The organism is Arcobacter pernae, from assembly GCF_049472135.1.
Taxonomy (GTDB): domain Bacteria; phylum Campylobacterota; class Campylobacteria; order Campylobacterales; family Arcobacteraceae; genus Arcobacter_B.
This window is the reverse complement of the sequence record NZ_JBMOVV010000004.1, coordinates 230,687-274,318: the sequence shown is the minus strand read 5'-3', so window position 1 is coordinate 274,318 and position 43,632 is coordinate 230,687. Positions and strand designations below refer to the sequence as shown.

The following is a 43,632-nucleotide window of genomic DNA, read 5'->3' as shown; positions in this document are numbered from 1 at the left end:
AATTAAAAAGGTAGAAAATGAGCTACATATCAAGCGCATCATTAAAAGAGGCAGATAAAGAGATATTTGATATCGTTGAGCAAGAGTTAGAAAGACAAACAACACATTTAGAAATGATTGCATCAGAGAACTTTACTTCTCCAGCAGTTATGGAAACAATGGGTTCTGTTTTTACAAACAAATATGCAGAAGGTTACCCTTATAAAAGATATTATGGTGGATGTGAATTTGCTGATGCTGCTGAGCAATTAGCAATTGACAGAGCTTGTGAAATCTTTGGATGTAACTATGCTAACGTTCAACCTCACTCAGGTTCTCAAGCAAATGGTGCAGTTTATGCTGCATTATTAAAAGCTGGTGATAAAATCTTAGGTATGGATTTATCTCATGGTGGTCACTTAACTCACGGTTCTAAACCATCATTCTCAGGTAAAAACTACCAAGCATTCTACTACGGTGTTGAATTAGATGGTAGAATTAACTATGATAAAGTAATGGAAATTGCTAAAATTACTCAACCAAAAATCATTGTATGTGGAGCTTCAGCTTACGCAAGAGAGATTGATTTTTCTAAATTCAGAGAAATTGCAGATGCAGTAGGAGCAATTTTATTTGCAGATATCGCACACATTGCAGGATTAGTTGCTGCAGGTGAGCACCAATCTCCATTCCCATATGCAGACGTAGTTACTACTACAACTCACAAGACTTTAAGAGGTCCAAGAGGTGGTATGATTATGACTAATGATGAAGAGATTGCAAAGAAAATTAATTCAGCAATTTTCCCAGGATTACAAGGTGGACCATTAGTACATGTAATGGCTGCAAAAGCAGTAGCATTTAAAGAGATTTTAGCTCCTGAGTGGAAAGACTATGCTAAGCAAGTAAAAGCAAATGCAGCAAAATTAGGTGAAGTATTAGTTTCAAGAGGATATGACATAGTATCAGGTGGAACAGATAACCACTTAGTATTAGTATCTTTCTTAAACAAAGATTTCTCAGGTAAAGATGCAGATGCAGCATTACAAAATGCAGGTATCACAGTAAATAAAAACACAGTACCAGGTGAAACAAGATCACCATTTGTAACATCAGGTGTTAGAATTGGATCACCAGCATTAACAGCAAGAGGAATGAAAGAGAAAGAGTTTGAATTCATTGCAAACAAAATTGCTGATGTATTAGATGATATTGAAAACACTGAATTACAAGCAAGTGTTAAAGCTGAACTTAAAGACTTAGCTTCTAACTTTGTTATTTACAATCAGTCTACTTACTAAGAACTAATTCAAAACCCAATTATTTAAATCAAAACATGGCTAAAGTGGTCTTCCCAAACCACTTTAGCTTCCCAAATCATCCATAATTTGCTTATACTAATAAACTTTTTTATATAATACGAAAAATATAAAACGAAACATCAGGATATTTTATGCAAGATAAACTTTTAGAAGAGAATGAAAACTATAAAAAGATTGAAAAAGTTATAAAATATATTGATGAAAACTTCAAAGAACAACCTTCAATTGATACAATTGCTTCATATATTGGAATGAGTAAATATCATTTAATAAGAGTATTTAAAGAGTATGTAGGAGTAACTCCCATACAATTCTTACAATCAGTTACTCTAAATTATGCAAAAGAGCATTTAAAAGAATCAAAATCTATTTTAGATAGTGCCCTTGATATGGGGCTTTCAAGTCCAAGTAGGTTACATGATTTATTTGTAAATATTATTGGAGTAACTCCAAAAGAGTACAAAGAATCAGGAAAAAATGTAAAAATCACTTATGGTTATGGTTCTACTCCTTTTGGTGAGGCTTTAATTGCTTTTACAAAAAGAGGAGTTTCTTATCTTGGTTTTGTTGACAATAACAAAGAAGCAATTTTTAATAGATTTAAAGAGATATGGGAAAAAGCTGATTTGATTGAAGACAATGACAAAGCCCAAGAGTTTTTAAATAATATCTTTGTTGAAAAAAAGAAGTTTGATTTATATGTAAAAGGAACAAACTTTCAAATAAATATTTGGAAGGCTTTATTAAATATTCCTAATGGAACAATTGCAACCTATCAAGATATTGCAAATAGTATAAATAAACCAAAAGCAGTAAGAGCAGTTGCTAGTGCAATTGGTTCTAATCATATTGGTTACTTAATCCCTTGTCACAGAGTTTTAGCTAAAAGCGGTGCTATGAGTGGTTATAGATGGGGAATTGAAAGAAAGAAAATTTTAGTTGCTTATGAGGCTTTAAAAAAGCAAGATTAAGTTCTATAAAAATAAATAGGAGTTCTAAGTAAATCTTGTGCTTCTATTTTCTCTCTAAATTTTATATGTCTAAAAGCAAAAGTACTACTTATTATTTCTGTATTTATTGTTTCATCAAAAAGTTTATCTTCAAGTTTTTCCATTCCTTTAGGAAAAAGATAACACACTAAAACAGCATTTTTTAAATTCTCTTTTAGAAAATCTTTTTTATGTATTTCAAGATTTTTTACTCTAAAAATTGTTTTTAATATTTTTGAGATTAGGTATGGGAAAAAAGATATTTCATATGCTATGATTTTTTTTCTTGGCTGATTAATAGCTAAAAAAATAGCTAAACTTCCAAACCCTGAACCTAAATCAATAATAGTATCATAGCTTGATTTTTTGGTAAGCTTTAGAATTTCAATAGCCACTTTTTTTGAGCTAGGCATTGGAGAAATACCAATTTTAATTGAGTTAAAAGCGATTACTAATACAATAGTTAATAGAATAATTAATAAATATAGTTCAAACATGAGCTATATTATATATAAATTTAACTACAAAATCCACATGCAGTTTTATATTCTGCTTCATTTTTAGGACATAAAACACATCTTTCTTGGAATCTTGATAAGTTTCTTTTTTCACTACAAATAGGATTTGTTAATGCAGCATAAGAAACATTTGCAACAGGGTCATATGCAAGGCTATTTATTATATATGAAGGAGTATTTCTATTTTTTGCAATACATCTTCTTACATTTGAGTAGTTAGATTTGCTTAATGCAATTATATCATTTAATTCTCTTGCTCTTTGTGCTTCTAAAATAAGTGAATGCTCTTCATGTGTAACTTTTATCATACTCTAGTCCCTTGTTAAATTTAGGGAATTATATTTAAAAAGAGTATGAAAAAAGTATCATTATTAAAAATTACTTAATATTTGAGATTAGTTCTAAAACGATGTTTTGAACTTCTTGTGCTTCCTCTACAAGGTCAGGATTAATATCATCTATTAATTGAACTATTGAGTTCATTGAAATATATGTTTGCTTATCTTTTGAATAAACAGATATTTTACAAGGCATGATTGTTGAAAGTGTCATATCACTTTCTAAAAATAGTTTTGCATAGTTTGGATTACAGATATCTAAAATTTGACACTCTTCATTAAACTCAACACCTTTTGATTCTAATGTTTTTGCAACATTATGAATATGTAAAACACCAAATTTATAATCTGATATTTTTTCTTGAATTTCATCTACAATTTCTTGAACACTTTTATTTGATGTTTCTGTGTAAACCATTGTTTCCCTCTATTTTTTTAATGTTGTTTTTTTCTTATTTATAAACGACGTAGTATAGTATATCTCTCTTAGAAATAAAATTAAAGAAGTAATAAAAGATAACATAGCTACTATAAAAAGGCTTGCTATAAATAGCGAGTCTTCAAATTTAAACAAAGCACTTAGAAACATTGTTACAATTACTAGGGCTATTAAAAGACCTGTTGTTGTACAAAAAAAGATTGATAAATTGATATTTTTCATTCTCATTATTAGGAATTTTCTTCTATCTTTATATTTCTCTTTTGCTTTTTTCTCATCTTCATTTGTTTTTTGGTTGTTTATAAAGTTATCTATCTTTTCTAACTTATCAATAATTCTTGATAATCTTCCTGTAAAAACATTTAAAAGACCAGCAACACCTGCTAGTAAAAATACAGGTGCAACAGCAAGTTGGATTAATTGAGCTACAGTATTTACTGTATTTACACTATCTATTGACATTTTTTTACTTTTTATTTTATTTTACTATATAAAGATTAATTGGTATTTAATCAAATAAGATATATAAATAAAGTTTTAAAGAAGGCTTATTAATGGAAATCATAACTTTAGACTATATAGATGTATTTGATAAAAACAAACAAAAAACAATAGAGTTTGGAAGATCAATAATAAATGAAAAGTTTAATGAAAAGTCATTGTTCGCAACATTAGTTGATGGACAATCTATGCAACCTCTAATCTCTCATAGGGCAGTTTTAATTGTAGATATTTCAAATAAAAATATTTTTGATGAAGAAAATTATCTTTTGTATTATGAAAATAAAATGTGGGTTAAAAAATATAACAAAAAAACAAATTGTTTTGTATCAATTAATCCAGAATATAAACACTTAGTTTATGGCTTTGATGAAGTTCATTTAGTAGGAAAAGTTATACTTTACTTTAATCATGAATAAAAAAACTTATTTTTATTAAAAAATGATTATTTTTTAAAACCTAACTTAGAAAATTTATTGTAAGATATAGCAATATAAGGAAAAGTAAATATTATGCTAGATGAAAAGTTTTTAAATACACTAACAATATTATATGTCGAAAATGATGAAAACTTGAAAGAAGAGTTTTTAATCAAGTTCAATTCGATTTTTCATACTGTATTAACTGCCTCTTCTTTGGATGAAGCAATCAAAGTTTATGATGATATGAATAGTAAAAATATTGAAATTGATATTGTAGTTAGTGAAGCAAATATTTCTGATTGTTCTGGACTTAGCTTATTATCTCATGTTAGAAAAGAGTATTTAAATCTTCCTTTTATTTTCTTTACTGAAACACCTGATATTGAAGTACTTTTAACTTCATTAAGACAGGATGTTACTGCTTACTTTATGAAACCTCTAAATTTAGATGAAATCTTATTAAAAATTGAAGATGTTTGTAAGGTAAAAAAAAGAGAAGATGAAATACAAAAAGAACAGAATGAAGTTGAAGAGTATTTAAGAATTATAAATAAAGTAGCATTAGTATTTATTTTTGATGTAGATGGAAACATAGTTTATGTAAATGATTTTCTAAAAGAAGTGGTTCAATGTAAAGATGAAGAGATATTAGGTCACAATTATAGAGCTATTTATCATCATGAAATGCCTAAGAAGATATTAGAAGAACAATGGGATAATATAAACAATGGTGAAAAATGGGATGGTAAGATGAAATATCTTACAAAAAATAGTTCGATTTTTTATACAAATGCGACTATCTTACCTGTTTTTAGTAAAGAAGAAAAAGAAGAGATTAGAAAATTTATAAGCGTTAATTTCCTTACAACAAAAGAAGAAAATGAAAGAAGAGAATATAGAAAGAAAGTTTTATATAATCTTCAAGAAACAAAAAGAGTTTATCAAGTAGCACAACAAAAAATTGATGAATTAAATCACCACCTAAAGAAATACGAAGGTTATGGTAAAGTAGAAGAGTATTTAAGAAATCAAGTTAAAGATAACAAAGATAAATATGAAGAGTTACAAAGCTTAGAAAATAGACTTAAAGCAAGTAAGAGAAGATTTGAACAGTTAACTTTCGGTGTTAATGATAAGATTAATAAAATTTCTATAATGACTAGTGATATGAAAGATATTGAGTTTAAAGCTACTAAAAAAATAGATAAAGTTATTGAAGAAATAAAAGTTAGGGAAGCTTATATTCTTAGAATAAAAGAAGAGATAGAAGAAAAAGCTGCAAAAATCAAAGATCTTGAAGATGTTGTAAAACACAGAACAGAACAGTTAGTAGAAAAGAAAGGCTAAATAAGTGTTTAATTATGCGTTTTTAAAAAAGCTTGATATTTTATATATAGAAAGTAATGAAAAAGATAATAGTTATCTTACTGAGATGTTATGTAAGCAGTTTAGAAATGTAGTATCTCAAACTACGGGAAGTGGTGGTTTACAAAAATTAAAAGAAAATGAAAATGAAGAGTTTGAACTTGATATTGTAATTTTAAATGAAAAATTAGATGATATGTCAGGTTTAGAAGTTTTAAAACAAATTAGACAAATCAATAAAAATATTCCAGTTATTATAACTACTGAAAAGATTGAAACCCATGCCCTTTTAGAAGCCATAGAATATCAAGCTACTGATTATCTACAAAAACCTATTAATGCTAAAGATTTGGTTTTTAGTGTGGAGAATGTTTGTCAAAATAAGTATCATGTAAAACTAAGAAAGCAAGCACAAAAAGATTTACAAGATATTATAGAAGTAATCAATGAAGTTGCACTTGTTATAAAAACCAATGAGAATGGAAAAATATCTTTTGTAAATAACTATTTTAGCGAAATCTCAAAATATGAAGCCAATGAACTTATTGGAAATACTTATGATATTTTAAAAGATGAAGGTACAAATAAACTAGTTTTTGAAGAGTTATGGGCAAAAGTCAAGCAGGGTGATATTTGGGAAGGTAAATTAAGGTTTTTAACTAAAGATAGTGATTTCTTTTATGTTTATCTAACAGTTGTTCCTGTTTTTAATAAGAAGAAAACAATTATCAAAGAGTATATGTGGGTTAGTTTCCTTGCAACTCAAGATGAACTTGAACAAAAAGAGTTTAAAAAGAAAGCAGCACAAAATATTCAAGCAAATAGACGCATTAATACCCAAGCAAGAGATAAGATTGATGAACTATTAAATAAGTTGTCATTTTATAGAAATATTGAAACTCAAATTAGAAATGAGAAAGAGAGAAATGCAAAATTCTCAAATCAGATTATTTTTTACAAAAAAGAGTTAACTGAGTTAGAAAAAAAGTTAAAAGAAACAAGTGAAAAAGCAAGTGTTAAAATAAAAAAAGTAGTTGCAGATGAAAAAGTAACTAGAGAGAAAAAAGATAAAGCAGTAAATGAACTAAGAGGTTTAACTAAAGAGTTAGATGTAAAAAATAAAACAATTAAAGAACTTACAAAAGAGCTTGATGAACAAGTAAGAACAATTGAGAAACTAATGGCTTCAATTGAAAGAAAAGAAGAGCAAATAGGGATTTGATTTAATAATTATACTCCATTTATTAGATTAATTTTTACTGTTAAGATTTGTCTGGATTTTATTTAAAAGAAGTGGCAGTGAGGGATTCAAACTATTCCCAAATACATGAGAGAGAACTCCATTAACTTAAAGTATATTAGGTATAATTATATTATTATTTAAATATAACAGGAATGAATATGCAAGTTAATAATATAAAAAATTCATATTATACTTATAATAAAACTATTGATAAATCAAGTCAAAGTGCAACTCAAAATGTTTCTTTTGCTAAAAAGATGGATGAAATTACTAGTCATAAAGAAGTAGAAACGAAAGGAAAGATTTTAACTTTTTTAGAAAAAACAAATGCTTTTGAAGGATTTTCTAAAGAAGAAGAAATAAAATTTAAAACTATTTTAAAAGATGATAAGGTAACTCAAAAAGAGTTTGAGTCAATATCTTATGAGATGTTAGATAAATTTAAAACATTAGTTTTACCTACTAATAATGTCAATTTTGAAGAGTTTCCTTATGTAGAAATGACTAATAAGTCAAAATTAATGCTTTCAACGACAGGTTTATCAGGTGATAGTTTCTTTAATCAATCTGTATACAATACTTATGAAAAGATGTCTGAGGATGATATAATTAATATGTCTTTAGAGTTAAGCGTAAATCTTAAACAAGCTTATAATCAAGATGATTTAGAAGTTTTTTATATAAAAGGAATATCAGGTAAAATTAACAATATTTCACCTGATGTAATGAAACAAATGACTTTAGATTTTCAGAAAATCCTACTTGATATAATAAATATGTCTAATGATTATATAGAAACTGTAAAAGATCCTCAGGTATTAAAACAATTGCACAATACAAAAAACTTTTATTCTTCTGTATTAAATAATTATAATGAGTTAAAAAATAAATCTATAAAATAAGTATAATGAGAACTTTAAGCATGTTAATAAAATTTGAGAAAGTTCGTATTAAGGGTTTTGTAAATAGTGGCAGTGAGTGAGGGATTCGAACCCTCGGTGCCGTTAAGCACGCCGGTTTTCAAAACCGGTACTTTCGACCAACTCAGTCAACTCACTACAATTCTAAAAGTGGTGCGAATGGTGAGAATCGAACTCACACTCCGAAACCGGAATGGGATTTTAAGTCCCACGCGTCTACCTATTCCGCCACACTCGCACAGTGTATTTCTAGTGGTGGTGAGGGAAGGATTTGAACCTTCGAAGCCGTAGGCGGCGGATTTACAATCCGCAGGATTTGACCACTCTCCAACCTCACCGTTGTTAAGAGGTCGAAATTATATATACTTTTTTATTAAAATAAAATTAAATTCTGATATAATTTTTTAAAATTTTAAATTTTAGGAGAAATTTTGATAAAAAGAGATGAAGTAAGTGAAAGAATGAGCAGAATTGTAGAGCATAATGGTGTTATTTATCTTGCCGGTATTGTTTCTGATGATAAGACACTAGATATCAAAGGACAAGCTGCTAGAGCTTTAGAAATAGTTGAAACAAGATTAAATCAAGCAGGTTCAAATAAAGATAGTATTTTAAGAGTTGAAATTTTTCTAAAAGATATTTATAGAGATTTTCAAGATTTCAATAGTGTTTGGGATGATTGGGTGTCAAAAGAAAACCCACCAGCTAGAGCTTGTGTTGAAGCAAATATGGCAAGTACTACAACATTAGTTGAATTAATTGTTACAGCAGTTAAAAGTTAAGTAAATACTTAACTTTTAGCTTTTATAAGTGTCTTTGCCTAATAATACAGTTTTTACCACTGTTTTTTGCATTATAAAGTAATTTATCTGCTTCATTTAATGTATAGTCTAAAGTATCTTCATTTTGTTTTTTTGAGAAACCTGAACTAATTGTATATTTTACTTTAGTATCATTGAAGTATAAACAATCTTCTTCAATAGTCTTTCTAATCTTTTCACTAAGATTATAAGCTTCATTTTCATCGATTCCATAAAATACAATCGCAAACTCTTCTCCACCAAGTCTACCAAAAACATAATTCTTTTCTAAAAGAGAGTTTACATTTTTTGTAAAATGTATTAAAACTTCATCTCCAAAAGCATGGCCATAAGTATCATTTATCACTTTAAAGTTATCAATATCAATCATTAAAACTGTTAAATCTTTTTTTGTTTTAGAAGAAAGACTAAATAGTTTATTAGCTTCTTGGAAGAACATTCTTCTATTATAAATTTTTGTTAGTTCATCAGTTTGAGATAGATATTTCAATCTTTCATTTGATTCTTTTAGTTTTTGTGTTTTAAGAGAAATCTCTTTTGCTAATCTACTATTGTATCTTTGTAATATTTTTATGTTTGCATATAAAAGTAAAAGTAATGAGAAAAGAAATGCTGCAATAATTACATTGAAAAAGATAATTGTTTCTTTACCTTTTTCCATAAATTCTCTATTGTTTTTTAAACTAAATGTAACTAAGTGTTCTTTATCAAAGTTATAAAACTCCAGATAGTTTACTATTTGTTCTTCAGTTTTGTTTGTTGAAACTTTAATATTCTTTATATAAACAGACTGTAAAGCTTTTAAATTTTTTAATTTAATCTTTTTATTTACTATATCAATTTGTTTAAATGACTTATTTAGTTTAGTAAGACTCTCTTTAGTTATCTCTTTTCCTGAATATAAAAAGCCATTTGATTCTTTTTTGTTATCACTTGTAGATATTTCATTTTTAGTTATGACAAAATACCTATTTTGGTACTCTAAAATTTCATTTCTAAATAGATTTGAAATATTTTTCTTACTAATAAATTTTTTTATAAGTGCTCTTTCAAAATCAGTGCTATTTGATATAAACTCTTTACTCTCATAAGTAGAGTATACAACTTGATTTTTAATATTAGAGAATATCATAAAATCTAGATTTAAATCTTCAAGTGTATTTGCACCTTCTCTAAAGTTTTCATTTATGTAACTTTCATTTTTATTAAAAATAAAATCGTATGTGGCATCCCAATAAGCATAATCAACAGTAATACTCTCAACTCTTGAAAGTTCATTATCAATTATTGTTAAAAAAGAGTTTATGTTTTTTTTGTTTTGGTCATTTTCAATTTCTTCAAATTTTGAAATAAAGAAGTTATAACTAAATATATAAAATAGTATAACAATAATAGTAATAAAAAATATCACTATTATTGAATTTGATTTAAGAAAAAAATCTTTCACTTTCTAATGCTCATGCTCTTTAATATTTGACATTATTTTTTCATAAATTCTTTCATACTCTTCATGAGGCATACTATCTTCCTCAATTACAGCTAGAATATTTTGAAGTTCAACTAAAAAAGACTCCATCTCTTTGATTGCATCTAAATCATCTTGTGTTTCAACACCTTTTTCAAGTAAACTATGTAAATCTTCTACATAGTGTTCAACTTCTGGTATCATCGTACTTTCAACTAAGTCTTTTAGTTTATTTTTTATATCTGACATTAATAATCCTTTATTTTGTTGATTATATAATATTTTTTATAAATATTATATAACTAATTTAAGAATACTTACTGTACAATTTTTTTATTATTTTTTAAGGTAGTGGTGTGAGGAAAAATATTATTTTACAGTTCGTTATTATGGTAGTATTACTTGCTATAATAATTACAGCATTAAGTTTATATAATCTAAGAAATATAGGTATAAAATCAGCAATTCATAATGCTCAAGCAATTTCAGAAGTCGTAAAAAGTGGATTAACTTCACATATGCTAAATAATAATATGCATCAAGTTGACACTTTTATAGATTCAGTATCAAATATGAACAATGTGAAAAATATTTGGTTAGTTAGAGGTGAACCTGTAAATGAGCAGTTTGGCAGAGTGGATAAAACAAAACTACCTAAAGATGCCCTTGATAAGAGTGTATTATTAACAGGAAAAATGCAATATAAAATAGAAGAGACTTTTACTACTACTTCTGTTAGAGTAACTATTCCTTACAATGCAATAGCTGTTAAAAATATTGATTGTTTAAAATGTCATAATGTTGATCCTGGTGAGACCTTGGGTGCAGTATCATTAGAGCTTGATATTAGTGCTTTAAAGCAAATAGGTATTGAGTCTATTTATATTATTACTTTGGTTGTACTATTCGCAATATTCGTTATTGTATATCTTTCAAGAAGAATTTTAAAACCTTATATAGTTTTATTTGAAAAATTTAGTACAAATATAAGCAATGCAGTTCAAGGAAAGTTCAAAAAAATCTCTACACCAACTGGTTTGACTCAAGATATGATTTCATTAACTGATGAATACAATAAATTAATGGTTAACTTTAAAGATACTTCTATTGATATTGAAAAGAAATTACATGGATTTATTGGATATAAAAGTGGACAGCATGGTAAAGATCCATTAAATGAGTCAAAAGAGATTATTGATAATTTATCAAATCTTTATCAATTTAAAAAAGAGATTGAATTAGATGACTCAAGAGATGAAATTTATCAAAGATTATCTCAAGTATTTTCTAATAAATTTAATTTAAAAGCATTTAATTTTATTGAAATTGAAATGACTAAAAATAAGATGACTACTGTCATTCAAAAAGGTGATATGTTCTGTTGTAAAGCAACACTTGAAGAAACACCAGAAGTTTGTAGGGCAGCTAGAACAAAAAATGATGTTATATCAATGGATTTCCATAATACATGTCCATATTTTGAAGATAAGAATCTATTTTATTACTGTACAAATATATCTATTAGTAAAAATATAAATCTAATTATAAACTTTGTTTTTGATAATAAAGAGGATTTAGAAGAGTTAAAATCTCAAGTTACTTTTATAAAAAGTTATATTAATGAAGCTGCTCCATCACTTGAAGTAAAACTATTAATGAAAGCACTTCAAGAATCTGCATTTACAGATGGATTAACTGGTTTATATAATAGAAAATTCTTAGAAGAACATACTAAAAAATTAATTCCTTATGCAAAAAGAGAAGAGATTAATATTGGTGTATTAATGCTTGATATGGATCATTTCAAAGCTGTAAATGATGAATATGGTCATGATATTGGTGATAAAGTATTAAAAGAATTAGCAGCAATTTTAGACGAAAATGTAAGAGAATCTGATTTAGTTATTAGATATGGTGGTGAAGAGTTTATTGTACTTTTAGTTGGTGTAAATGCAGAAGAAGATGCTTTAAATGTTGCAAATAAAATATCTAAGAAAGTTAGAGAAAACGAGATTGAAGTTTATGCTGGAGCTAAGCTTAGAAAAACTATTAGTGTTGGTCTTTCTATGTTCCCTCAAGATTCGTCAAACTTTAATTCTGTTATTAAAAATGCTGATATTGCATTGTATGAAGCAAAAAGTACAGGTAGAGATAAAGTAGTTAGATTTAAAGAAGAGCAGGTGTCAAGCGTAGACTTATTTTAAAAACTAAGGTTTTAACCTTAGTTAAATTAGTTTTTCTTTAGAGATTACTACACCGTCATTGTCAGCATAAACATAATCACCTCTATTGAAAGTTAAACCTTCAAAATTAAGTTCTTCACCTCTTGAAGATTGAGTTTTATCAAAGTTTCTTAATGGACAAGTACCAATTGCAAATAATCCAACATTAATATTTTGAGTTTCATCAGTATCTCTTACATATCCATTTAAGATAATTGCTTTCCAGTTGTTTTTTGCTGCAAATGCCATTAGCTTATCACCAACAACACCAAAAAACTCTTGTGCATTATCAACAACAACAATTTTACCTTCACCATCTTCATCTCTTAGCATTTCTAAAAGTCTGAAGTTACTCTTATCAAGTTTAATAGTTTCAATTTGTCCGTAAAATCTTTTTAACCCACCATAGTTTTTAAACTTAGGTGATAAAATTTGTAATTCTTTATCTTGATTTTCATCACATAAATCGGCTGTGTGTATATTCATATATTCTCCTTAATGATTTCTTCCCATAAATGCAATAGTAGTAAAAAAAAATGTAGAAAAAGTGTAAACATTAAAAAAAGATTAAAAAAAAATATTAATTCAAAAGAATAAGTAAAATAGTAACACTTGTGATAAAAAATATCATATAGTTTACAGATAAATAAGTTATAATTCCAAAAAAATTTACAAAAGGCAACTAATGGATCTTGCGATAACTACCCCTGCATTATTATTTCCAGCTATTTCTTTACTACTTTTAGCATATACAAGTAGATTTTTAACTACAGCACAGCTAATAAGAGGTTTAAGTGCAAATGCTAGAGATGGTAAAGTTCCAAAAGCATCAAAACAAATAAAAAATCTGAAAAAAAGAGTTGATTTAATTAAATTGATGCAGATATTAGGAGTTTTATCTTTACTATTATGTACATTTTCGATGTTTTTGCTTTTTATTGAGTTTAAAACTTTTGGAAATATAATTTTTGGAGTAAGTTTGGTTTTAATGTGTGCTTCATTAATTACAGCAATTTTTGAAATCTCTATTTCAACAGGTGCAATCGAAATTGAACTTGAAGGAATTAAAAAGAATTCAAAAGGTCATAAGAAAAATAAAGAGCCAGAGCTAGAACTAAATCAAGAAATATTAGACGAAATAAAAGAAGAGAAATAGAGTATGAAAAAGTTTACCACACATTCAATGTTAGATATTATGAGCTATTTACAAGAGAACCTGAAAACTTCTCAAGAGGTAAGTATAGAAGTTTTAAATCCAGATTTTGGTTTAAATTTATATGCTGGTGAGAAAATAGTTTTAGATGAAGAGTATATTTATCACTCATACAAAGCATGGAATGACTTAAGTGAACTTTTATACTGTAAGCTATTAACTCCAATTGTTCATTCTAAATATACGGTAATTTTGAAGTTTGTTAAGATTGATAAACAAAGTTCTTTTCACAATACACAACTTGAAAATAGAAGTGAGAAATATGGAGAAGAATCGATATTTTTTAAAATCAATAAAAATGAAGAACCAGCTTTTTTGCACTACTATAAACAAGCATTGATAAATGCAAAGGTAAAAGAAAAAAATACTATTTTAAATTTAGGAATAAACAAAGGTGATGAGTTTGATTTAATCAATAAGCTTTTATCAAAAGATGAGTTAGAAAACAAAAAGTTTATTGGGATTGACTTTTGTCAATCAGCAATTGACTATTCAAAAGCTAGATTTCCCCAAGAAAATTATGATTTTCATACGCATGATATTAATGATTTAAAAAGTTTAAATCTAAAAAAAGCAGATTTGATTATATCTATAGGGACACTGCAAAGTAGTACTTTAAACTTTAAAGAGTTATTTATGGATTTATTTCAAAATCATTTAGAAGAAAATGGTGCAATTATTTTAGGCTTTCCTAATTGTAGATGGCATGATTCTGAGATGATTTATGGGGCTAAAGCTGCAAACTATTCTTTTTCTGAACAATCAGTTTTATATAAAGATGTTTACTTTTGCAAAAAATATTTACAACAAAAAAAATATAGGGTAACTCTTACAGGAAAAAATTATCTATTTCTTACGGCAACTTCAATAAAGAAATAAAATGTTTGTTTATTGCTACGATTCTATGGTACAATTTATTAAATTTAACCAAGGAGTATATTATGCCTAGTAAACACATTGAAATTAAAACTTTTAAGTTAGCGCACAGTAGTGATGATACAGTAAGAATTGAACATGTTGAAAAGCCGTATGGTGAGTATAGTAGTCCCGTAGTAAGTATTGCTATTTATTCTCATGGCAAAGATAAGGTTTCTGAGGTTGAAATTCCTTATGAGAATATTGAGGAATTTTTTAAAGCACTAAATGAATCTGTTGCAATGTGTGATTCAATTCCAAGAAGTGAGCTTCATGGGGAGTTAAATGCAAGCATTGGTGGCGGAGCTTAATAAAATTTTATAAATTGAACTTATAACAATTATAATAAATATTTTGTTAACTAATCTTAGATATAATTTTTCAAAAATTATGTCTAGGAGTTAATTTGACCAAGTCAAACTTTTTAATTTTACTCTCGTTTATAACGGCTTCCATTGCAACTATGGGTAGTCTTTTTTTCTCAGAAGTTATGCAATTTGTCCCTTGTAGTATGTGTTGGTATCAAAGAATATTTATGTATCCTTTAGTGCTAATCTTTTTAATTAATACTTTATATCCTGATGATAAAGTATTTAAATATGCTATGCCAATTGTTGTGGTTGGTTTACTTTTTGCTATTTATCATAACTTATTAATGTTTGGAATTATTCCAGAAAGTGTTGTTCCTTGTGTACAAGGAGTTCCATGTTCGACTAAGTACATAGATTGGTTTGGATTTATTTCTATACCTTTTTTATCTCTATGTGCATATCTTATAATATTTATCTTACTATTAATGTATAAAAAGGAATTAAAAAATGAAAAATAAATCTGTTGTATTAGGAACGATATTTGTTATACTTGCTGCTTTTGCTGCAATTGTATATTTTTATCAAGAAAAAACAACAAGTAGTATAGAAAAACTCTCACACACACAAGCACCATTTATTAGAGAACACTCTACAACTTTTGGTGATAATAAAAAAGGTGTATATGTTGTAGAGTTTATTGACCCTGAGTGTGAGTCTTGTGCTATTTATCACAAGGTAGTAAAAGAGTTATATAGAAACTATTATGAAGATATTCAAATTGTAGTTAGATATTTAGATAATCATAAGAACTCAAAATTTGCTATTAGAGTATTAGAAGCATCAAAAAAACAAAATATGTATCAAGCGGTACTTGATAAAATTTATGAATCTCAACCAATTTGGGCACAACATAATAATGAGCAACCAGAACTATTATGGAGAGAATTAAAAAAAGTTCCATCTTTAGATGTTGATAAGTTAAAGCAAGATTTTGAAAAAACAAATGTTGATAAAATTGTAAAACTTGATAGAGAAGATGCAACAAAATTAAATGTAAGAGGTACTCCTACTTTATTTGTAAATGGAGAGCAATTAAAAAGATTATCATATCAAGATTTATTTAATTTAGTGGAGTCAAAACTTTATAAATAGTATGACTAAAATTTTATTTTTATTTTTAATAATAGTTTTTTCATTAAAGGCCGATACTATAAGTATTGGCCTTTATGGTCTTGATAAGAAAGTAGCAAATGAAAAAACAGTAAAAAAGCTAATGGAAAAGTTTCTAAGTCATATAAAAGGCTTAGAAAAGTTAGATGTTATTGTAAATACTTATTATGATGAAGCTACATTAAAAGAGGATTATAAAAATAAAAAAATTGATCTTTTTTATATGACGCCTAGTATGTATATAAAGAATTTTGATTTTTTTAATAACAATACTAAAAACTTTATAATTTTAAAAGATTCAGATGATAGATATATTCAATATCTAAGTTTAGTAAATAGACTTTCAAACATAGATTCATATGATAAATTAGAAAATAAAAACGTAAGTTTTTATACAAATCATAATCTTTCTAAATTGTGGTTTATGAAAAGATATTATGAAGAGACTAATGAAAAAAATATAAATTACAATATAAAAGATTACTCAAATTTTAATCAACATAAAAAAATATTAGATGTTTATTTTAATAAGTTGGATTTAGCAGTAGTTCCTGCTCATGTATGGCAAATTGCCAAAGATTTAAATCCAAAAATTGAAGAGAGAATCAAGATTTTAGACACTTCAAAAAAGATATTCCCTACAGTATTAGGACTTTTTAATAAAGATTGTGATGATTTTAAAGTTAATATACACTCAAAATTTATATCAGATCCAAAAAACAAAGAAACTATAAAAAAAATATTAAGTTTAGTTAGATATGAAACTGTTGAGCAAATAGATAGTAAAGTCTATGTGGAAGCTCATGAGTTTTATGAAAAGTATGAAAAATATTTAAGTGAATAAATAGAAGTTTATTTTTGTATCAGTTAATAACTTATGTATTATAGGTATAGAATATATAGTTAAAAGATTAAGAAAAAGAGTGTATACTACTAAGAATATTAAGTTAAATACTAAAGGAAGCAGGGGATGTCATTTTTAGAAAACCTACAAGAGTTTTTTACTATTGCAAAACAAACAAATTTTGATTTAGCACAAGTTTATGCACAAACACCAAATGGAGTTTACAGTGCGGGTTTAGTTTTATTAGTGATTTTATTAGTTGTTCTTTTCTTTATTAGAAGATCTATTAAAATTTCTTCAGCTGTTAAGTTAGCGTCACAAATTCAAAACTCAAAAGATATAAATGAGTATAATGAAAAACTTAACAAATTAGCAACAGAACTACCAAAGAGAGGTGTAAAAGTTGCACAAACTTTAAATGCTCAAAAAAATGAGATTTTGGAGAAAGAGTTAGCTTTATTAGAAGAGCTGAATATTAAAGAAAAAATTGAAAAATATCTTGAAATAGCTTCAAAATATGAGTTAATTGCAAAAAATTCAAAAAAGTATGCAATGAATGAGCTTACTTCATATTATGAAGAGACTGCAAAAAGATTATTAGAAGTAAATCTTGTTGAAGATATTAAAGCTTACAGTAAAGATGCATTTTTTAATGAAAATGATGTTGAGTTTGTAAATAGTATTGTAAAGTATGCTAATACTACTTCTAATGCAGATGAGATATTAAATCCATTGATTCAAGATATTAACTCTTATAGTTTTGGATTCAATTTAGATTTAGTAAAATTCACAAAAGCTTTAACTAAAGAAGAGTCTAATCAAGTTTATAAAAATTGTACAGAGAAGTTAAATGAAATTTTAACTTCAGGTGAACATAAAGTATCAGAAGTAGTTTTATCTTATCTTCTTAAAGATTACAAAGATGAAGTTTATGAGTATGTTAAGACACTTGAAAATAAGGTTTACTTAGAAGACTTATACTACAACTTATTTGGTAAAAAAGATGATATAGATTTAGATTTATCTTTTGTTGCAAATGAGACTAAAACTGATGTTGATTATGCTAGTTTTATTGATAAAAAACTAACAGATAACTGGAGAGACTTAAAACTTATTAAACATATTATGCAAGCTCCAAGAGTTTTAGAAACAATTGGTCATGTAAGTTATAGATCAGTGTTAGAAAGAGTTGAAAAACTTGAAACTCAAGAAGAGAATAATAAAGCTATTTCAGAAGCTTTACAAACAGCAAGAAGAGCTGAAGCTTTAGCAAAAGAAGCAAAAGATATAGCAAGGTCTAAATAGTATGGATTTTCTAACTTTAGTTTTAATTATTCTTATTGTTTTTGCAGCTTACTTAATTTTTAAGCAGTTCTTTACAAAAACAGCTACAAAACCAACAGCTGTTAAAAAAGAGGAAATAGTAGAAGAGTATAAACTAAAGTTAGAAGAGATAAAAGAAAAACATAAAAATAATGACCTTAAACTAAAAGAAGAGAAAATAAAGTTTATAAAACAAGTAAATTATGAGCTTTCAATGAATCTTTTCTTTGATGAACATGAATCAAAAAAAATAATCCAAGACCTACTTAAATAATCTTAATATTATTATAAAACTGATATAATTCCACTTTTAATTTAGCATTTATCCTTTATTAATTATTCTTAATTATAATTCTAAAAATAAAATTTCTAGGACTAATATGAAAAAAAACTTTTTAATAGCAGGTGCAATAACTTCTTTATTACTTTTTACGGGTTGTGATACTAAAAGTTCAATTGATGAGAGTATGGTAGCAAAGCCAAAAGATGAAAAAAAAGTTGGTCAAAGTTTTGACTCAAAAGAGTTTAAATTAACAACAGTTGATGGCAAAACAATAGAGTTAAAAACAACACTTACAGGAATAGATTTCAAAGATTATAAAGGCAAAGTTGTATTAGTAGATGTATTTGCTACATGGTGTCCTCCATGTATCAAGGGAATACCAGATATGAATAAGTTAAAACAAAAATATGATGGTAATTTTGAGATTGTTTCTGTTTTATTCCAAGATAATAAAACAAAAGAAGAAATGCAAGAGTTTATCAAAAAACATAATATTCAATATCCTGTAACAATTGGCGATGAAAATACTAGATTTGCTAAAGATTTAGGGGAAGTTACTAAAGTTCCTGAATATTATTTATATGATAAAGATGGAAACTATATCAAAAAATTTGTTGGTGAGACTGACAAATCATTATTTGAAAGATATATTGACAAAGCCATAAACAACTAAATTTGGAGATTTATTAATTGAGATATGAAAATATGAGTTCATTCATTGTAATGGACATAGTAAGAGATGCAGCAGCCTTCGATGACACAATACATTTTGAAATAGGGCAACCAGATTTAAAACCTAGTGCAAAAGTAAAACAAAAACTTTTAGAAGCTGTACAAAATGATGAGTTTTCTTATACTGAATCAAAAGGACTTGTTTCCTTAAGACAAGAGATTGTTTCAATGTATAAAAGAAACTATGGGGTTGATGTAGATAAAGAGCAAATTATTTTAACTCCTGGAACATCAGGAGCTTTTTTAGTTGCTTATACTTTAACACTTAAACATAATCATGTCTTAGGACTATCTGATCCTTCATATCCATGTTATAAAAACTTTGCAAGTATGCTTGATATAAAGCCTTGTTTTATGCCAATTGATAAATCAACTGATTATGAGTTAACTGTAAAGCATTTAAAGGGTAAAAAGCTTGATGCACTTCAAATCTCTTCTCCTTGTAATCCAACAGGAAATATTTATAAGGAAGAGAATTTAAAAGAGCTTATAGAGTATTGTGATGAAAATGATATAGCTTTTATTTCTGATGAATTGTATCATGGCTTAACATATGAAAAAAATGCAAACACTGCTTTAGAGTTTAGTAATAAAGCTTTTGTTATTAATGGTTTTTCAAAATATTATTGTATGCCAGGATTAAGACTTGGATGGATTATAGTTCCAAAAGAGTTATCAAGACAAGCTGAAATTATTGCTCAAAATATATTTATTTCTGCACCTACTTTATCTCAATATGCTGCACTTGAAGCTTTTGATGAAGAGTACTTAAAAGAAGTAAAATCAATCTTTAAAGATAGAAGAGACTTTTTATATAATGAGTTAAGTGAAATCTTTGAAATAGATGCTAAGCCAGATGGTGCATTTTATCTTTGGGCAAATGTATCAAAATATACAGATGATAGTTTCTCTTTTGCAAAAGAGCTTTTAGATTCTATTCATATTGCAACAACTCCTGGTGTCGACTTTGGAGCAAATAAAACAAACCAATATTTAAGATTTGCCTATACAAGAGAGATTGAACACATGAAAGAGGGTGTTCAAAGATTAAAAGAGTATCTAAAAAATAGATAGTTTAGATTATAAAATCAACTCCATTTATTAAGCCTGTCTTACCATTCTCTTTTATAAAAAAGCTAGATTGTTTAAGATGGGCAAATCTATTTTCAATTGATTGGTGATAGTCAAATGATGTTTTTGAATTACCTAAGTAAATAGCTCCAATTCCTGCTTGACTTAAAGAGATTAATTTATCATCTCCTTTATCATTTTTCTCCCAAATGACTAAATCTTTAAAAATTGAGTCATTTTCATCAAGCCAGTTATTATTGTCTTTATCATAAGCTCTTAAATCTTTAAACCCATCACCACTTTTAGTCCCAAAGAGTTCGTTTGCACTATCTATTGCTTTATTACTATTTTTGTCTATTGCTAAAAAACCTGCACCATCTCTTAAAAGAGGAATTCTCTCAACCACTCCATCACTATTTAAATCAAAAGCAAATTTAAGTGTAGGGTTTATATTGTCAAAACTATTTAAACTATCTTTATAGTTTATAATAAGAGGGTCTATAAACTTTTGATTGCCAATATTTAGTTGTTCTTCATGTACTTCATAAAAGCTTTTTGAAAAAGAGATAGATAGATTTATTTCATAATCTTTATTTGAAGTTTTTATTATGGCTTTTGTATTAAACTCAATACTATTTTCAAGTTGATATTCTGTTTTAGTTTGAAGTCTAAAGCCCCAATTTACTTCATCATTTTTATATTTGTTTTCATTAGGAAAGAAGTTCGTTTCTTTGTCATTATTTAATTTAGTAGTTATTTCTTCTAAAATTTTCTTTTTTATTTTATCTTCATCTGAAAGTTTTGATTCGTCATTTGAAGCTAGATATATGCCATTTAAATCAGCAACTACTGTAGTTTTAATTGCTTTTGTTTCTCTTGCACTTTTTAGTTCATTTAGCCAAGCACCAGAACTTACAGAACTACTTGTAAGTGAGTTTGAAACTGTGTTTATATTAACTTCAGATGATTCGATTTTCATAATAAAGCCTTTTTTCTTTATATAAAAATTTTATGATAGCTTCTTATAAAAAAAGCTTAAAACTTTTATATAGTTTCAAGTAATCCTTCAAGTTCATCTAGTTTATTTATAAAATAATCAGCTTTAGAAAAGTCATGTTTTACAGTAAAGTCATTATGAACAATAGCACATTGAATATTTGCATTAAAAGCAGATGTAAGGCCTCTTTGTGAGTCTTCTACTACTATTGCTTCATCTTTTTTTGCATTGAATTTTTTAAGACTAGCTAGATATGGGTCAGGGTAGGGTTTAGCTCTTTCATATTCCTCAACACAAAGGCTAAAATCCATATAATCAATAATACCTCTATTTTTATGAATAAGGTCAAAATCAACTCTTCTAGAAGTTGTTACTATTCCCATTTTATATTTTTTTGATAGTTTTTCTAATGATTTTTTTACATTTGGAATTTCAATATTTTTTGTTTTTAAAAAGTTTTGATAGTATTCATCTCTTTGAAATCTCTTGTTATCAACAACTTCTTTTGAAAAGCCCTCTTTAAAGGCTAATTCCCAAGCTGTTCCACCTCTTGCCATAATTTCAAGATAAACATCTAGTTCTAAAGTTATACCTAACTGTTTTAAAGCAATTTTATTGGCTTCAAAATACCATTTTTCAGTTTCTACTAATACTCCGTCATTATCAAATAGTATATATTTTTTCATATACTATTTTTGTCTAACCTTGTCAAAACTATCAAACTCTTCATCATAAAAAACACCAAGTTGACAATGTGTAACTTTAATATCTGAATTTTTAATTGAAGAACCAACTTTTTTAAGAGTAGAGCCTTTTTCTTGTGCTAGTTTCCATGCAATCTCACATTGAACTTTTTTGTTATTAGCAGAATTTTTTGCTAAAGTATTATAAATATCATCATTAATTTGAGAGAATCTTAACTTACCAAATACACCTAGTTCACAATTTGTAATTTTTATATTCATATCTTTTGCTATCTGTGCCATATGTTTAGGTTTTATACCCATTAATTTTGCTGCTTTAAAAGCTCTTATGCAAGATAGTTCACCATTTTCATCTAAATTGTTTAAAACTAACTGTTTTTGCGTAGAATCAAGTTTTACCATTATATTATTAAAAGTCCTTATATTATTTTGAAATGTAATTATAGTTAAAAAATATTAATTTTGTCGTTATTTTAGTTCAAATATTATACAATTTTATATATTAAACTCTATTATAAAAAAAACAGAACGCCTAGGGGTAGCGTTCTGTTATTGACTTGTATATTATTTGTAGGAGAGTCAAGTTGAAAAACTTGTGTATCAAAATTAAGTCTTATTACTTAATTGATATTATAATTATAAATTATGAAGATTAATCTTTTTTTAATAAATAGTTAACAGTGAGTAAATAGGATAAAAATCATCTTAATTATACTCTTTTTGGAAAGCTCATTTTTATTTCTAAACCTTTATACTCTTTATTGTTATATTCAAATATAGAGTTTTTAGCCTCGGCAATTCCTTCTAGATGTCTTTTAATTAAATCATGTACGATATATAAACTAAGACCTATACCAATTGATTTGTCATCTTTTGTACTAAAGTAAGGTTCAAATATTTTTGATATTAAAGACTCTTCTACTCCAAAGGCATTATCTTTTATTGTAATAATGCACATTGAGTCTTTTTCTTTTATATCAATCATAATGATTGGTTTATCAATATTTTGATTTTCAAAAGCTTCTATACAATTATTTATAAGATTTATTAAAATATGTATAATTTCAGTTTCATAAGTATGCAAAGTAATATCTTCAATATTTTTTACTATTTTTATATCTGTATTTTCTAATCTTTTTTCAAGTACATCCAATACTTTTTCAAAAGTTTGATTTATATTAAACTCTTTTTTCTTTGTATTTTGTAAGAAGTAATCTCTAAAGCCATCAATAGTTCTTGATAATTCTTGCGTAGTTAGTGTGATTTTATCTAAGGCTTTGTTGTAATGTTCTTGGTCTTCTAAATATAAATCATAATCAATTCTCATACCACTAGAGATTGTTGAAATCAAAGATAAAGGTTGTCTCCAATGATGAGCAATATTTTCTAATACATTGCTTAATGATACCAGCCTTGATTGGTGAGTAATTAAATCTTCTTGTTTTTTTAGTTCTTTTTGTCTTAAGTGTCTATTTACAGCAAGTGAAACTAAGTAAGAAAAAGAGTCTATTAATTCTAGTTCAAAGCTAGTTGGTTTTTTAGGTTTCTTGTAGTAAATAGCAAAAGTACCTAATACTTCATTATCTTTTGAGAAAAAAGGTTGAGACCAACAAGCATTTAAATTTAGTGGTTTTGTAAGTGCTAAATAATTAGCCCAATAAGGATGTGTATTTATATCTTCAACAATAACACGCTTTTTAGTAGAGGCTGCTGTTCCACAAGAACCAACGCCTTCTGCTATTATTAAAGTTTTTACAGCATCATTATAGTAATCTGGTAAACTACTTGTAAAGCTTTGAGAAAACTTCTCTTTTTTATCATCAAGTAAAAGGATTGAACTAATCATATTACTATTGATTTTTTCTGTTTCATTTATTATAAATAAAAGTATCTCATCAAGAGAACTATCTTTTACAATAAATTCAAGAATTTTTTGAGTTGTTAAATGTAAAGTTTCATACTGTTTTTGCTTTGTAATATCTTTTGATATTCCAATAATTGCAACAGGGTTCTTTTTATCATCTAAAACAACATCTTTTTTAGATTCAAAGAATATTTTTTCATCATCTTCTAAAGTTAAGATTTCACAAAAGCTTTGTTCTTGTTTTAGATTTAAAACACTTTTATCATTAGTTGTAAATACTTTTGCATCATCATCTGAAAAAAGTTCAAAATCAGTTTTACCGATTATTTCTTCTTTTTTATAGTTTGTATATTTACAAAATGAGTTATTACAAAGTATATATTCACCTTTTAGGTTTTTAAAATAAACAAGGTTTTCAAACAAATCAAAGGTTTTTTCTTGATAAAAGTATTCTCTTAAAGTATTCATAATTATAAATATAACATGTTTTTATTATTAAAGAAGTAAAAATGATACTTTTAGAAAAAAAGTAGCTGTTATGCTACTTTTTTAAATGGTTTGAATATTATAATTAACTTTGGAAGTAAAAGTAAAGCTGAAGCTAAAATTGTTGCCATAACTACAACTGTTAATAAACCAAAGTAAATAGTTGGTATTAAGTTTGATAAAACTAATATAGAAAAACCAACAATTACAACTAAAGAAGTATAGTACATAGCATAACCAATACTCTCATGAGCTCTTTTCATACTATTTAAATAATTATGGTCATGTTTGAACTCTTCTTTAAATCTATGTATATAGTGAATAGTGTCATCAACGCCAATTCCTATAGAAATTGCTGCAATAGTAATAGTCATAATATCAAGAGGGATATTTAACCACCCCATAATACCAAATATTGCAGAGATAGGGATAATATTTGCAAGTATTGCAACAGTTGCAATTTTTAAAGATCTAAATAGAATTAAGAACATTATAAATAGAATAATGATTACAAATCCTAAAGTATTAATTTGAGAATCAAATAAAGATTGAAGCATATTATTGTATAAAATCATTAAATTTGATAATCTAAAAGAAGTATGCTCATTTTTGATTAGCTCTTCTAAATCTTTATTGATTTTAATAATAAGGTCATTTCTTCTAAGGTTTGGATTTGAATCCATAATTCTTACAGTAACTCTTGCTTCATTATTTTCAATATTAATATAAGGATTTAAAATAATATCTTTATATTCATTTGGAAGTTTGTTATATAAAAGTGCTAAAGTAACACCATCTAAAGACTCACCTTCATTTAAAAGTTTTCCTAATCTTAAAAGAGTCTCTAAAGATTGAACTTTTCCTATTTCTTCTAATGATTCTAAATAGTTATGAACTTTTCTAATTGTTTCTAATTTATCAGCAGTAAACCAGTATTGTTCATCATTTGCATTTTCTTGGAACTCATTTTCAAAATCATCAAATGCGCTAAACTCATTATTTGAAGCTTCTACTACTTTTATCTCTTTTTTGCTCTCTTCGAATTTGATGATTACATCTAAAGGAGTAGTTCCACCTAACTCTTCATCAATTACTTTCATCCCTTTATATATTTCAGTATCTTTTTTAAAGTAATTAATAAAACTGTTTTCAACAATAAGTTTTGAAGCACCACTTAATGAAAAAACTACAAGTAGTATACTTGCTATTACTATAGTATTTCCTCTTTTTTCAACTAAACTAATACATTTAGGAATCAGTAAAAAGCTATCTTGTTTAACTTTACTATTCTTCTCTTCTTTTCTATCTAGGAATATTAAAATTACAGGGAAGATAATAAATGCAATTAATAATGATATAGCAATACCAGCACTCATCATTAAACCTAGATTTTTTACAGGTTCAATTTTAGATAAAACTAAAGAAGCAAACCCTGTTATTGTTGTAAGAATAGCAAAAAATGATGGATTAAGTTTTGATAAAATTGTATTTATCACAAGTTTATATTGGCTTGCATGTTTAAATTTATTATTAAGCTCTCTATATCTTACAATTAAGTGTAAAACTATTGAAAGTGTTATAATAAGTTGTAACGATATGAAATTAGAAGAAATAACTGTAACTTCTAATGCAAATAAACCTAAAATACCAGAAGTTGCAATAACTGATAAGACACAAATAGTTATTGGTAAAACTACCCATCTTAAGTTTTTAAATATTATCCAAAGTATAGTAATTAATAAAAAAATTAAAGTTGAACCATAAATTAAAAGGTCGTTTTTTACATAGCCAATAATATCATTAGCTATCATATTTACACCACCTAGAAAAATAGTTCCACTGCTATCATATTTTTTTATAATATCTCTAATTGCTTGAATATCAGAACTCTCTTTTTCTCTAGAGAAATCTCTATGTTTTTTAAACTCAATTATTGTTTCTTCAAGTTCTATTTTTTGTTCTTGAGTGATTTTATTTTCTCTTTGAAGTTTAAGAAGATTATTTCTTTGTTCAAGTAAACTTCTATATTTTGTATCATCTTTTAAACTTAATACTAAAGCAGTTGTTTTGAAATCTTTACTTACTAAACTATTTGTATAAAGTTCAGAATTTAAAAACTCTTTCTTTACAAGTTCTTTATCGTAGTTTCCATCTTCAATACTATTTACCCCATCAACTAAAGTTGCGATTGGTTTAACTGGTGATTGAAGAAGTGGAACATTTAAAATTGAAGTAACTTTTGTAATAGCATCAATTTCTAAAAAGTCTTCGCTCATTTTTTTGATAGTTTCTAAACTCTTTGGAGATAATAAATCACTATTTGGAGTAAATGTAACAAGTAAGAAATTTGGATTGTGGTATCTTTTACTAACTTCTCTAACAAATTTTAAGTCTTTGTCATCATCAAGAAGTAGTGTTTCAGCTGAAGCATCTATTTCAAGTTTTGTACTATAATATCCTAATACACCAATTGCAATTAGTAAAGTAATTATAATTGCAATTGGATATTTAAATATTATATTGTCATAAAATTTTTTTATCATCTATTTTTTAGTATCTTTTAAAATTTCAAGTAGTTCATCAAAACTTTTATCTTTTAAAAGACCTTCAAATTGTTGTCTATAAGTTTGAACAATACTAACACCAAGTAAATCTACATCATAAATAAACCATTCACCTTTTTTTCTATCTTGATAAAAGTTGTAGTTGATTTTATAAATTTCATCTTTACCCACAACTTCAGTTTTTAATTGAAGTCTAGTTTTTTTATACTCTTCAAGTTCTAAAATCTTAACCTTTTGGTCTGTATATAGTTCTAGTTTATCAACGTATGAATTTTTTAGTTTATTTTCAAAAGCATTTAAAAAATCTGCTCTTTGAGTATCATTGATACTTAACCAAGTTTGTTTCCCTAAAGCAATTTTTCCCATTAGTTCATAATCAAATACTTCATCAATTAAAGCAAAGATTTTATTTGCTTTATCTTGTGTATTTAACTCTTTTTGTTTTAAAACTTCTAAAGCACTATCTACTTTAGTTGTCATTACATTTACAATTTCATCTTTTTTTAGTGCATTTGCACTTGTTAATAAAAAAGCTGATAAAAGTAAAATTTTAAAAATATTTTTCATTTAACTTATTCCTTTATTTGTTGATTTCTTCTTTGTTCATAAATATCCCTTAAGAATGGATATAAATCTAAGGCATCTTTCTTGATGTTTTCATATTGACCTAATTTTAATGAAACGCTGTTGATAGTTTTTACACCTGTAATTGCAAGAGCTTCAAGAGCTGTATCTGGTATTTTGTATCCTATGTCACTTGAGCCTGTAACAGAAATTGGACTTACATATCCATCTGGAACCATACTAAACATATCTCTTAAGTTAGATGGACCAATTAAAGGTAATACAATATGAAAACCACTTCCTACACCATAGTGACCAAGTGTTTGACCAAAGTCTTCATCATACTGTTTCCATCCTAACTCTTTTGTAGCAGGATCCATTACCCCACCTAAACCCCAAATTGTATTTACTACAAATCTTCCAAGTTCTACACCTGCATTCTCAAACTTTAGCTGTAAGATATTATTTGTAAATCTAATTGGAAAAAGCAAGTTATCAAAAAAGTTTGAAACTCCAACTCTTACATCTTGCGGTAAAATATAAGCATAACCTTTTGCCACAGGATTTAGTACATAAATAAATGCATAATCATTGAAAGTTGTCATAACTCTATTGTAACCACTTAAAGGATCAAAAACAGTTTGCTTATTTTCTTGTTTAAATTCACTATCAAACTCATCAGAAAAATCATCAAAACTACTATCATCTTGTGATGTTTCTACTGTTTTTTGTATTGGCGCAGTATTTTCTACATTTGCATCTTTACTTGCACATGCAGTAAAAGAAATAGCAATAAGTATTACTAAAATAAGATTTTTCAAAACTCTTCCTCATAATTTTATTAAATATTATATAGAAAAAATGTGAAAAGAATGTTGAAAGAGTTTTTTAATTATTTAATTGATTTAAAACATTAATTGCTTGTAAGGGGTCTACTTGAATTCCATTTATTCTAAATGCGTAGTGTAAGTGAGGTCCAGTTATTCTTCCTGTTGCACCACTAAGTCCTATTATCTCACCTTTTTTTACAAAATCTCCAACTTTAAAATGCATTTTACTTAAGTGATAATAACATGAATAAACTCCATGACCATGATCTATTACTATTGAGTTTCCTGCATAAAATCTATTTTGGGCAATCTTTACAATTCCAGAGTTTGAAGCAACAATTGGTGTTCCTACTTTTGCTCTAAAATCTGTGCCACTATGATAAGATTTTAACTCATTATTATAAACTCTTTTTGTTCCAAAAGCACTAGTTATTTTAGAGTTCATAGGATAAATAAAGTCTTCATTCCATAAAATTTCATCGCTTACACTTCTGTAAACTTTCATGGCTTCTTCATACTCTTTTTTAGTTCTTTCAACTCTTTGTTTACTTGGCTTAAATTTAGATTTTGAAACATTAATTGTTTCACTTTTATAATTTCCATCAATAACATTTAACTTAATTGATTTAAACTGTTTTTTATTGTTTTTAAAATAAGAGATTATGATTTTATATTCATCTGGTTTTTTATAGTATGAAATAGGAATTAAAGCATAATATTCATCTTTTTTAAAACTATTTTTTTTAAAGTTTAGATTTAAAGGTTCTTTATCCATTAAAGTCAATTTTGCTTGTTTTATATCTTTTGCTTCAAGTCTTAAAAGTGCAGTTTGTGCATTTTTTATGCTGTTTTTTTCAAAATAAAGCTTAATCTCATTTGCATAAGCAAAGTTACATAATAAAATAAGTGTTATAAGTTTTTTAATCATCATGGCAAATTGTAACAAATTCTCTTTAAAGTTTAATCAAAATAATAAAAAAAGAGTGTAAAATCAAGTCATATTAAATTTTGCAAGGCTTAAGATATGAAAAACAAATATAGAATAGAGTGTGATTTATTAGGTGAAAAAGAGATTTCAAATAAGTATTATTATGGAATACAAACATTAAGAGCAAAAGAGAATTTTTCAATTTCAGGTGTTCCTTTATCAAACTTCCCAAAACTTATAATTGCACTTGCTCAGGTTAAAAAAGCTTCAGCTTTAGCAAACAATGAGTTAGGACTTCTTGATAATGAAATCTGTGATGCTATTTGTAGTGCTTGTGATGAACTTTTTGCAAAAAAATATCATAAACAGTTTATTGTAGATGTTATTCAAGGAGGAGCTGGTACATCTACAAATATGAATGCAAATGAGGTTATTACAAATATTGCTTTAGAATTAATAGGAAAGAAAAAAGGTGAGTATGAGTTTATTCACCCAAACAATCATGTTAATATGTCTCAATCTACAAATGATGTTTACCCAACTGCTGTAAGACTAGCACTTTATGAATATCTATGTAAACTTCAAAATAAAATGCAAATACTAAAAGACTCATTTTCTACAAAAGCAAAAGAGTTTGAAAATATCATAAAAATGGGAAGAACTCAACTTCAAGATGCTGTTCCTATGACACTAGGGCAAGAATTTAACTCATTTGCTCTAATGATTGACGATGATATAAAAGTAATTGAAATGGTTAAAGATTTAGTAGCTCAAATGAATCTTGGAGGAACTGCAATAGGTACAGGAATAAATACAGATTCAAAATATGCAGCACTTGTAAAAGAGAAATTAGAAGAAGTTACAAATAGACCCTTTGTTACAGCTTGTGATTTAGTAAAAGCCACACAAGATACTTCTACTTTTGTTCATGTATCAGGGGTTTTAAAATCAATTGCCACAAAAATATCAAAAATTTGTAATGACCTAAGACTTTTAAGTTCAGGTCCAAGAACAGGATTAAATGAAATAAATCTTCCAAAAATGCAACCAGGAAGTTCAATTATGCCAGGAAAAGTAAATCCAGTAATTCCAGAAGTTGTAAATCAAGTAGCCTTTCAAGTAATAGGATATGATACTACTATTTCTTTAGCTAGTGAAGGAGGGCAGTTACAACTAAATGTATTTGAGCCAATAATTGCTTATAATCTTTTTCAATCAGTAACTATGATGTGTAATGCCTTTGAAACTTTAGCTTTTAAGTGTGTTGATGGAATTACAGCAAATGAAGATATTTGTAGAAATCAAGTTCTAAACTCTATTGGTTTAGTTACTGCACTTAATCCATATATTGGTTACCATAATGCAACTTCTGTTGCAAAAGAAGCATTAGATAAAAATAGAAGTGTATATGATATAGTTTTAGAAAGAAAACTTCTTTCAAAAGAGCAATTAGAGGAGTATTTAAAACCTGAAAATATGACTCACCCCTCATTTTCAGGTGAATGTAAACTTTAAATAATGGCATATTTATTACAAACTTGTTATAATCCCCACAAAAAACATAATTGGAGTATTTTTTATGGGTAGAGCCTTTGAATATAGAAAAGCAGCAAAAATGAAAAGATGGGGAGCGATGTCAAGAGTTTTCCCTAAACTAGCAAAATCAATTGAGATTGCAGCAAAAGCTGGTGGTCCTGATCCTGAGATGAACTCAGCATTAAGAACTGCTATTTTAAATGCAAAAGCTGAAAATATGCCAAAAACAAATATTGAAGCAGCAATTAAAAGAGCTACAGGAAAAGATGCAGCTAACTATACAGATGTAAACTTTGAAGGTAAAGGACCTCATGGTGTACTAATCTTTGTTGAAACAGCAACAGACAATAATACAAGAACAGTAGCAAATGTAAAAATGCACTTTAATAAAAATGGTGGTTCAATGGCACCAACTGGTTCATTAGAGTTTATGTTTGATAGAAAAGCAATTTTTGAATTCAACAAAACTGATGATATGGATATTGAAGAGTTAGAGTTAGAACTAATTGATGCTGGTTTAGAAGAGATTGAAGAAGAAGATGGAATTGTTTTAGTAACAGCTGACTACAAAGATTTCGGAACTTTAAATAAAGCATTTGAAGATATGGGAATTGAACTTACAAAAGCTAAGTTAGAGAGAATCTCAAATAATCCTCAAGAGTTTACAGAAGAACAACAAGAAGATATTGGAAAGTTATTAGAAAAACTTGAAGATGACGATGATGTTCAAGCTGTATTTACAAATATGGCATAATTTAAACTATTTAAAACAAAGAGTTTAAACTCTTTGTTTTAATATACTTGCTTACCTAAAAGATTACTTTTACTACTACTTTGCGTAGTTATACTTTTTGATTTTGAAATACCTTTAGCTTTTATTTTTTCAATTACTCTTTGGATATTAGAAATTCTAGTACTTGAACTTGGGTGAGTTGAAAAAAATTCATTTGTTTCTTGTTTTCCTTTACTCATATTTTTCCAAAAGTTTAAAGCCTCATGTATATTATAACCTGCTTTTGCCATAAGATAAATACCTATTTCATCTGCTTCATTTTCTTGTAGTCTTCCATAAGGAAGCATGACACCTAGTTGACTACCAACTCCATAAGCTTGATTAAATACATTTGTATACTCAGGAGCAGTTGAAGCTAGTACCACATTTCCAATTACTTGTATACCTTGTTGAACCATTGCAGAACTCATTCTCTCCGCGCCATGTCTAGCTAAGGCATGGGCAACTTCATGAGCCATTACAGTTGCTAGTTGAGCGTCATTTTTTGCAACTTCTAAAATTCCTGTGTAAACTACTACTTTACCACCAGGTAAACAAAAAGCATTTTTTGCATCATTCTTTACTAGATTAAACTCCCATTGAAAATCAGGTCTATTTGCAACTTGAGCAATTTTCATTCCTATATTATGAACTCTTCTTGCATCATTTGTATTTGTAATAACTTCTGATTTTGAAAGAGTTTGTTTATATGACTTTTCACCTAAAGCTAACTCTTCTTTTGGTGACATGAAAATCATTTGAGATCTATTTGTATAGGGTGTTTTTTGAGTACAACCTATAATAATCATTGCAAAGATAGTTAATAAAAGAGTATTTCTTAAGAACTTCATTATGCATCCTTTTGTGTTTTTTCTATTATACTAAAACTTTTTAGTGTAAAAACTGTGGATACTGGTTGTTTTTAATAAATTTTAATATTATCTCAAATAGTTCTTCTTTCCCTTCACCTTTTACAATAATATGTCTTTTAGCTTCAATAATTTCTATTTCTTTATCCTTAGAACTAATTTTCTCAAATATTTCATAGGCACTACTTGCATTTACAACTGGATCATCTTTTGCTTGTACTATTAAACAAGGTTGAGTTACATTTTTTAGCTTTTTTCTTGTAACTTCCATTAGTAAACTTAGTTGTTTGATTGATTCTAAATAAAACTTGTCATAATTAACTGTAGGGTTTTCAGAATTATTTTCAATATAATCTTTTGAATAGCTATTACTATTAAATTTCTTTACAAGGTCATTCCAAAATGATACAGCAGGGAGTAAAGTTTTTACTCTAATATCTTTTAAGTTTAAAGCTGCATTTATACATACTATTCCACTAAACTCATGATACTTTTTATCAGCACTAAGTAAAGATAATAATCCTCCTGTTGAAAAACCAACAATAAACACTTTTTTATATTTAATTGAAGCTATTGTTATTGTTTGACATACACTTTTATACCAATCTTCCCATTTTTTATCTTTTAGGTCTTCAGGACTTGTTCCATGTCCATCAAGTCTAGGTGAATAAACTGCAAATCCAGCACTATGTAAATAGATACTTAACTCTTCAATCTCTTTAGGACTTGAAGAGAAACCATGAACTGTAATAATACAAGTATCACTAGTTTCTAAATCAAGATATTTATTTTCGCCAATATTAATATCTTTAACATCAGCAAACTCTTTAAACTTTCTATAGCTTTTCATATAAGACTCTTTTTGTTGTCTTAGTACATGTTTAACTATTTTTTTATTGATTTTCTCAGTTGTATTGTTTATATAATCTTTTGCAATTTTAACAACTTTATCATTTACTAGAATTTCATTTAAAATTACTTTTAAAATATTTTTTATTCTAATAGTATGATGAGTATAGCTATTAAGTAGTTTATGTTTATTTATTATATATTCATCTACATTATCATAGATAATTTCGTCTTTTATTGCGATTTTTAAAACTTCTTCAAACTGTTCATACTTTTCATAAGATATTAAATATATTAAATCTTTATCAATATCATCATCTAAGAAATAGTCTCTATTTCTTAATTTATTTATCACAAGATAGATAAGTCTTTTAAATACTTTTATATTAATTCTTTTTTTAGGGTATAAGAAAAGTATTAATATAAAAATATGGTCAAAATTTATTGTTAGTGATTGATAAATTTGGTTCATAAAATTATGTGTAGTTTCATATCTAATAGCACTTATAACTTTTGAATGATTAGGTTCTTTGCTGTATTTTTCAAGTAGGGCTTTTGTACTAATTGGTTCTAAAACTTGAATAATAATTTTAGAATTTAAAACGATATTACTCTCTATTTCTAACTCTTCTTTAAAATTATCACCGATACTATCCATCAGTTTTTCAACCATATCAACTAAAAAGTTTCTACCATTTCTTAGTTTTGAATAGGAAATATTTATAGGTACTATCATTGTGTCATTTTCATTAATCTCACTACAATTATTTATAAAATATTTTCTTTGAAACTTTTTGAAGTTTTTGATTCTATGATTAAAATAGTCTTCTCTTAAAGCTTGTGAAAGTAGGGCGAAGTAACTAGCACCTGTGTAAACTCTTTGACATGAGCCATCTATTTTTACGCAGAAATGTTTACCTATTTTCTCAATATCTTTAGCTTTAACCATTCTTCCTTCAGGGAAAACCATCCAATCCTTGCAAGATGTTACTAAATCTCCAAGGATATGGTTGTTTCTAAGAGGGTCTGATTTTTTCATCGCCCCAAGGTTACTTAAAAAATCTCCAAAATAGGTTTTAAATAGTGAATCATCAGCAATAACTCCTACTTTTTTACCTGTAAGATTATACATAGTATAAGGTACAAGCATTGCTTCTGTTCTTGTAAAATGATTTGCTACAAAAATTCTAGGGTTGTTTTTGGGAATATTCTCTATTCCTTTTACTTCTACATTTGCATCTAGAATTTTTTCTAACAAACTTAAAATATACCCATTAGTATTTATTAACAAATCTTTTCTTTTCATTTTGAAGCCTTATACTCCTCAACACTGAAAGAATCTACACTAATAACTTCTTGTTTTAATTCATGAGCTTCTTTCATAGAGGCTGCTTTTTCTTTATTGATTAAACCTTTTTCTATAAGCTGTTTAATCATCTCATCAAATTCACCTTGTTGTATTGCATTCTCTTTTATTGCAGTTTTTAAGATTTTGAAACTATCTTGATTTAATCTATTTAATTTAACTGCTTTTTGTAGTTTTGCAAATCTATCTTCTTCATTTTTATCAACAAAGATGTTTGAGCAAAGTTCATTTAAACTCTCTTCATCTTTTAATGTATCTATGATTTTTGCATTTAGTTTATCATCAGCTTTAACTCCAAAGGCATTTAGTTTTACAATTGGTAAAAGCCAAGATAATCCACCAAGATTTGAGATAATCTCTTCTCTTGCTATTTGAATATCATTAAAACAATAATCACAAACATAAGTTACTAAAGCTTCATGCTCTTTTTTAGGGTTGTTTTCAAACTCTCTTAATGTAGCAGTAATTAAGTATAGATTTGAAAGAATATCCCCAAATCTAGCACTTATATTTTCTCTTTTTTTAAGTGCAGGCCCTAAAATACCTAAAGCAACATTTGCTAAGAAAGTAAACTCAGAACTAACCCAAGTAACTTTTTGTTTATATCTAGTAAACTCACCTTTTTCACAAATAATATGACCTCTTGTAAAATAATAGAATAGTGTTTTACAAAATGAACTATATCCTAAGTTTACATGGGCAAAGAAACCTTTATCAAAGCTTTCTACATTATTTGATCTTAAAGCATTTATTTCTTTATAGATATATGGATGAGATTTTATTAAACCTTGTCCAAACTGCATTAAGTTTCTAGTTAAGATATTTGCTCCCTCAACTGTAATAGAAATAGGTAAAGCAAAATAAGCATGTGCTAATAGGTTGTTTTTACCTCTAATAATAGCACTACCACCTAAAACATCCATAGAGTCATTTATAACTTCTCTAAATTTCTCAGTTGCATGATATTTCATAACTGAGTTAATAACACCTGGTTTCTCACCATTGTCAATTGCATCTAAAGTATAATTTCTACTTGCATTTAACATATAAGTAAAAGCAGCAACTTTTGCAATTTTTTCTTCTACACCCTCAAAGTGGTTGATACTTAATCCAAATTGTTCTCTTAATTGTGAGTATGAACTTACAATATTTAGAGCATATTTACTTCCACCTAAAGATACAGAAGGAAGCGAAATACCACGACCAATAGATAAAGATTCAACTAACATTTGCCAACCTTTACCAATACCATCAACACCACCAATAATATCTTCTAAATCTATAATTACATCTTTACCATATAAAGGCGAGTTTACAAAAGGAATAGTAAGAGGGTCATGTCTTTTTGAGTTATCAACACCATCTTTTTTATGGTCAACTAAACCAAAAGTAATTCCAAGATTTTCTTTCTCACCTAGTAAATGCTCAGGGTCTTTTAAAACAAAAGCTAGACCAATTAAAGTTGCAATATTTCCTAAAGTAATATATCTCTTTTCAAAGTTAAGTTTTATTCTAATTTTTCCAGATTCATCTTTAAATAAAACACCATTAGATTTAATAGATGTTGCATCACTACCTGCATTTGGTTCAGTAAGTCCAAAACAAGGTACTTGCTTACCTGTTGCTAAATCTTTTAGGTATTTATCTTTTTGTTCATTTGTTCCGTGTTTTTCTATTAATTCAGCAGGTCCAAGTGAATTTGGAACCATAACTGTAATAGCTAAAACTTGAGATCTTGATACTAGCTTTTCAATTACTTTTGAGTGTGCTGTTGCACTAAATCCAAGACCACCATACTTTTTAGGAACTATCATTCCAAAGAACTTTTTATCTTTGATAAACTGCCAAACTTCTGGACTTAAATCTCTATCTTGGAAGATTTGCCAATCAGTAGTCATAGCACATAATTGTTCAACTTCATTATCTAAGAAGGCTTGTTCTTCTTCTGTAAGTTCAGTAATTTTCTCTTCTAAAACTTCACTAAAGTTAACTCTTCCTTTGAAGTAACTTGATTCAACCCAGTTAGTTCCTGCTTGAAGTGCTGCTTCTTCTGTTTGAGAGATTTGTGGAAGTAAGCCGTTTTTATTTATAAAGTCAACAAGTTTTTTAGTTATAAACTTTATTCTTAAAGGCTGAATTAAAAATAATGCAGCTAAAGCAAAGAATATAATCCAAGATATTGCACCAAAGTCAAAGAATACAAATGAGTAAACTCCAACAACTGTAAAGTAAGTATATAATGGGAAACTCATATATCCCAGAACTAAAAGAATTAAAATTAAAATTAGTGTTTCCATAATGTCTCTCCTGTATTGAAGTCTTTGTCTTGTTCTTGAAGTTTTAATAATAAAGAACTTGGTTTAAATCTTTCCCCATAAGTTCTTTCATATTTCTCTAAACTTTTAACAACATTTTTAATCCCTATTTTATTTGCTAAAGTACAAAGTCCACCTTTATATGGAGGGAAACCTGTTCCTGTTATCATAGCAAAGTCTATAATAGTTGGATCATCAACAATTCCTTCTTCTAAACATCTTGAGGCTTCATTTATCATAATAAATATACATCTATTAATAATATCCTCGTCATTTAAAATTTTACTCTTCTTATCTAGCAATTGCGTAACATTAGGGTTTACGTCTTTTGCTTTTTTACCTTTATATGTATAAAAGCCAGAACCTGTTTTAACACCCAATTCTTTTTTGTTATAAATTTTCTCTATTAAAGGAGCAACAGGCATTCTACTACCATAAGACTCATTTAATATATGTGCAACTTTATAACCTATATCAATTCCAACTGTATCAGCTAAAGTAAAAGGTCCCATTGGCATACCAAAATTTTTGATAAGTTTATCAATATGTTTTATATCACCATGCTCTTCTAAAATAAATGCAGCTTCATTTAAATAAGGAAGTAAAATTCTATTTACAATAAATCCTGCACAATCTCCTACTAAAATAGGAGTTTTACCACAAGAGATTAAAAGTTCAAAAACTTTATTTATAGTCTCTTTTGATGTATGTGAAGTTGGTATTACTTCTACTAGTGGCATCATATTTACAGGATTAAAGAAGTGAACTCCTAAGAAGTTTTCTTTATTTTTAATATCACTTGATAATTTTTCAATAGATATAGATGAGGTATTTGTAGCAATAATTGCATCATCTTTCATACTATTTTCTAAGCTTTTAAAAGCATCTTTTTTTGCTTTTTCATCTTCAATAATAGCTTCTATGGCAATATCACTATTTTTTAAACCTTCAAACTTATCTGTATAAGTGATTTTATTTAGTTTAAAATCAACTTGATTTGTTGTCATTCTTCTTGTTTTTACTAAGAAGTCATATATTTTAGATACATCTTTTAAAATGCTATGAATTTGCTCAATTTTTCTAACTTTGATTCTTACATTTTGAAGATATTTTGAAAATAGCCAAATAATACCTTTTCCCATAACTCCATTTCCTAGAATAACAGCATTATTTATAGGATTAGTTGTTTTCTCATAATTTTTATTTAGTTTTTGGAAAGTAAAAAATAGTTTAATCATATTTTTTGATTCATGAGTTATTGCTATTTTTGAAAACTCTCTTGCTTCTACTTTTAAACCTTCATTAAATGATCTTGCAAAAGTATCTTTTATAACTTCTAGGGCTACATAAGGAGCTTTGAAATCTTTATTTACTTTTCTTTCTAAATTTTTATAAGCTTTTGAAAATACTATTTCTCTTAAAGGCCATGTTTCAAGTAAAGCAAACTTCTTTCTACTTTTTACTTCATTTTTTATAGCTTTTTGTATGAAATCTTCAAGTTTAGACTCTTTTTGTCCATCATCAAAAATCTCATCAACAAGTTTTATTCTATAAGCTTTTTTTGCATCAAGGTTTTTACCACTTAAGATAATATCTAAAGCATTTACAAGTCCTACTATTTTTGGAGCTCTTAAACATCCTGCAAAACCTGGGAATATTCCTAGTTTTATTTCAGGAAAAGCAAGTTTAGTTTTAGAACTTGTTGTTGCAACTCTATATGTACAAGCTAAAGCTAACTCTAAACCTCCACCCATACAAGCACCATTTATATAAGCGATTGATGGAAAAGGAAGATTTTCTAACTTATTAAAAATAGAGTGTACTTTCATAAGAAGTTCATAAATCTCTTCTTCTTTACTTAAAGTCTCAATCTCTTCAATATCAGCACCAGCAATAAAAATATTTTTCTTAGCACTTTGAACTAAAAGAGCTTTTATAGAAGAATTATTTTTTATTACATCTAAAGTCTCATCAAATTCACTTAAGACTTTTGTAGATAGTTTGTTTACTTTTTCATTTTCTAAGTCAAAAGTTATTCTTGCAATACCATCTTTGATTTCTAAATTTAAATTCTTCATTTTACACCTCCAATAAGAAAGCTGCACCTTGTCCACCACCAATACATAGTGTTGCTAAGGCTTTTTTAGCTTTTCTTCTTCTAAGTTCTTTAAGTGCAGTTAAAACTATTCTTGCACCACTCATTCCAACAGGGTGACCAAGAGCTATTGCTCCACCATTTATATTTAGTATAGATTCATCAATTTCACCAATTGCATCACTTCCAAAAGTTTTTTTACAAAAGCTTTTTGATTTAAAAGCTTCTAGATTTGCTATTACTTGTGCTGCAAAGGCTTCATTTAACTCTATTACATCTATATCTTTTAGTGAAGTTCCTGTTTTATCAAAAAGTTTTTTAGTTGCATAAACAGGCCCTAAGCCCATTCTTGAAGCTTCTAATCCTGCATAAGAATAGTCACTTATAAAGCCAAGTGGTTCAAGGTTTAACTCTTTTGCTTTTGATTCAGTAGTAACTATTAAACTACAAGCTCCATCTGATACTTGTGATGAATTACCTGCTGTTACTGTTCCACTTAATCTATCAAAAATAGGTCTTAGTTTTGAAAGACTTTGCATATTTTGATTAAATCTTACTCCGTCATCATCAATAATTGAAGCATCTTTAGTCATGATAGGATGAATCTCATCTTTTAAAACTCCATCTTCAATAGCTTTTTGAGCTTTTAGATGAGAGTTTAGGGCATATTCATCTTGAGCTAATCTACTTATTTTAAACTCATTTGCTAAGTTTTCAGCTGTAATACCCATAATTTTTCCAGAAATGGGGTCAGTTAATCCAGATATTAAACCAATAACAGGTTTTAAAAAGCTTGGTCTAAAACTTCCTAATATTTTAAGTTTTTCTTGAGAACTTCTAGCATAAGTTAGTTTTGTAATAAGTCTTCTTAATTTATCACTATGAAGCAGTGGAATATTACTCATAGACTCAACTCCACCTGCTAGGTATAAGTCACCTTGATTTGTATGAATTTTTTCAATTGCTGATGAAATTGCTTGCATCCCTGAAGCACAGTTTCTATGAACTGTGTATGCAATCGTACTTTGAGGGAATCCAGCTTTTATAGCTAATACTCTTGCTATATTTGCTGCATTTGCTGGTTGTGCTACGTTTCCTATTATTACTTCATCAAAAAGTTTATAGTCAAGATTATTTCTTGAAATAAGCTCTTTTGTAATTATAGCTCCTAATGTATCTGCACTAACTAAATCTAATTTGCCATTTGCTTTAGCGATAGGACTTCTAAGTCCGTCTATTATTGCTATTCTTTCTTTCATGATGGCTCTCCTAATACATACTTTTTATGTCATTTTCATATTTTTGTTCAATAAAGCTTCTACAGACTTTCATTGAAGGTGTTAATTCCCCAGTTTCAATTGAAATATCATTTGTTATTAATCTATATTGAACTACTTTCTCCCATTGATTTAACTCTTTATTTACTTCTTGAATATAATTATTTATTTCAGAAGTAATTTTTTCATTATTATAATACTCTTGTATTGTTAAGTCTTTATTTAGTCTTTTTTCTTCTTTGAAAATCTCCTTGTCTACAAAAAGTAAAGCTGTAGTATATTTTTTGTTATTAGCTATTATTACAGCAAACTCAATATATTTATTTTTTGCTAACTTTTGCTCTATTTGAACAGCTGCTACATACTCTCCTGTTGATGTTTTAAATACTTCTTTCTTTCTACTTGTAATAAATAAGTAACCTTGTTCATCAATTTTTGCTACATCCCCTGTATGTAACCAACCCTCAATATCTATAGTTTCACTTGTTAGTTTTTCTTGGTTTAAATAACCTTTCATTAAAGAAGGCCCTTTTACTAAAAGTTCTCCATCTTCTAGAATTTTTATTTTTGCACTAGGTATTACTCTACCTGATGAACCAAGTCTATTTGCTTTTGGATAGTTTGTTGAAATAACTGGTGAAAATTCAGTAAGGCCATAACCTTGGTAAATTGGAACACCAATATTATTGAAAAATACTGCTATATCTTTTGGAAGAGCAGCACCACCACTTACAAGCTTAGTAAGTTTTGAGCCAAAGATATCTCTGAATTTACTATAAACTAGTTTATTAAAAAAACTAAAAGTTATAGTATCTTTTTGAATATTCTCATTTTGAGCATACTCAAAAGCTTTTGAAGCTAACAGTTTGCTAATAAAAGGTTTATTCTCGATATTATTTTGAATCTTATTGTAGATCTTTTCTAAAAGTCTTGGAACTGCTGTCATAATAGTTGGTCTTACTATTTTTAAAAGATTCGCAACATTTGTAATTTCATCAACAAAATAGATACTAATTCCTCTACTTAAATAGTAGCTCATTACAGTTCTTTCAAAAATATGTGCTAAGGGCAACAATGACAATGCTGTTTCATTTTGATTTAATGAAATAAGAGTATTAATATCATGGAGTTGTGAAACTATATTTTTATGAGTTAACATAACTCCTTTAGGAGTTCCAGTGTTACCACTTGTATATATAATTGAAAAGATTTCATCTTCACTTGGTATATGTGGTTCAAAACCTTTAGAGTCACATATTTGTTGACCTATTACTAAAATATCATCTACATTAAAGAACCTATCTTCCTTAATACAAAAGTTATGGGTAATAAAAATAAGTTCACTATTTTCATCTTCTATATCTTTTATTCTCTCTTCATTATCAATAAAGATGTATTTTATATTTGCGTCTTGTATTTCAAAGTTCAAATTTTTAGAAGATATATTTGCAAAAATAGGAACACTAATAGCACCAACTTCATGTATAGCAAAATCAAAAATAAGCCAAAATGGAGATGAATCAGCAAATATTGCTACACAATCACCTTTTTTTACTCCTAAATCTTTCATTGCTAGACTTAGACAAATTACTTTGTTTTTAAAAGCTTCAATTGAAATTGATTTATATTGGTTGTTTTCAAGATAATTTAGAAAAGTACTGTTTTCATAATTATTTGTGATGTGAGAAAATAGCTCACTGTAAGTTTTAAAATTATAAGAATCCATAGTGTATCCTTTCACCAATGAATATTTAGACTATTGTACCATTAAAATTAAAAAAATTCGAAAATAATTTTTTTAATATATAAATTTTATTATTTTTTAAGAAATGAACTATTAATCATAAAAGTTGTAAAATTCCAATAAAACTAGGACTCTTATGGAAGCAAAAAGAGGAAATATTTTTGGAGTACTTGCTATTTTATTATGGGCATCATTAGGTTTATTCTCTATAATAACTACAAATATTCCAGCTTTTCAATTAACTGCAATCTCTTTTTTTATTGCATCTTTTATAGGTTTATTATTACTAAAAAAACAAAGTATTCATATAAGCCAACTGTTTAAAATTTCACCAAAAGTTTGGCTTATTGGTGTGTGTGGACTATTTGGGTATCATTTTTTCTATTTTCTTGCTATTAAAAACGCTCCTGCTGTTGAAGCTAATCTTTTAAACTATCTTTGGCCTTTATTAATAGTTGTTTTTTCAGCATTTTTACCAAATGAAAAATTAAGATGGTACCATGTTTTAGGGGCAAGTTTAGGTCTTTTGGGAGCTTTTTTTCTTGTTTCAAAAGGAGGTGAGTTTAGTTTTGAAACTCAATATATATGGGGTTATGTTTTTGCTTTAATTGCTGCACTTACTTGGTCTTCATATTCTGTGATTTCAAAGACTTTATCTCATGTTCCAACATATGCAGTTACAGGATTTTGTATTGTAACAGCAATTTTATCTACAATTTGTCATTTAATTTTTGAAGTAACAGTAGTTCCTAATTCTTTGGAGCTTTTTGGAGCTTTAATGTTAGGGCTTGGACCTGTGGGAGGGGCTTTTTATTTGTGGGACTATGGAGTTAAAAATGCAGATATTAAACTTTTAGGCTCAATCTCATATTTTACGCCATTATTGTCAACACTTTTATTAGTTCTTTTAGGTTATGCAAATTTTACAATAGCTATTGTTTTAGCTTGTATCTTAATAATTCTAGGCTCTTTTATAAGCTCTTTTGAGTATTTAAAGCTAATTAAAAACTTTATATTTTATAGAAAATAAAAGGGTAATCCTTTTATTTATCTAGTCTCATTTCATCTAAAGCTTCAATAATTTCTATAGCTTCTTCTTCTTCAATATCATTATTATCTAAGTCTTCAACTAATTTATCAAAGAATTTTTTCATTTCTTTTAACTCTTCAAACTCTTCTTTATCATCACTTGTAGCTTTCCAAGATTGAGTTATATTTGCAAGTTCTAATAAACTCTCATCAAGTTCTGGAATGAACTCTTCTTTTAAAATTTTTTCAAGTTTTTGAATATTTGACATATATCTATCCTAATTTTTTTGTGATTATAACAAAAGTTTGTTTATTATGTTAATATTTAGCTAAGTTAGTTCTTTTAAAGAAGTTTATTATTTATACTAAAAGGATAAATTATGCAATATAGAATAGAAAAAGACACAATGGGTGAAATGCAAGTACCAAATGATAAA

44 protein-coding genes and 3 tRNA genes (1 of these 47 running past the window's edge) are annotated in these 43,632 nt (G+C 27.2%); 22 read left to right on the top strand and 25 right to left on the bottom strand.

Annotated features, from left to right (window positions below; all coding sequences use genetic code 11):
• Positions 1–17 precede the first annotated feature (17 nt).
• Positions 18–1,280 carry a serine hydroxymethyltransferase gene (locus ACH5BF_RS07015; RefSeq protein WP_423273498.1) on the top strand — a complete coding sequence of 421 codons (1,263 nt, stop codon included), beginning with the start codon at positions 18–20 and terminating at the stop codon, positions 1,278–1,280.
• A gap of 152 nt (positions 1,281–1,432) precedes the next feature.
• The gene (locus ACH5BF_RS07010) at positions 1,433–2,272 is read left to right on the top strand and encodes a bifunctional helix-turn-helix domain-containing protein/methylated-DNA--[protein]-cysteine S-methyltransferase (protein ID WP_423273497.1); all 840 of its coding nucleotides are present in this window, start codon (positions 1,433–1,435) and stop codon (positions 2,270–2,272) included.
• On the opposite strand, the gene ACH5BF_RS07005 is transcribed toward ACH5BF_RS07010, so the two are convergent.
• The 4 genes from ACH5BF_RS07005 to ACH5BF_RS06990 all read right to left on the bottom strand — a co-directional run bounded on the left by ACH5BF_RS07005 (position 2,269) and on the right by ACH5BF_RS06990 (position 4,047).
• The gene (locus ACH5BF_RS07005) at positions 2,269–2,787 is read right to left on the bottom strand and encodes a class I SAM-dependent methyltransferase (protein WP_423273496.1); all 519 of its coding nucleotides are present in this window, start codon (positions 2,785–2,787) and stop codon (positions 2,269–2,271) included. The two genes, ACH5BF_RS07010 and ACH5BF_RS07005, sit on opposite strands and share 4 nt — an antisense overlap.
• Positions 2,788–2,807: 20 nt before the next feature.
• On the bottom strand, positions 2,808–3,116 hold the full coding sequence (locus tag ACH5BF_RS07000) for a hypothetical protein (protein WP_423273495.1): 309 nt from the start codon (positions 3,114–3,116) through the stop codon (positions 2,808–2,810).
• Between the two features lie 70 nt (positions 3,117–3,186).
• Complete coding sequence (locus ACH5BF_RS06995) at positions 3,187–3,564, bottom strand: DUF302 domain-containing protein (RefSeq protein WP_423273494.1); 378 nt, start codon at positions 3,562–3,564, stop codon at positions 3,187–3,189.
• A 9-nt stretch (positions 3,565–3,573) separates the two neighbouring features.
• Entirely contained in the window at positions 3,574–4,047 is a 474-nt protein-coding gene (locus ACH5BF_RS06990; protein WP_423273493.1) for a DUF2721 domain-containing protein, read from the bottom strand.
• Between the two features lie 92 nt (positions 4,048–4,139).
• On the opposite strand from ACH5BF_RS06990, the gene ACH5BF_RS06985 reads away from it, so the two are divergent.
• From ACH5BF_RS06985 to ACH5BF_RS06970, 4 genes are all read left to right on the top strand, one after another.
• On the top strand, positions 4,140–4,505 hold the full coding sequence (locus tag ACH5BF_RS06985) for a S24 family peptidase (protein ID WP_423273492.1): 366 nt from the start codon (positions 4,140–4,142) through the stop codon (positions 4,503–4,505).
• A gap of 93 nt (positions 4,506–4,598) precedes the next feature.
• Positions 4,599–5,855: a response regulator gene (locus tag ACH5BF_RS06980; protein ID WP_423273491.1), complete on the top strand. Its 1,257-nt coding sequence runs from the start codon at positions 4,599–4,601 to the stop codon at positions 5,853–5,855.
• Positions 5,856–5,859: 4 nt separating this feature from the next.
• Complete coding sequence (locus ACH5BF_RS06975) at positions 5,860–7,095, top strand: response regulator (protein ID WP_423273490.1); 1,236 nt, start codon at positions 5,860–5,862, stop codon at positions 7,093–7,095.
• A 179-nt stretch (positions 7,096–7,274) separates the two neighbouring features.
• On the top strand, positions 7,275–8,018 hold the full coding sequence (locus tag ACH5BF_RS06970; RefSeq protein WP_423273489.1) for a hypothetical protein: 744 nt from the start codon (positions 7,275–7,277) through the stop codon (positions 8,016–8,018).
• A 67-nt stretch (positions 8,019–8,085) separates the two neighbouring features.
• Here the strand turns inward: ACH5BF_RS06970 and ACH5BF_RS06965 are convergent.
• The 3 genes from ACH5BF_RS06965 to ACH5BF_RS06955 form a co-directional block, all read right to left on the bottom strand.
• A tRNA-Ser gene (locus ACH5BF_RS06965) sits at positions 8,086–8,174 on the bottom strand.
• Positions 8,175–8,187: 13 nt separating this feature from the next.
• Positions 8,188–8,274, bottom strand: a tRNA-Leu gene (locus ACH5BF_RS06960).
• A 15-nt stretch (positions 8,275–8,289) separates the two neighbouring features.
• A tRNA-Tyr gene (locus tag ACH5BF_RS06955) sits at positions 8,290–8,374 on the bottom strand.
• 93 nt (positions 8,375–8,467) lie between these two features.
• On the opposite strand from ACH5BF_RS06955, the gene ACH5BF_RS06950 reads away from it, so the two are divergent.
• Positions 8,468–8,818 carry a RidA family protein gene (locus tag ACH5BF_RS06950; RefSeq protein WP_423273488.1) on the top strand — a complete coding sequence of 117 codons (351 nt, stop codon included), beginning with the start codon at positions 8,468–8,470 and terminating at the stop codon, positions 8,816–8,818.
• A 22-nt stretch (positions 8,819–8,840) separates the two neighbouring features.
• Here the strand turns inward: ACH5BF_RS06950 and ACH5BF_RS06945 are convergent, their stop codons facing one another.
• Both ACH5BF_RS06945 and ACH5BF_RS06940 read right to left on the bottom strand, forming a co-directional pair.
• Positions 8,841–10,304 (bottom strand): sensor domain-containing diguanylate cyclase, encoded by a 1,464-nt coding sequence (locus tag ACH5BF_RS06945; RefSeq protein WP_423273487.1) that lies wholly within the window; start codon positions 10,302–10,304, stop codon positions 8,841–8,843.
• 3 nt (positions 10,305–10,307) lie between these two features.
• Entirely contained in the window at positions 10,308–10,571 is a 264-nt protein-coding gene (locus ACH5BF_RS06940) for a hypothetical protein (protein WP_423273486.1), read from the bottom strand.
• Between the two features lie 107 nt (positions 10,572–10,678).
• Between ACH5BF_RS06940 and ACH5BF_RS06935 the strand changes: the two genes are divergently transcribed.
• A complete protein-coding gene (locus ACH5BF_RS06935) occupies positions 10,679–12,526 on the top strand; it encodes a GGDEF domain-containing protein (protein WP_423273485.1) in 1,848 nt (615 codons plus the stop codon).
• Positions 12,527–12,547: 21 nt separating this feature from the next.
• Here the strand turns inward: ACH5BF_RS06935 and rraA are convergent, their stop codons facing one another.
• A complete protein-coding gene (gene rraA / locus ACH5BF_RS06930; protein ID WP_423273484.1) occupies positions 12,548–13,030 on the bottom strand; it encodes a ribonuclease E activity regulator RraA in 483 nt (160 codons plus the stop codon).
• A 199-nt stretch (positions 13,031–13,229) separates the two neighbouring features.
• Here rraA and ACH5BF_RS06925 point away from each other — a divergent pair, with 199 nt between their 5' ends.
• The 10 genes from ACH5BF_RS06925 to ACH5BF_RS06880 all read left to right on the top strand — a co-directional run bounded on the left by ACH5BF_RS06925 (position 13,230) and on the right by ACH5BF_RS06880 (position 20,409).
• Complete coding sequence (locus ACH5BF_RS06925; protein WP_423273483.1) at positions 13,230–13,700, top strand: DUF2721 domain-containing protein; 471 nt, start codon at positions 13,230–13,232, stop codon at positions 13,698–13,700.
• A 3-nt stretch (positions 13,701–13,703) separates the two neighbouring features.
• Complete coding sequence (locus tag ACH5BF_RS06920; protein WP_423273482.1) at positions 13,704–14,636, top strand: methyltransferase domain-containing protein; 933 nt, start codon at positions 13,704–13,706, stop codon at positions 14,634–14,636.
• A 62-nt stretch (positions 14,637–14,698) separates the two neighbouring features.
• Complete coding sequence (locus tag ACH5BF_RS06915; RefSeq protein WP_423273481.1) at positions 14,699–14,983, top strand: hypothetical protein; 285 nt, start codon at positions 14,699–14,701, stop codon at positions 14,981–14,983.
• A 95-nt stretch (positions 14,984–15,078) separates the two neighbouring features.
• Positions 15,079–15,501: a disulfide oxidoreductase gene (locus ACH5BF_RS06910; RefSeq protein ID WP_423273480.1), complete on the top strand. Its 423-nt coding sequence runs from the start codon at positions 15,079–15,081 to the stop codon at positions 15,499–15,501.
• Positions 15,491–16,135 (top strand): DsbA family protein, encoded by a 645-nt coding sequence (locus ACH5BF_RS06905; RefSeq protein WP_423273479.1) that lies wholly within the window; start codon positions 15,491–15,493, stop codon positions 16,133–16,135. Before ACH5BF_RS06910 ends, ACH5BF_RS06905 begins: the two co-directional genes overlap by 11 nt.
• Position 16,136: 1 nt before the next feature.
• Positions 16,137–16,997: a PhnD/SsuA/transferrin family substrate-binding protein gene (locus tag ACH5BF_RS06900; RefSeq protein ID WP_423273478.1), complete on the top strand. Its 861-nt coding sequence runs from the start codon at positions 16,137–16,139 to the stop codon at positions 16,995–16,997.
• Positions 16,998–17,123: 126 nt separating this feature from the next.
• Positions 17,124–18,302 (top strand): hypothetical protein, encoded by a 1,179-nt coding sequence (locus tag ACH5BF_RS06895; RefSeq protein ID WP_423273477.1) that lies wholly within the window; start codon positions 17,124–17,126, stop codon positions 18,300–18,302.
• Position 18,303: 1 nt separating this feature from the next.
• A complete protein-coding gene (locus tag ACH5BF_RS06890; protein WP_423273476.1) occupies positions 18,304–18,594 on the top strand; it encodes a hypothetical protein in 291 nt (96 codons plus the stop codon).
• Between the two features lie 106 nt (positions 18,595–18,700).
• Positions 18,701–19,276 carry a TlpA family protein disulfide reductase gene (locus tag ACH5BF_RS06885; RefSeq protein ID WP_423273475.1) on the top strand — a complete coding sequence of 192 codons (576 nt, stop codon included), beginning with the start codon at positions 18,701–18,703 and terminating at the stop codon, positions 19,274–19,276.
• Positions 19,277–19,293: 17 nt separating this feature from the next.
• On the top strand, positions 19,294–20,409 hold the full coding sequence (locus ACH5BF_RS06880) for a pyridoxal phosphate-dependent aminotransferase (protein ID WP_423273474.1): 1,116 nt from the start codon (positions 19,294–19,296) through the stop codon (positions 20,407–20,409).
• 1 nt (position 20,410) lies between these two features.
• Here the strand turns inward: ACH5BF_RS06880 and ACH5BF_RS06875 are convergent, their stop codons facing one another.
• The 8 genes from ACH5BF_RS06875 to pgp3 form a co-directional block, all read right to left on the bottom strand.
• Positions 20,411–21,385 (bottom strand): SPM autocatalytic domain-containing protein, encoded by a 975-nt coding sequence (locus ACH5BF_RS06875; protein WP_423273473.1) that lies wholly within the window; start codon positions 21,383–21,385, stop codon positions 20,411–20,413.
• Between the two features lie 65 nt (positions 21,386–21,450).
• Complete coding sequence (locus ACH5BF_RS06870) at positions 21,451–22,089, bottom strand: HAD family hydrolase (protein WP_423273472.1); 639 nt, start codon at positions 22,087–22,089, stop codon at positions 21,451–21,453.
• Positions 22,090–22,092: 3 nt separating this feature from the next.
• The gene (locus ACH5BF_RS06865) at positions 22,093–22,509 is read right to left on the bottom strand and encodes a ModE family transcriptional regulator (protein ID WP_423273471.1); all 417 of its coding nucleotides are present in this window, start codon (positions 22,507–22,509) and stop codon (positions 22,093–22,095) included.
• 307 nt (positions 22,510–22,816) lie between these two features.
• On the bottom strand, positions 22,817–24,439 hold the full coding sequence (locus tag ACH5BF_RS06860; protein ID WP_423273470.1) for a GAF domain-containing protein: 1,623 nt from the start codon (positions 24,437–24,439) through the stop codon (positions 22,817–22,819).
• Between the two features lie 68 nt (positions 24,440–24,507).
• Positions 24,508–27,000, bottom strand: coding sequence for an efflux RND transporter permease subunit (locus ACH5BF_RS06855; protein WP_423273469.1), 2,493 nt, complete (start codon positions 26,998–27,000; stop codon positions 24,508–24,510).
• Positions 27,001–27,588, bottom strand: coding sequence for a Tgt2/MlaC family protein (locus ACH5BF_RS06850; RefSeq protein ID WP_423273468.1), 588 nt, complete (start codon positions 27,586–27,588; stop codon positions 27,001–27,003). It abuts the gene before it with no gap.
• A gap of 5 nt (positions 27,589–27,593) precedes the next feature.
• Positions 27,594–28,319 (bottom strand): MlaA family lipoprotein, encoded by a 726-nt coding sequence (locus ACH5BF_RS06845; protein ID WP_423273502.1) that lies wholly within the window; start codon positions 28,317–28,319, stop codon positions 27,594–27,596.
• A 154-nt stretch (positions 28,320–28,473) separates the two neighbouring features.
• Positions 28,474–29,343, bottom strand: a complete 870-nt coding sequence (gene pgp3 / locus ACH5BF_RS06840) for a peptidoglycan metallopeptidase Pgp3 (protein WP_490372049.1) — start codon at positions 29,341–29,343, stop codon at positions 28,474–28,476.
• Positions 29,344–29,439: 96 nt separating this feature from the next.
• On the opposite strand from pgp3, the gene aspA reads away from it, so the two are divergent.
• On the top strand, positions 29,440–30,858 hold the full coding sequence (aspA, locus tag ACH5BF_RS06835; protein ID WP_423273466.1) for an aspartate ammonia-lyase: 1,419 nt from the start codon (positions 29,440–29,442) through the stop codon (positions 30,856–30,858).
• Between the two features lie 64 nt (positions 30,859–30,922).
• Positions 30,923–31,633 carry a YebC/PmpR family DNA-binding transcriptional regulator gene (locus ACH5BF_RS06830; RefSeq protein WP_423273465.1) on the top strand — a complete coding sequence of 237 codons (711 nt, stop codon included), beginning with the start codon at positions 30,923–30,925 and terminating at the stop codon, positions 31,631–31,633.
• A 38-nt stretch (positions 31,634–31,671) separates the two neighbouring features.
• Here ACH5BF_RS06830 and ACH5BF_RS06825 read toward each other — a convergent pair whose 3' ends face one another.
• The 6 genes from ACH5BF_RS06825 to ACH5BF_RS06800 are packed head-to-tail and all read right to left on the bottom strand — an operon-like array spanning position 31,672 to position 42,148.
• Positions 31,672–32,502 (bottom strand): M48 family metallopeptidase, encoded by an 831-nt coding sequence (locus tag ACH5BF_RS06825; RefSeq protein WP_423273464.1) that lies wholly within the window; start codon positions 32,500–32,502, stop codon positions 31,672–31,674.
• Between the two features lie 40 nt (positions 32,503–32,542).
• On the bottom strand, positions 32,543–34,675 hold the full coding sequence (locus ACH5BF_RS06820) for an alpha/beta fold hydrolase (protein WP_423273463.1): 2,133 nt from the start codon (positions 34,673–34,675) through the stop codon (positions 32,543–32,545).
• Positions 34,672–37,032: an acyl-CoA dehydrogenase gene (locus tag ACH5BF_RS06815; RefSeq protein WP_423273462.1), complete on the bottom strand. Its 2,361-nt coding sequence runs from the start codon at positions 37,030–37,032 to the stop codon at positions 34,672–34,674. The genes ACH5BF_RS06820 and ACH5BF_RS06815 overlap by 4 nt, the downstream gene beginning before the upstream one ends.
• Complete coding sequence (locus ACH5BF_RS06810) at positions 37,020–39,128, bottom strand: 3-hydroxyacyl-CoA dehydrogenase NAD-binding domain-containing protein (RefSeq protein ID WP_423273461.1); 2,109 nt, start codon at positions 39,126–39,128, stop codon at positions 37,020–37,022. Before ACH5BF_RS06810 ends, ACH5BF_RS06815 begins: the two co-directional genes overlap by 13 nt.
• A 1-nt stretch (position 39,129) precedes the next feature.
• Positions 39,130–40,404, bottom strand: coding sequence for a thiolase family protein (locus ACH5BF_RS06805; RefSeq protein WP_423273460.1), 1,275 nt, complete (start codon positions 40,402–40,404; stop codon positions 39,130–39,132).
• Positions 40,405–40,414: 10 nt separating this feature from the next.
• Positions 40,415–42,148 carry an AMP-dependent synthetase/ligase gene (locus tag ACH5BF_RS06800; RefSeq protein WP_423273459.1) on the bottom strand — a complete coding sequence of 578 codons (1,734 nt, stop codon included), beginning with the start codon at positions 42,146–42,148 and terminating at the stop codon, positions 40,415–40,417.
• Between the two features lie 154 nt (positions 42,149–42,302).
• On the opposite strand from ACH5BF_RS06800, the gene yddG reads away from it, so the two are divergent.
• Complete coding sequence (gene yddG / locus ACH5BF_RS06795; RefSeq protein WP_423273458.1) at positions 42,303–43,196, top strand: aromatic amino acid exporter YddG; 894 nt, start codon at positions 42,303–42,305, stop codon at positions 43,194–43,196.
• Between the two features lie 13 nt (positions 43,197–43,209).
• Here the strand turns inward: yddG and ACH5BF_RS06790 are convergent, their stop codons facing one another.
• Entirely contained in the window at positions 43,210–43,464 is a 255-nt protein-coding gene (locus ACH5BF_RS06790) for a hypothetical protein (protein ID WP_423273457.1), read from the bottom strand.
• Positions 43,465–43,575: 111 nt separating this feature from the next.
• Between ACH5BF_RS06790 and fumC the strand changes: the two genes are divergently transcribed.
• Positions 43,576–43,632: the 5' end (the start) of a class II fumarate hydratase gene (gene fumC / locus ACH5BF_RS06785; protein ID WP_423273456.1), read on the top strand. 1,341 nt of this gene lie beyond the right edge of the window; the window shows 57 of its 1,398 coding nt (coding positions 1–57); it begins with the start codon at positions 43,576–43,578; the stop codon falls past the right edge of the window.

What these genes read in the sequence shown, in the direction of transcription:
- aspA (WP_423273466.1), top strand. Translation starts at nt 29,440, where the DNA reads ATGAAAAACAAATATAGAATAGAGTGTGATTTATTAGGTGAAAAAGAG.
- ACH5BF_RS06980 (WP_423273491.1), top strand. Translation starts at nt 4,599, where the DNA reads ATGCTAGATGAAAAGTTTTTAAATACACTAACAATATTATATGTCGAA.
- ACH5BF_RS06895 (WP_423273477.1), top strand. Translation starts at nt 17,124, where the DNA reads ATGTCATTTTTAGAAAACCTACAAGAGTTTTTTACTATTGCAAAACAA.
- ACH5BF_RS06865 (WP_423273471.1), bottom strand. Translation starts at nt 22,509, where the DNA reads ATGGTAAAACTTGATTCTACGCAAAAACAGTTAGTTTTAAACAATTTA.
- ACH5BF_RS06920 (WP_423273482.1), top strand. Translation starts at nt 13,704, where the DNA reads ATGAAAAAGTTTACCACACATTCAATGTTAGATATTATGAGCTATTTA.
- ACH5BF_RS06940 (WP_423273486.1), bottom strand. Translation starts at nt 10,571, where the DNA reads ATGTCAGATATAAAAAATAAACTAAAAGACTTAGTTGAAAGTACGATG.
- ACH5BF_RS06990 (WP_423273493.1), bottom strand. Translation starts at nt 4,047, where the DNA reads ATGTCAATAGATAGTGTAAATACAGTAAATACTGTAGCTCAATTAATC.
- ACH5BF_RS06905 (WP_423273479.1), top strand. Translation starts at nt 15,491, where the DNA reads ATGAAAAATAAATCTGTTGTATTAGGAACGATATTTGTTATACTTGCT.
- ACH5BF_RS06875 (WP_423273473.1), bottom strand. Translation starts at nt 21,385, where the DNA reads ATGAAAATCGAATCATCTGAAGTTAATATAAACACAGTTTCAAACTCA.
- ACH5BF_RS06805 (WP_423273460.1), bottom strand. Translation starts at nt 40,404, where the DNA reads ATGAAAGAAAGAATAGCAATAATAGACGGACTTAGAAGTCCTATCGCT.
- ACH5BF_RS06995 (WP_423273494.1), bottom strand. Translation starts at nt 3,564, where the DNA reads ATGGTTTACACAGAAACATCAAATAAAAGTGTTCAAGAAATTGTAGAT.
- ACH5BF_RS07015 (WP_423273498.1), top strand. Translation starts at nt 18, where the DNA reads ATGAGCTACATATCAAGCGCATCATTAAAAGAGGCAGATAAAGAGATA.
- ACH5BF_RS06790 (WP_423273457.1), bottom strand. Translation starts at nt 43,464, where the DNA reads ATGTCAAATATTCAAAAACTTGAAAAAATTTTAAAAGAAGAGTTCATT.
- ACH5BF_RS06820 (WP_423273463.1), bottom strand. Translation starts at nt 34,675, where the DNA reads ATGAAAAGAAAAGATTTGTTAATAAATACTAATGGGTATATTTTAAGT.
- rraA (WP_423273484.1), bottom strand. Translation starts at nt 13,030, where the DNA reads ATGAATATACACACAGCCGATTTATGTGATGAAAATCAAGATAAAGAA.
- ACH5BF_RS06830 (WP_423273465.1), top strand. Translation starts at nt 30,923, where the DNA reads ATGGGTAGAGCCTTTGAATATAGAAAAGCAGCAAAAATGAAAAGATGG.
- ACH5BF_RS06890 (WP_423273476.1), top strand. Translation starts at nt 18,304, where the DNA reads ATGGATTTTCTAACTTTAGTTTTAATTATTCTTATTGTTTTTGCAGCT.
- ACH5BF_RS06925 (WP_423273483.1), top strand. Translation starts at nt 13,230, where the DNA reads ATGGATCTTGCGATAACTACCCCTGCATTATTATTTCCAGCTATTTCT.
- ACH5BF_RS06810 (WP_423273461.1), bottom strand. Translation starts at nt 39,128, where the DNA reads ATGAAGAATTTAAATTTAGAAATCAAAGATGGTATTGCAAGAATAACT.
- ACH5BF_RS06900 (WP_423273478.1), top strand. Translation starts at nt 16,137, where the DNA reads ATGACTAAAATTTTATTTTTATTTTTAATAATAGTTTTTTCATTAAAG.
- ACH5BF_RS06850 (WP_423273468.1), bottom strand. Translation starts at nt 27,588, where the DNA reads ATGAAAAATATTTTTAAAATTTTACTTTTATCAGCTTTTTTATTAACA.
- yddG (WP_423273458.1), top strand. Translation starts at nt 42,303, where the DNA reads ATGGAAGCAAAAAGAGGAAATATTTTTGGAGTACTTGCTATTTTATTA.
- ACH5BF_RS07010 (WP_423273497.1), top strand. Translation starts at nt 1,433, where the DNA reads ATGCAAGATAAACTTTTAGAAGAGAATGAAAACTATAAAAAGATTGAA.
- ACH5BF_RS06860 (WP_423273470.1), bottom strand. Translation starts at nt 24,439, where the DNA reads ATGAATACTTTAAGAGAATACTTTTATCAAGAAAAAACCTTTGATTTG.
- ACH5BF_RS07005 (WP_423273496.1), bottom strand. Translation starts at nt 2,787, where the DNA reads ATGTTTGAACTATATTTATTAATTATTCTATTAACTATTGTATTAGTA.
- ACH5BF_RS06970 (WP_423273489.1), top strand. Translation starts at nt 7,275, where the DNA reads ATGCAAGTTAATAATATAAAAAATTCATATTATACTTATAATAAAACT.
- ACH5BF_RS06815 (WP_423273462.1), bottom strand. Translation starts at nt 37,032, where the DNA reads ATGGAAACACTAATTTTAATTTTAATTCTTTTAGTTCTGGGATATATG.
- ACH5BF_RS06800 (WP_423273459.1), bottom strand. Translation starts at nt 42,148, where the DNA reads ATGGATTCTTATAATTTTAAAACTTACAGTGAGCTATTTTCTCACATC.
- ACH5BF_RS06825 (WP_423273464.1), bottom strand. Translation starts at nt 32,502, where the DNA reads ATGAAGTTCTTAAGAAATACTCTTTTATTAACTATCTTTGCAATGATT.
- pgp3 (WP_490372049.1), bottom strand. Translation starts at nt 29,343, where the DNA reads ATGATTAAAAAACTTATAACACTTATTTTATTATGTAACTTTGCTTAT.
- ACH5BF_RS06870 (WP_423273472.1), bottom strand. Translation starts at nt 22,089, where the DNA reads ATGAAAAAATATATACTATTTGATAATGACGGAGTATTAGTAGAAACT.
- ACH5BF_RS06885 (WP_423273475.1), top strand. Translation starts at nt 18,701, where the DNA reads ATGAAAAAAAACTTTTTAATAGCAGGTGCAATAACTTCTTTATTACTT.
- ACH5BF_RS06855 (WP_423273469.1), bottom strand. Translation starts at nt 27,000, where the DNA reads ATGATAAAAAAATTTTATGACAATATAATATTTAAATATCCAATTGCA.
- ACH5BF_RS06985 (WP_423273492.1), top strand. Translation starts at nt 4,140, where the DNA reads ATGGAAATCATAACTTTAGACTATATAGATGTATTTGATAAAAACAAA.
- ACH5BF_RS07000 (WP_423273495.1), bottom strand. Translation starts at nt 3,116, where the DNA reads ATGATAAAAGTTACACATGAAGAGCATTCACTTATTTTAGAAGCACAA.
- ACH5BF_RS06915 (WP_423273481.1), top strand. Translation starts at nt 14,699, where the DNA reads ATGCCTAGTAAACACATTGAAATTAAAACTTTTAAGTTAGCGCACAGT.